Below are 57,671 nucleotides of genomic sequence, written 5' to 3' on the forward strand. Positions count from 1 at the left end.
CGGCTCGGTGGGCCGCCACCTCAGGATCCTGCTCGACGCGGGGCTGGTGGGGCGGCGCCGCTCGGGCCGCTCGGTCCTCTACTACCGGACCCCGGCCGGGGATGTCCTGGTTGCGGCGCCGGGCGGGGGCGCAGGCGTGAGGCCCGGCCCGGGAGGAGGGACGCCGGACCTGTGAGTAATACTCTCCTCATGACCTCACGTGTTACGGGCGGAGGCCGCCACGAGCGCGCCGGGACGAGTGTCCGGCGGGCGACCGCCCGCGACGCCAAGCGGCTGACCCGCCTGGTCCGCACCTCCAGCGCCTACGAGGGCCCGTACGCGCCGATGATCGCCGGGTACCGGGTGGGCCCGGACTACATCGAGACCCATCGGGTCCATGTCGCCGTCGGCCCGGACGGCCGGGTCCTCGGCTTCTACGCGCTGGTCCTGAGCCCGCCCGAACTGGACCTGCTGTTCGTGGCGGACGACGCGCAGGGCCTGGGCATCGGCCGACTCCTCATGGAGCACATGAGGCGCGAGGCGGGGGCCGCCGGACTGCACAGCGTGCGGATCGTCTCCCACCCGCCCGCCGAGGGCTTCTACCTCGGCGTGGGGGCGCGGCGCGTCGGCACCGTCGCGGCCCGCCCGCCCGCCGTGATGTGGGACCGCCCCGAGCTCGAACTCCCCACAGGGGAAGAGGAGTTGGCGACTTCGGGGCCGCTCGGCTAGGTCGCGTACGAGGTGGACGGGGCGTCCTCGGTCTCGTCGTCGGCGAGTGGCCGGGCGGAGGCCCAGGCGGCGAGCTGCGCGGGCTCCGAGAGGTTCAACGCGCCCAGGAGGGCGGCCAGGCGGGACTCGATCTCGTCGCGCGGCAGCCCCAGTTCGGCGGCGACGGCGCGGGGGGAGGCGCCTTCGCCGATCAGGGCGGCGATCCGCGTCTCGCGCCGGCTGAGGGTCCGGGAGGCGGGGGCCGGGGTCGCGCCGGGTACGGACGGCGGGCCGGGCAGGTCGAGCGCGTACGTCACCGCCTCGGCCAGGTCCATGGCGGCGCCGCGCTCGAACGCCGTGCGGAAGCCGTCCTCGTCGAGGAGCTCGTGGCCGGTGTGCGCGGCTTGGCGCCGGATGCCCGCGAGGAACGGCGCCCCGTCGGCCTTGACGCAGTAGGCGCGCCGGACGCGGTCGGCGGCGCCGAGCAGCGTCGCGGCGCGCTCGCCCTGAAGCTGGGCGGCGGTCAGCCCCGCGAGCACCTCCAGGTTGACGGTGACCCCGACGACGTCGTGGAAGGCGTACTGCGTCCACAGGGCGTGCCCGGCGTGGGAGACGGCCGCCGAGAAGCGGCCGCGCACCCGGTCGGCGGTGGCCAGCAGCCAGTCCAGGTGGGCCCGCATCCAGAGCTCCCCGGATCTCTCGCACAGGACGCGCGTCTCGTCCAGAACGGCCATCGCCTCCGCGGTGGCGCCCCGGGCCAGCCAGGCCGCGGCCAGCGTGACCCGGCAGGGCACCGGGCCGGGGTTGAGCGCCGGGGAGGGGCCGTGGGCGTCGCGGGCCCGCCGGAGCAGATCGATCGCCCGCTGCCAGTCGCCTTCGAGGAAGGCCACCTGCCCGAGCCACTGGACGGCGAAGGCGTGGCCGACCGCGTCGTGCTGCTCCGTCGCCTCCCGTTCGGCCCGCAGCAGCAGAGCCCGTGCGGTGGGCACGTCCACCTGGGTGCTCGCGATCATCCCGCACACCCACAGCGCCCGGGTGCGGTCGCGGCAGGGCCCGGAGTCGAGCGCCAGCGCACGCTCCACGTAGTCCCGCCCCTCGCGCAGGTGGCCGCACGCGCACCAGAAGAACCAGAGCCGGGCGGCGAGTTCGAGGGCGGGCCGCTCCTTGCCGGGGGTGGCGATCGCGTACTCCAGGGCCGCCCGCAGGTTGTCGTGGTCCCGGGCGACCCGCGCGCCCCAGGCGAGCTGGCGGGGCCCCGACCAGGCGCGCTCGGCCGCCCGTGCCAGGCGCAGGCCGTACGCGAGGTGCCGCTCGCGCAGCATGTCCTCCTCGCCGAGCTCCCGCAGCCGGCCGAGCCCGTACTCGCGCACGGTGTCCAGGATCCTGTAGCGCCGCTGCCGGTCGCTCCCCTCGGCGCGCACGATCGACTTGGCGGTCAGTGAACGCAGCACACCGGGAACGGCTTCGGGTGCCAACTCCTCGTCGCAGCAGACCTGTTGGGCCTGCGTGGCGTCGAATCCGCCGTTGAACACCGACAACCGGGCCCACAAGAGCCGCTCCGCGGGCGTGCACAGGTCGTGGCTCCAGCCGATGGCGCCGCGCAGGGTCTCGTGGCGCCGCGGGCCCGACCCGGCGGGCCTGGCGAGCAGGCGGAAGCGGTCCTCGACGCGGGTGAGCAACTGTTCCGGGGAGAGCAACCGCAGGCGTGCGGCGGCGAGTTCGAGAGCGAGCGGAATTCCTTCGAGCCGGTCACAGAGCGTGCGCACGGTCTCCGCGTTCTGTCCCGTGAGCCGGAACCCGCTGCCGTTGGCCGCCGCCCGGTCGGTGAACAGCCGTACCGCGTCGGCGACTTGGCCCTGATCGGCGGGCCCGCCGCCGTTGTGCGGTGACCGCACCGGCAGGGGTTCCACGACGACGAGGCGCTCGCCCGGCACCCCCAGGGGCTGGCGGCTGGTGGCCAGGACGCTCAGCCGGGGCGCGGCGGCCAGGAGTTCGCCGACGAGTCCGGCGCACGCCGTGACGAGGTGCTCGCAGGTGTCGAGGATCAGCAGTGCCCGCTGGGCGGCCAGGAATTCGGCCAGGACATCCAGCTCGGGGCGGGCCGTGTGCTCCCGCACGCCGAGCGCGGTGGCGACCGCTCCGGCGAGGAGGCGGTCGGTGCGCAGGACCGACAGGTCGACCAGCCACACCCCGTCGGTGAAGCGGTCGCGGACGTCGGCCGCGGTGGCGAGCGCCAGGCGGGTCTTGCCCACGCCGCCGGAACCGGTCAGCGTCACCAGGCGCCCGGCGGCCAGTGCCCGGCCGACGGCCGCGCGCTCGGCCGCCCGGCCGACGAAGCTCGACGTCTCGGCCGGGAGATTGTCCCTACGGCCGTGCCCGACAGGTCCGCTCACCGGCAGCCGCCCCCATCCGGACCGGATGAAACCCCATCACCTCACTCAGCGTAGGACGTGTCGGCGGCGGCCAGAAGGTAATCCGGTCGCCCGACCCCGGTCGATATGTCAGAAAAGCGCGCTTAGGTTATGAAACGGCACGGCGGCCGATCCACGACTGTCGTCCGCGGAGGAGCGAGACCTCCGTGCGATGGGCCGCGAGGTCCCGAGCAGGCCGAGAGAGGGCGACATGGCGCACAGGGCGGGACGGCCGAGCGACGGCGGCGTCGAGGGCGAGCGGAGCGGACCCGACCCGGCGGCCCCTCCCGGCGCGCCCCCACTCCGTCGGCGGCGCCGGGTGCCGTGGAAGCCCCGGAGCGCACTGACGCCCCATCAGCTCAAGCGGCGCAGACGGGCCACCCGCGGCGCGCTCGTGGCGGGCGTGCTCTGTGCCGGCACCCTCGGCTACTCGGTGGGGGAGGCGCTGACCTACCCCGGTGACGACAGCACGGCGGCGCGACTGGCCGGCTGGGCCCGCGAACACCGGCTCGGTCCGGTCGTCGACAAGCTGGAGAACCTCCAGTACGAACTCGACCCGCCGCAGGTGGGCGGCGACCTGCCGAGCGAGGCGCTGGCCCGGATGAAGGCGACGGCCCCGGCCGTGCCGGTCCACCACCAGGAGATCCCGCTGCGCGCGCCCATGCGGCCGCTGGTCGCCCCGGCGCTGCCGGGCGAGGGCGTGTGGCGGGTGCTGAGCGCCGCGCACGGCGAACCCGTGGTGCAGGGCACCTACGTGCGGCCCGACCGCGACCACACCTCCTACCAGGCGGCCGTCGCCTGGATCAGCGGCGCCAAGGCCCGCTTCGAACTGCACCCGGGGGTGCGCGAGCCCGGCGGCACGTTCTCGGTGCCGCCCACCATCCCGAAGGGCAGGCGCACCGGCCTCCTCGCCACGTGGAACGGCGGTTTCAAGATCACCGACGGCGGTTCGCGCGGCGGGTTCTACCTCAATGGCGAGACGGCGGGGGAGTTGCGCAACGGCGCGGCCTCGGAGGTCTTCTACAAGGACGGCTCGATCAGGATCGGCGTGTGGGGACGGGACATGGCGATGACGCGCGACGTGGTCGGCGTCCGCCAGTGCCTGGAGCTCATGGTCGACAACGGCAGGGTCGTGCCCGACATCGACGTCGACTCCAAGTGGGGCGCCACCGACCAGAGCCGGATGTTCGTGGAGCGCTCGGGGGTCGGCGTGACGGCCCAGGGCGACGTCGTCATGGTCGTCGGGCAGGCGCTCACCGCGCGGACCCTCGCCGAACTCATGCAGCAGGCGGGGGCCGTGCGCGCGATGCCGCTCGACATGAACCGCGCCTGGCCCTCCTTCATGAGCTACGACCCGACGAAGGATCCGGCCGACCCGAAGCCCACCAACCTCCTCGACTTCGAGAACCCGCCCGAGCGCTACTACAACCAGGCGACCCGGGACTTCGTGGCCGTGTACGGGAAGTGAGAGGCGGTCGGGAGCCCATCTATTTGCGCGCATGTGCAAGTAGGGGCTAAGGTCGGCACGTGGTCCCCAGGGGGACCTGGAGCCCGGGAAGGGGGTGAGGACATGGAGCGAAGTCACAGCGGCGCGGACCGGCAGCGGTCCCCCCACTCCCCGTCCCCACGCCCCTCCGGCCTGCGGCAGCGCCTTTCGGCCCGCCGCCGGACCGGCGCGTCCGGCCGGTACCGGCCGGGTGAGAGGAGCTCCCCGTGTCCACCCTCACCACCTTCGACTTCGCCCTGCGGCTCGCCGTCGGCGTCGGCTGCGGCGCCCTGATAGGCGTCGAGCGGCAGTGGCGCGCCCGCACCGCGGGGCTGCGCACCAACGCCCTCGTCGCCGCCGGGGCCACCCTGTTCGTCCTCTACAGCGAGGCGGTCGGCGACGCGGGCAGCCCCACCCGCGTCGCCTCCTATGTCGTCTCCGGCATCGGCTTCCTGGGCGGAGGCGTCATCCTGCGCGACGGCGCCTCCGTCCACGGCCTCAACACCGCGGCCACCCTGTGGTGTTCGGCGGCGCTCGGGGTGCTCGCGGCCTCCGGACGGCTCGACCTCGCACTGCTCGGCACCGCCACCGTGCTCGCCGTGCACCTGCTGCTGCGACCGGCCGGGCGGCTGATCGACCGCGCACCCCAGCGCGACCCGGACGCCTGCGATGCCGAGGACGTGCGGGACGAGGCGCGCGCGACGGTCCCGTGCGCCCGGCCGGTCGTGGAGCGGGCCCGCGTCAGGTCGCCGGCACGCCGACCTGGGACCAGGCCTTGAGCACCGCCTGGATCTCGTCACCGTCGCCGTACAGGCCGCGCGCCGTCGCCGCGGTCAGCCGGGCGAAGTCGGCGAACTGGGCGTTCGCGCCGAGCTCGCCGCCGGTGAGGGTGGCGTACCAGATCTTCCCGGCCCGCTCCCAGGCGTTGCCGCCGAGCGCCGTGGCCACCAGGTAGAAGGCGTGGTTGGGGATGCCCGAGTTGATGTGCACCCCGCCGTTGTCGCGGCTCGTGCTCACGTAGTCGTCCATGGCGGCCGGCTGCGGGTCCTTGCCGAGCCGCGGGTCGTCGTACGCCGTGCCGGGGGCCTTCATCGAGCGCAGCGCGTCGCCGTGGACGCCGGGGCCGAGCAGTCCCGTGCCGATGAGCCAGTCGGCCCGGTCGGCGCTCTGACCCAGCGCGTACTGCTTGATCAGCGAGCCGAACACGTCGGAGACGGACTCGTTGAGCGCGCCCGACTGGCCGAAGTAGTCCAGGTTCGCGGTGAACTGCGTGACGCCGTGGGTCAGTTCGTGGCCGATGACGTCGACCGGCAGCGTGAAGTCGAGGAACAGCTCGCCGTCGCCGTCGCCGAACACCATCTGCTCGCCGTTCCAGAAGGCGTTGTCGTACTTCTCGCCGTAGTGCACGCTCGCGTTCAGGGGCAGCCCGGAGTTGTCGATGGAGTGGCGCCCGTAGGCCTTGAGATACAACTCGAACGTGGCACCCAGGCCCGCGTGCGCCCGGTTGACGGTGGCGTCGGCCGAGGGCCCGTCACTCTCGGCGTGCACCTTCGTGCCGGGCAGCGTCTCCTGGTGGCCGGCGTCGTAGACGGTGCGCTCGGGCCTGTCGGACGGCGTGCCGGTGGGGGCGGCCGCGCCGCGGACGGTCGTGATCCGGCGCTGGGTGCGCAGCAGCGCGTCATGTTCCAGGGTGCGGCGCGCGGGCTCGTACAGGGCGGGGTCCTCGTGCTGGGCGAGCCGGTCGAGGATGTGGGGAGGGACGACGGTGCAGAAAACGGCGGATTGGTTCATGCGGAGCAATGTCGCACAGCGTGATGGAACTGTCACCGGGCGCAGTCGAGTTGGCTGGAATGTGCTGCCCGACGGGCGCCCCTCGTCACAGAGGAGCGCCCTGTGCTATCAGGCCTGCCCGGGGGCGGGGAGGTCGCCCGCCATGGCCGCGGCCACCCGCAGGTACGGCGCCGCCTCGGCCGGGCGGCCCTGGCGCTCCAGGGTGCGGCCCAGCATGAGCAGGGCGTACCGCTCGACCGGGTCCCGTTCGAGGACCGTGCGCAGTTCCGCCTCCGCCTTCCGCAGGCGGGCCGAGTGGTAGTAGGCCCGCGCGAGCAGCAGGCGCGGCGCCACCTGCTCGGGCACCTCGGCGACCAGGCCGGCCAGGATGTCCGCGGCCGTGACGTACTCCTTGGCCTCGAAGAACATCCGGGCCCGCTCCCAGCGCTCGGCGGGGGTCCCGAACTCGTAGTAGCTGTCAGGTGCTTCACTGCGTACGGCGGTCATCGGCGCGTCCTGTCCCGGGCCCCGGATGCCGGGGCCGTGCAACCCGCTCAACACCGCGATGTTGTTGAACATTCCACCAGATCGGGGAGTGCGGGAGCGGGCCTGCGGTCAGGAGGCGGGCTGCTCGGGCGGGGTGTCCTTGTGGCTGACCGCCAGGTAGGCGACCAGGGCCACGATCGGGACGATCAGGGCCAGCGTCACCGGGCCGGTGCCCCAGCCGAGCCCGTCGCGACTGGTGGGGACGCCCATCCAGTCGGCGAAGGACGCGCCGAGCGGCCTGGTCAGGACGTAGGCCCACCAGAAGGCGGCCACCGCGTTGAGCCCGAGGAAGCGGCCGGACAGGGCGGGCACGGAGATCAGGGCGGCGAAGAGGAAGCCCGACGCCAGGTAGCCGAGCTTGAGCGTGCCCGCCGTCAGGTCGCCGACCGCGGTGCCCAGCGCGAAGGTCGCGAGCACGGTCGCCCAGTAGAAGACCTCGCGGCGGCGGGTGCGGATGCTGTGGATCGACAGCGTCCGCTCACTGGCGTACCAGGCGATGAGGACGGCGGCCAGCGCCACGGTGAAGGCCACCGTGGAGACCGTGTAGGGAATGCCGGCCACCACGTGCACGACGTCGGCGGCCATCGTGCCGAACACGCTGACCATCACGATCGCCGACCAGTACGTCCACGGCCGGTACCGGTCGCTGCGGAACTGCGCCACCAGCGCGATGACCAGACCCGCGAGTCCGAGCCCTCCGGCCGGGATCGGGCCGAGGGTGCGGCCGAGGAAGTCGGACGCGGTCTCGCCCATGCCGGTGGTCAGTACCTTGACGATCCAGAACAGGACGGTGACCTCGGGCACCTTGCTCCAGGCGGAGTCGCCCGAGCGGGCGGCCCGGCGGGTCCCTCCCCGTGGTGCGGGCCTGGTCGTCGCCTCGCTGCTCGGCTGCCCCATCGTCGTTCCTGCCCTCCCGGCGCAGCGCGCCCCAGCCCTCAACCACCCCTGATCCGGGCATGGTTGGGCCCATGAGTCCGATCCGGGGGTGATCGCCACCCGGTGAATGTCTACGCGACTGTAGACGATCGAGCTGTGGGGCGCGGGGGAGGGGTGGTGCGGAGCCCGGGTCGTCGCGCGCGGGGCGGGGGCCGCCCGCAGTGGGGCGACGGTCTCCGCGGCCCCGTGCCCGGCCGGTGGGGCCGCGGCCGCCGCCCGGCCACTCATGGAAACCACTTGACTACACCCGTGTAGACGCCTCACAGGCTCTGTGATTAAGGTATGCCTTCGCTAACTGAGGCGAGGCACGCCTTTGCAGGGCTGGGGAGAACGGCATGTGGGACGACGCGTTTCCAAGCTTCTTGATCGGATTGAGGGAGGGCCTTGAGGCAGGGCTGATCGTCTCGATCCTGGTCGCGACACTGGTGCGCGCCGAGGCCAAGTCCCGGCTGCCCCAGGTGTGGACCGGCGTGCTCGCCGCGGTCGCGCTGGCGATGAGCTTCGGCGCGGTGCTCACCTTCACCGCCGCCAGCATGTCCGGGACCGCCCAGGAAGCCTTCGGCGGCACGCTCAGCGTGGTCGCCGTCGCCTTCGTCACGGCGATGGTGTTCTGGATGCGCCGCTCGGCCCGCAGTCTCTCCGGCGAGATCAAGGAGAAGGTCACCGGAGCGCTGGCCATGGGCGCGGGCATGCTCGTGGTCACCTCGTTCCTCGCGGTCGGCCGTGAGGGTCTGGAGACCGCCCTGTTCCTGTGGACCACGGCCCGCGCGGCCGGTGAGTCCGCGGGCCCGATGATCGGCGCCGGGGTCGGCATCGTCATCGCCGCCGGACTCTGCTGGGGGCTGTACCGCCGGGTCCTGAAGATCAACCTCACGAAGTTCTTCACCGCCACCGGAGCCGTGCTCATCGTCATCGCCGCGGGAGTGCTCGGCTACGGACTGCGGGACCTCCAGGAGGGCGGGGTGCTGCCCGGCAAGTCCGCGTACGCCGTCGACCTGAGCCAGAGCATCGACCCGGGCGCCTGGTACAGCACCCTCGTCCAGGGCGTGTTCAACCTGACGCCGACCATGACCTGGCTCCAGGTCGTCGCCTACGTCGGCTACCTCGCCGTCGTGATGACCCTGTTCGTCCGGGGCGTGCGCACGGCGGCCGTGAAGCCCGCGAAGGCCGGGGAACCCGCTGAGAGCGAGCCCGCGCCGACCGGGTCGCCCGCGCGGCGGCGCCCCGCCTGGGTGGTCCCGGTCGCGGTCGTCGCCGTACCCGCCGTCGTCGCGGGCGCCGTCGTGGCCCTCAGCGGGTCCAAGCCCGCCGACGCCCAGACCGTCGCCGTGTCCGAGAAGGAGTGCGGCAAGGGGTTCAGCGCGCCCAAGCCGGGCCGCCAGACCTTCCAGATGCACAACACCGGCGACAAGGCCTCCGAGGTCTACCTCATCGACCCGGCGAGCAACGCGGTGTACGGCGAGATCGAGGGGCTCGCCCCCGGCACCACCCGCGACCTCGTCGCCACCGTGGCGGGCGGCTCCTACGCCTGGCGCTGCGTGCCGACCGGAGGCAAGGCCGTCACCTCCGCCTCCGTACGCGTCAGCGGCGGCGGCGCGGCCAAGGCCGTCGTGCCGGTCTCCGAGGCCGACCTGGCCGCGCCCCTGGCCGCGTACAAGAGTTACGTGAACCAGAACCTCGCCACCCTGGTCGCCCAGACCAAGCAGCTCAGCGACGACATCGCGGGCGGCAACCTGGACGCCGCCCGTACCGACTGGCTCACCACGCACCGCACCTACTCCTCGCTCGGCGCCGCCTACGGCACCTTCCAGGACTTCGACAAGAAGATCAACGGGCGCACCGCGGGCCGCCCCGACGGCGTGAACGACAAGGACTTCACGGGCTTCCACCGCGTCGAGTACGGCCTGTGGCACGGCCAGTCGGCGGGCGACCTCGCCGCCCCCGCGGCGCGCCTCGCCGAGGACGCGGCCGGCCTCCAGAAGGCGTTCCCCACCCAGGACTTCGACCCGGGCGACCTGCCGCTGCGCACCCACGAGATCCTGGAGAACACCCTCCAGTTCGAGCTGACCGGCGATGCCGACCAGGGCAGTGGAACCTCCCTGGCCACCGCCGACGCCAACCTCGCCGGCACCCGCGAACTCCTCGGCGTCCTGCGCCCGCTGCTCGCCTCCCGCGACGCCCGGCTCCTGCCCAGGATCGACGGCGACATCGACCGGGTGCAGAAGCTACTCAACGCCGCCCACCACGACCAGAGCTGGACGCCCGTCGACAAGCTGGACGCCGCCGCCCGCACCCGGCTCAACGGCGCGACCGGCCAGCTCCTCGAGGACCTGGCCCCGGTGCCGGACCTCCTGGAGATCCGGAAGTCCGCCTGATGCCCACCGAACGACCTGCCACACGCCCCGAAGGGAACCCCGACATGCCCGCCGAAACCCCCGCCCCGCACGGCGGTTGCCCCGCCGGACGGCGCTCGTTCGTCAAGACGGCCCTGGGCGCGGGCGCGGCCGGTGCGGTCCTGGCCGGCGGAGGATTCGCGCTCAGCCAGGCCGGTACGGCCCCGGCGCACGCGGACGCCACCACCGACGGCGGCACGGTCCCCTTCCACGGCGCCCACCAGGCGGGCATCCTCACCCCGCAGCCCGCGGCCGCCACCTTCGTCTCCCTCGACGTCATCGCCGAGAGCCGCAAGGACCTCGGCGACCTGCTGCGCACCATCACCGAACGGGCCCGCTTCCTGACCGCGGGCGGCGCCCCCGCCGACCTCGGCGTCGGCGCCCCGCCGTCCGACAACGGCATCCTCGGGCCCGTCGTGCCCGCCGACGAGCTGACCGTCACGGTCGGCGTCGGCGCCTCGCTCTTCGACGACCGCTACGGGCTCGCCAAGGCCAAGCCGGTGCGCCTCACGCCCATGCGGACCTTCCCCAACGACAACCTCAAGGCCGCCGAATGCCACGGCGACCTCTCGCTCCAGATCTGCGGCGCCCGCCAGGACGTGGTCCTGCACGCCCTGCGTGACATCGCCCGGCACACCCGCGGCGCCATGCAGATCAAGTGGCGCATCGACGGCTTCCAGAACGCGCCGCGCCCCACCGGCGCCCAGCGCAACCTGCTCGGCTTCAAGGACGGCATCGTCAACCCGGACGTGAAGTCCGCGCGCGAGACCGACCGGCTGATCTGGGTCGGCGACGCGCTGGGCGAGCCCTCCTGGGCGGTCGGCGGCAGCTACCAGGTCATCCGCGTCATCCGCATGCTCGTCGAGTTCTGGGACCGGGTCTCGCTCACCGAGCAGGAGAAGATGTTCGGCCGCCGCAAGGACACCGGCGCCCCGCTCGACGGCGCCACCGAGACCGACATCCCCAACTACGCCAAGGACCCGCACGGCACCGCGATCCCGATGGACGCGCACATACGCCTCGCCAACCCCAGGACCGCGGAAACCGACAACACCCGCCTCCTGCGCCGGGGTTACAACTACGACCGGGGCATCGACAACGTCGGCAACCTCGACATGGGCCTGGTCTTCTGCAGCTACCAGCAGGACGTCAAGCGGCAGTTCGAGGCGACCCAGGAGCGGCTCATCGACGAGCCGCTCGTCGACTACATCTCCCCGACCGGCGGCGGCTACTTCTACGCCCTGCCGGGCGTGCGGGACTCCTCCGACTGGCTGGGCCGGGGCCTGCTGGCCACCTGAGGCTCAGCCCTCGTGGTGACGGTGGTGGTGGGGCCGCCCGGCCGCGTACGCGTGGCCGGGCGAGGCGGTGTCGAAGAGCTGGTCCATGTCGTCGGCGGACAGCGCCAGGCTGAAGCAGCAGATCACCATGAGCAGCGCGTGCGCCACGACCAGGTCGCGGCGGAAGGGCGGCGGCGGAGCGAGCAGCGCCCGGACGCGCTGCGGTACGGGACCGCCGGTCGCGGCGAGCGAGTGGCGCGGCGCCCGCTTGGCCGCGAGGGCCGCCCGCGCGACCGCCCGGGCCACCAGCGTCCGGTCGCCCACCAGGGCGCCGGCCTCCTCGTCGGCCCAGCGCTCCACCGCGAAGCCCCCGGCCCGCGCGACCGGCCGCAGCATCGGATCGAGCGCCGCCGCCAGGCGCAGCACCAGCAGGAACACATGGTGGCGGTGGCGCAGATGGGCCCGCTCGTGCGCGAGCAGCGCCGTGCGCTCGTCCGTGCTCAGGGCCCGCAGCATCCCGGACGAGACCACGACGCGTCCGGGGGACCCCGGCAGCGCGAACGCCTGCGGTACGGGGTCGTCGACCACCGCCAGTTCGCTGCCCGCCGGCAGCGCGCGGCACTCGCGGCGGGCCGCCAGCCACACCACGCCCTGCCGCCAGGCGCTCACCGCCAACGCGCCCGCACAGCCGGCCACGGCCAGCGCGCAGACCGCCGCGACCAGCCGGTTGACCGGGGTGTGCGCCGCCAGCAGACCGGGCGACCACTCACCCTCCGCGGCCACGGCCGGGATCTGCCCGATGAGCGTGAACGCCATCATGCCGAGGGCGCCCGCCGTGCCGACCGCCGCGACCAGCGAGGTCAGCGTCAGGAGCCAGGCCGCCATGCGCGGCGGCAGCCGGCCACCGGCCCAGGGCGCCACGAGCGCGAGCACCGCGCTGACCACAAGGGGGGTGCAGAGGGCGAGGCGCACCGCTCAGCCCTCCTTGTGCCCGCGCAGCAGCTGCTCGAGGATCTCTTCGTCCTCGGTGCCCAGTTCGGACACGAACCGGGCGAGCACCGCCGCCCGGTCGCCGCCTTTCTCCAGCAGTGCCCGCATGCCCGCGGCGGCGTGCCCCGCCTCGTCCCGCACGGGGGAGTAGAGGTAGCCCCGGCCCGCACGCTGCCGCGTGACCAGGCCCTTCTCGTACAACCGGGACAGGATGGTCAGGACCGTGGTGTAGGCGGGGTCACCGGCGACGCGCTCGCGGACCGTGCCGGCGGCCGCGGGCTCCCCGGCCGCCCAGAGCGCGGCCAGTACCTCGTTCTCCAGCTCACCGGGCGCCCGCCGCCCGGCCGTTCCGGCGCCGTCGTCCGCCACGTTCGTACCCCTTCGTCCCTGCCGCGCCCGGTGGCCACCGGGCGGGACCCAAGCTACTACGCCGCGTAGAGGCGCTCGCAGCCGTGGTCGCGCAGCGGTCCGGTGCGCCAGCCCCGGTCCCGCCAGGCGTCGAGGAGCCCTGGGAGCGCGCCCAGGGTGGTGCGCCACGAGCCGGTCGCGGACGTGCAGTCGGAGTCGTGCAGCAGCACGGTGCCGCCACCGCGCAGCGAGCGCATCACCGTGTCGTGCACCGAGCGCGGTGTCGCCCGTCGGCGCCAGTCCTCGCCCCACGCCGTCCACAGGACGGGCGTGAGTCCGAGGTCGTGGCAGGCCAGGTGGGCCCCTGTGCTCATGACCCCGTACGGCGGCCGGAAGAGCCGGGGGCGTTCGCCGGTGACCTCGCCGACCAGGTCGCGGGCGCGTTCGAGGTCGTCCCGGGTGGCGCGGGGGCCGCGCAGCACCAGGGGGCGGTGCGCCCAGCCGTGCACCCCGATCTCGTGTCCGGCGGCCGCCATCTCCTTGGCGAGCCCCGGCGAGCGGGCGAGCATCGAGCCGAGCAGGAAGAACGTGGCCCGCACGCCCTCCCGTTCGAGGAGCCGGAGGAAGTGCGGCGTCGACAGGTGGTCGGGTCCGTCGTCGAAGGTCAGCGCGATGTGGTCCGGGTGACCGACGCCGGACAGGCCGGGCATGGTCCGGTTGCGCACGGGGCCGAGGGCGGAGACGGCCGGCGCCGCGTGCGCGACGGCGAGCGCGGGCAGCGTTCCCGCCGCGACGAGCAGCGCGGCCCTGGCGGTACGTGAACTCACAGTTCGCACCTTTCGAAGAAGCTGTGGGCGAGGTGGGGCAGCCGCCCGCCGTCGGACTCGTAGGCGTGGGCGAGCGGCGCCCCGACGCCGAGCGAGAGGGCCGCGGTGAGCGTGGCGGCCGCCAACTTGCCCCGGGATACGGCGCGTTGGCGTCTTCGGGCGGCCTGCGGTCGGGGGAGGGCCGCGGCGGCGATGACGGCCGCCGGGCCGGGGTCGGGTGATACGAGGGCGAGCCCGGCCGCCCGCTGGCGCTCCCCGAGCGGTCCCTTGACGAGGCCGGACAGTACGGAGGTGAGGTGCTCGGGTCCGCGTATCCACACGGCGAGCCCCGCCTCGTCCAGGGCGGCCGCATTGGTCTGCCCGTGCCCCGGTATGCACCGGTAACTGGCCACGGGCAGCCCGCTGGCGAACGCTTCGAGCGAGGTGAGGCCCCCGGCGTTCTGGACGAGCACGTCGCAGGCGTGCATCAGCCGCGGCATGTCCCCGATCCACTCGTGGACGTACCGGAACCCGTCCGCGCGCAACTGTTCGGCGAGGGCGGTGTTGCGCCCGCACACGATCACCGGCTCGGCGGCGGCGCTGTCCCGTATCTCGGCGGCCGACTCGCGCACCGGTCCCACGCCCCAGGATCCCGCCACCAGGAGGGCGAGCGCGGCGTCCTGGGGGAGCCCGAACAGGTCGCGGGCGTCGCGGCGTTCGGCCTCGTCGGCCGCGGCGAAGCGGGGTCCGGTCACCGGCCCGGTCACCCGCACCCCGGCCGCGCCGAGCGCGGCGGCCTGCGCGGCCGGGACCGGGTGCGCGGCGAGGTGTGCGTCGATGCCGGGAGCGACCCACAGGGGGTGGACCGAGAAGTCGGTGAGATAGGTGAACACGGGAACGCCCAGGCGCCCGTCGCGCCGCAGCGCGCCCAGCACCTGACTGGCGAGCGGATAGGTGGACACGACCGCCTGCGACCGTGCCCCGACCGCCCGGAGCGTGCGCCTCTCGGCGCCGCGGAGCAGGGCGCGGACGACCGGGCCCGGGGCGCCGGAGCGTTCGGTGGCGGCGTAGATCCGCTGGTAGCCGGAGGGTGCGCTGGTGAGCAGCCGGTGGTACACCCCGGCCAGGACGCGGCCGAGCCGGGCCGGCAGCAGGTTGAGGAAGTCGTGCCGGTCGACCCGGAACCCGTCCGCCTCCAAGCGCAGGGCGAGCGCGTCGGCGGCGCCGTCGTGCCCCGCGCCCACGCTCGCGGACACGATGGTGATCCGGCCGCCGCGGGGCGGGCCGAGGGGCCGGAGGTCGTCCGGGATGTCACAGCGGGGCACAGCCGATCAGCCTCCTGAAGAGCACGCGGAACACCGCCTCCACAGAACGCGGCCTCGGGGCGCGGCGGGGGCTGCCACGAGAACCTACTACATGATGTAGAACATCGGGTGGGGCGGGCACGGGATGCCAGGAGTGCGCGGGCGGTCGGGCCGTGCGGCCCGGTGGGAAAGGACGGGGCGGGGACGGCGCAAGGCGGCGGGGGTGACGGACAGGTGCCGGACGCGTAAACGAACGCCCGCCCGTCCGTGCTCGTCTGACCTGCTGAAAGGTGAAGGGCTGCGGGCTGTCGCCGTGACCTGGCAGGGTGGTGGCAGGAACCGGGGGCTCCGTGCCCCGCGAGGGAATAGGTTGACCGCATGAGCAATCTCGATCGCCAGCCCGCGCTCTCCGTCTGTGGTGGACGCGGCTTCGTCGTGGCCGAGCCGGTGCGCGAGCTTCTCTCGCCGCGCACCGTGCAGCTCGGCGAGTCCACCGAGGTGCGCAGGCTGCTGCCGAACCTGGGCCGCCGGATGGTCGGGGCCTGGGCGTTCGTCGACCACTACGGCCCCGACGACATCGCCGACGAACCCGGCATGCAGGTGGCGCCCCACCCCCACATGGGCCTGCAGACCGTGAGTTGGCTGCATCAGGGCGAGGTGCTGCACCGCGACAGCCTGGGCAGCCTCCAGACCGTACGCCCCCGGGAGCTCGGCCTGATGACCTCCGGCCGCGCCATCAGCCACTCCGAGGAGACCCCCAGGTCGCACAGCCGCTTCCTGCACGGGGCCCAGCTGTGGGTCGCCCTGCCCGACGCCCACCGCCACGTCGAACCGCACTTCCAGCACCACGCGGACCTGCCCCACGCCACCGCGCCCGGCGTCGACGCGACCATCATCCTGGGCGAACTCGACGGCGCCGTGTCACCGGGCAGCACGTACACCCCGATCGTCGGCGCCGACCTGACCCTGGCTCAGGGCGCCGAGGCGCGGCTCCCGCTGAACCCCGACTTTGAGTACGCCGTCCTCGCCATGGCGGGCGAGGCCCACGTGGACGACGTACCGGTGCTCCCCGGCTCCATGCTGTACCTGGGCTGCGGCCGCACCGAGCTCCCGCTGCGAGCCGCCTCCGACGCCTCCGTGATGCTGCTGGGCGGCGAGCCCTTCGAGGAGGAGATCGTCATGTGGTGGAACTTCGTGGGCCGTTCCAACGAGGAGATCCACCAAGCCCGTTCGGACTGGATGAACGGTGACCGCTTCGGCGAGGTGAAGGGCTACGACGGTGCCCCGATCCCGGCTCCGGCCCTGCCCGGGGTGCCGTTGAAGCCGCGGGGGCGGGTCCGCTGAGCCGGGCGGGCGCCTGAGCGCCCGGTCAGTGTGCGGGGCCGGGTTCCCCGCGCCGCGCGGTCACCAGGTAGGCGGTGCCCAGCCAGCGCAGGGCGCCCCGGCTCACCGTCCTTTCCGGATGGTCGCGCCACGTCTGGTTCCGGCGGCGGACCGGTCGGTCCAGCGGCGGGACCAGAAGGGTCACGTCGTAGTGGACCGAGTCCCGCGGCGTCAGCCCGGCGTCCCGCATCATCCGGCGGAGCCGGGCCAGGCGGACCGCCCGTATGCCGGACACGGCCGCCGCGTGCCGCGCTGTGCCGAACAGGCCCTCGATCCGGCCGAGTACGCGCACCAACGGCCAGTGGACGAACCATTCGACCAGGCGGTACGGGCTCAGCGGATTGAGCATCGTCACCACGACCAGGCCGCCCGGCCGCACCACCCGTGCGATCTCGCGCAGCCCGGCGACGGCGTCGGCGTACTCCAGGACGCCCATGGCCACGACGACATCGAAGTGCCGGTCGGGGAACGGCATGTCCTCGACGCGCGCCACGCGCAGCTCGACGTTGCCGAAGCCCCTCGTCCGGGCGGCGGCGACGTCGATCATCGCCGCGGAGCGGTCACAGCCGGTGATCCGGAAATCCTCCGGGCGGAGGTCCAGCAGACGTCGTATCAGCATGCCCGGCCCGCAGCCCACGTCCAGCAGACGGCCGTGCGGGGCGTCGCGAAGTGCCGCGTCGACCACGTACAGCCGGGACCAGTAGTAGCGCGTGGCCGGCCGGTGGCCCTCGTACGACTCGGCGTAGCGCGTCGCATCCTCCGGCGTCAGATACTGCGAGGCCACGGCGGCGTCGCGGGCCGCTCTGCCCGTACCGCGATTCGCCCGTGCCGTCTTGGCAGACGTCATCACTGCTCCCAGGGCTGATGCAAGGTCCAGTGGGGGTGTTGCAGGCCTGGTCGGGACCCGTGACGGACACGGCGAGGCTCCGGTGCGCGGACGGTCACGGGGGTGGGGCAGGCGTCCACGCTAGGGAGACGGGCGTGGGTCCCTCGAGGGGAAAACGAGTCGGTTTCGGGTACGGCCTTGGCCCCGGCCGGGGGGAGAGGTCCCGGCGCGGGAGGCGGGAGCGGAGCAATTGACGGGGGCATCGTCCGTGGGCAAGCGGAGAGGTTCGCGCAGTTCGCCGGGCGGGGGACGGCCGCGCGGGTCGACCGCCGAAGGCTGCGGGGCGCGCTGACCGGTACTGGCGGTCACGGCCGGCCCGGGTTCGCGCGGGGGAGCGTCGAGAGGGTGGGCGACCACGCAAAGGAGGCAAGGCCGCTGGCCGGGACCCCAACCGCCGTGTGTACCAAGGGAGTTGGCCGAACATGGTGCCTGGGGGTGGCCGGGTGGGCGGGTCCCGTCGTGCCGCGTCCGCGACGGGCGCCCGGGCTGGATCGCCTGTGCCGTCGGGCGGTTGGCCCGGATCGGAACCGGCGGTCGTGGCCGCCGATCCGGGATCGGTAGGCTGAGGTTCATGATCGAGGCATGCCTCGTCATCGCCACCGGCAGGCACCGCCGAACCCAGGGCGCGGGGGCGCCGGGAGTCACTGCAACACAAGGAGCCGTGGACGGAGCGTCCATGGCCGGGGTCGGTCGCGCGATCGGTGCGATGCGTCACGAGGGAGAGGAACGTCCATGCGGGCTCGAAGCATAGGTGCGGCGGCCGCCACAGCGTTGGCGCTGGTGGCCGCGAGGGACCTGGTCCAGAAGAAGCACGCGCTGCTCCGGAACTTTCCCGTGATCGGGCACGCCCGGTACATGCTGGAGACCATCGGGCCCGAACTGCGCCAGTACGTCGTGACGTCCAACGAGGAAGAGCGTCCGTTCAGCCGGGACCAGCGCACCTGGATCTACGCGTCGGCGAAGGGCGAGAACAACTACTTCGGGTTCGGCACCGACATGGACGTCGAGCATGTGCAGGGGCACGCGTATGTGAAGCAGCGCACCTTCGCGGGCCCGCTGCCCGATCCGCACGACCTCCAGGCTCCGCTGCCCTCGGCCAAGGTGCTGGGCGGCCCGCGCGGGCGCGCCAAGGCGTTCCGGCCGGCGAGCGTGGTGAACATCTCGGCGATGAGCTTCGGGTCGCTGTCCGGTGCGGCCATCACTGCGCTCAACAAGGGTGCCGCGCTGGCGGGCACCATGCAGAACACGGGCGAGGGCGGTCTCTCGCCGTACCACCGCAACGGGGGTGACCTGATTCTGCAGATCGGCACCTCGTACTTCGGCTGCCGCAACGAGGACGGCACCTTCAGCCTGGACGCGCTCAAGAAAGTGGTCGCCGGGGCGCCGGTCAGGGCGATCGAGATCAAACTCTCCCAGGGCGCCAAGCCGGGGCTCGGCGGGATGCTGCCGGGTGCCAAGGTGACGTCCGAGATCGCCGAGATCCGCGGCATCCCGGCAGGGAAGGACTGTGCCTCGCCCTCTCGGCACACCGCCTTCCACGACGTCGACTCCATGCTCGACTTCGTGGAGTTGCTCGCGGCCGAGACCGGTCTGCCCGTCGGAATCAAGAGTGCCGTCGGGGACATGGCGTTCTGGCAGGAGCTGGCCACCCTCATGGCGCGCGGCGACCGCGGGGTCGACTTCATCACCGTCGACGGCGGCGAGGGCGGTACCGGGGCAGCCCCGCTGATCTTCTCCGACTCTGTGTCGCTGCCCTTCCGGATGGGCTTCTCCCGCGTCTACGGCACGTTCGCCGAGCGGGGGCTGACCGACGACGTGACGTTCATCGGCTCGGGCAAGCTCGGTCTGCCCGAGAACGCGGTCGTCGCCTTCGCCCTCGGCGTCGACATGATCAACGTCGGTCGCGAGGCGATGCTGTCCATCGGCTGCATCCAGGCGCAGAAGTGCCACACCGACAAGTGCCCCACCGGTATCGCGACCCAGGACCCGTGGCTGACGCGGGGCATCGACGCGCCGTCCAAGGCCGCGCGCGCCGCCGTGTACCTGCGCACCCTGCGCAAGGAACTGCTGAAGGTCTCGGGCGCCGTCGGCGTCGCGCACCCGGGACTCATCACCACCAACGACATCGAGATCATGAACGGCGACTACGAGGCCCGCACCCTGGCCAGTGTCTACGGCTACAAGGAGGGCTGGGGCGAGCTCGGCCCGGAGCGGGCCCGGGAGATCACCAGCCTGCTCACCCAGGCCCCGGACCCGGTCCAGAAGTGAGGTGGGCGGCGGGCTGACCGCGCCGGGGCCGCCACCCACGGCTGCATCGACGGTCCGCGCGTTCCCAGCGGCATCGACGTCGACTCGCCGGACGGGTTAGCCTGCGGTGCCCGGGCGGCCTCGATCTCCAGCGGGCCTGGGGCCGGTGAGGGGGTGGGGGATGAGCGGGCGGCCCGGGGCCGTGGTGCTGCCGTCGTCGTTGCGTGCCCCGCTCGGGCTGTTGGGGGTGCTCGCCACGCTCGTGGTCGTCACGCTCGGCGTTCTGTACGCCGGTCGTCACACGCCCGGCAGGGTGGACAGGTGGATCCTGCCCGCGGTGGACGGAGTGCGGCCGCCGTGGCGGTCGGTCGCGCTGGCCCTGGACTTCCTGGGGGAGCCCGCCGGAGCGGTGATGGTGGTCGCCGTCGCCGCGGCGGGCTGCCTGCTCGTGCGGCTTCCCCGCGCGGCCGTGCTCGTCGTGTCCGGCGTCTGCCTCGCCGTCGGGACGGCGACCCTGCTCAAGCACCTGGTGGGGCGCACCATCCACGGCGACGGCAACCTGTCCTACCCCAGCGGGCACACCGCCTTCGCCACCTCGCTCGCCCTCGCGGTGGCGCTGCCCGCGGCCGGAAGGTTCGGCCTCGGCAGGACGGCGGGCACTCTGCTCGTGCTCGCCGCGGCGCTGGCCGCCGGCGCCGCCATGGGCTGGGCACAGGTCGCCCTGGGCGCGCACTACCCGACCGATGTCCTCGGCGGCTGGTGCACCGCGCTGGTGGTGGTCCCGGCGACCGCATGGCTGGTCGACCGGGCGGCCGACCCCCGTCGACGACAGCAGCGTTGACTGCGCTGACCGTTGCTTGCTCCAACTCCCTTCTTATATACGGCTATTGACGGGTGCTCACCTCAGGCGCGGCGGCGGAACACCGGCTTCACCGGGCGTCCGCCCAGCCAGGGAGTCGGGTCGGCCGCTTCGAGGGCTTTGCGGTACACGGCGCACGCCTGAGCCACCACGTCCACGGTGCGGTCGATGTCGCTCTCGTCGAGCGCGCTGCTCACCACGAACGACGGGGCCAGCACGCCGCCCGCGAGGAGCTGGCGCAGGAACAGGGTGCGGTACCGCTGCGACGGCTGCCGGTGCTCGTCGAGGGTGGCGAAGACCAGGTTGCTCGCCCGGCCCCGGACGGCGAGGTGGTCGCCGACGCCCATGCTCGCCGCCGCGGCCCGGACTCCGGCGGCCAGCCGCTCGCCGAGGGCGTGCAGCCGCGCGGTGACGCCCTCCTCGGCATACGTGGTCTGCACGGCCATGGCGGCGGCCAGCGAGTGGGTCTCCGCACCGTGCGTGGTGGACAGCAGGAACACCCGCTCGCCCTCGTGGCGCAGCCCGCCCAGCTCCATCAGCGCGCGGCGTCCCGCCAGCGCGGAGACGGCGAATCCGTTGCCCAGCGCCTTGCCGAACGTGGAGAGGTCGGGGACCACGCCGTACAGCCCCTGGGCGCCCGCCTCGGACCAGCGGAAGCCGGTGATCATCTCGTCGAAGATCAGCACGCAGCCGTGCCGGTCGGCCAACTCCCGCAGCCCGGCGAGGTATTCGGCCGTGGCATCGACCGCGATCGCACCCGATTGGGGGGCGTGGGTGGCGGGTTCGAGGATCAGGCAGGCGACCTCGTCCCGGTACCGGGTCAGCACCTCCTCCGTGGCCGCCAGGTCCCCGTACGGGAACGTCAGGGTGAGCTCGCCGGTCGCGGCGGGGATGCCGGCGGACATCGGGGTGGTGGCGATGAACCAGTCGTCGACGGAGAAGAACGGATGGTCGCCGCAGACGGCCACCCGGGTGCGCCCGGTGGCGGCGCGGGCCAGACGCACCGCGGCGGTGGTGGCGTCGGAGCCGTTCTTGGCGAACTTCACCATCTCGGCGGTCGGCACGGTGGCCAGGAAGCGTTCGGCGGCCTCGACTTCGACGACGGACGGCCGGACGAAGTTGCTGCCGCGCTCCAGTTCCCGCCGCACCGCCTCGGTCACCCGGGGGTGGGCGTGGCCGAGGCTGACCGAGCGCAGGCCGGAGCCGTATTCGATGTAGCGGTTGCCGTCGACGTCCCAGACGTGGGCGCCGCGGCCGTGGCTGATGACGGGGGCCAGGTGCTCGGGGTACTGGTCGTCGCCCTTGGCGTAGGTGTGCGCGCCGCCGGGGATCATCGCGTGCAGGCGCTCGTTGGCCAGGCGCGACCGGGGCAGGGCGAACTCTTCGGTGGGTTCGGTGTCCACGCCGACCTCGACTCTCCTTGTACGTAAGGTCACTTGGTGTCACTTGTCCGCTCGTTCACGGGCTCCGCTTCAGGGCAGCTGCTTGAGGACCTCGGCCAGGCCCGGCGCCCTGCGGTCCCGCTCGGACATCGAGGTGACCGGCAGCGGCCACGCGATGGCGAGTTCCGGGTCGTCGAAGGCGATCGTCACGTCCTCGACCGGATCGTGCGGGCGGTCGATCCGGTACGAGACGTCGGCGGTGCCGCTCAGCGCCTGGAAGCCGTGCGCGCACCCCGCCGGGACGTACACGCTCACCTGCGTCTCGTCGGACAGCTCGAAGACGGCCACGTTGCGGTACGTCGGCGAGTCCGCCCGCAGGTCCACGACGACGTCGAAGACGCTGCCGTACGAGCACCGCACCAGCTTGGCCTCGCCGGCGCCGGAGCGCAGGTGCAGACCGCGCAGCACGCCCCGGGCCGAGCGGGACACGCTGTCCTGGACGAAGGCGTCCGGGTCGAGGCCCACCGAGCGGACCACGTCGGCGTCGAAGGTGCGGCAGAAGAAGCCGCGTTCGTCGGCGTACGGTGTCGGCTCGAACAGGTACGCCCCGTCGATCGCCGGGACCTCGGTCGCCTTCATGGTGCCTCCCGCAGGGCGTGGTGGTGGGTGGGGGCGGCCGGGAACAGGGCCGCGGTCAGGGCGGTGAACTGGTCCTCCAGGCGCCGGGTGACGGCGGCGTTCCGCTCCGCGAGGATCCGCCGCAGCTGTGCCGAGCGCCGCTCCAGCGCCCGGAACTGGTCGAGCAGCCGGTCGGCGTCGACCTCGCGGGCCGGGTGGCAGTAGGCGGCGAGCCCCATCCGCGCCATGAGCGCGTCGCTCTTGGCGGCGTAGCTGACGGCCAGCGTCGGGGTGCCGACCTTCAACGCGCAGACCAGGTTGTGGTACCGGGTCGCCACCACGGCGTCGGCGGCCGCGGTCTCCTTCATCAGGTCGGCGAGCGAGCCCGCGCTGGCCGCGGTGACGAGCGGCGAGTCCACCGCGTCCAGGATCGCGGCGACCACCGGCTCGTCGCACGCGTCGCCGGTGAGCAGCCGGACCGGCCTGCCGTCGTCGACCAGCGCGCGGACGAACCGGATCGTCCCTTCGAGGTAGCGCCGGTGGATGTCCTCGGCCCGGGCTCGGTCGTCGTCGCCGCCGTGGAAGTCCATGACGCCGACACACACCGGGCCCGGCCGGTCGCGGGGGCCGGTGGCCGCGAGCGCCGGCAGGGCGAACGCGAGGTCCGGGTAGACCTCGTCGGCCGCGGTGTCCACGCCCATCTCCCGCATCGCCGCGCGGGACGGGGCGTCCCGGTACGAGCGGTAGGCGGCGAGCCGCGCGGACCAGCGCACCAGGGTGCGCGTCGCCCGGTTCCCGATCGGGGCGGCCCCGACGCCGACCAGGGCGACCCGGGTGCCCAGCAGGCGGCCGGACGCGCACAGCAGGAACAGCGCGTACGGGAAACCCCACGGGCGCAGCGGCAGCGTGGCCTCCAGGACGCCCATGCCGGGCACGATCACCACGTCGTGCCGGCGCACCCAGGCGGCGGTGCGCACGGCGTCGAGGAGCTTGCCCAGGCCCTTGGCCGCGACCGCGCCCGCACGCGACGCGGTCCGGTACTCCCCGCGGTACCAGTGCAGTCGCGTCGCGCGGATGCCGTACCGGGCCGCGACGGTCTCGGGTCCGCCGCACAGCGCGTCCACGACCGCCCGGGGGTGCTGGGCGCGGAGATAGCCGAGCACGGCTTCGAGCGACCCGTCGTTGCCGAGGTTCCCGGAGCCCAGCAGCCCGAACACCCCGACGCGCACCGGGGTTTGGTCCGCTGCCGTCATGCGCGCCTCCCCTCCCGGCCCGCGACCAGGGCGTCGACGGACACGGTGAGCCGTCCCGGGTCGACCGGGGCCCGGTCCTCGACCCGCTCGCCCGCGCCCGGCCGGGCCCGGACGGCCATCCAGGCGGCCAGGTGGCGATAGCACGCGCGCCGGTCGGCCGCGGACAGCGGCGCCCGCCGGATCGCCGCCGCGAAGCCCCACACGTACTCGGCGAGCAGCCGGGGCGTCGGGTGCAGCGGGCCTGCGCGGCGCGGGTCCAGGTTGACGCAGCGGGAGCGTTTGGAGGGGTTCGCCCGCTCGGCGCGGGTGGGATGGTCGCGGCGGAAGTACAGCAGCTCCGGCACCTGGTGGAAGGGCCCGTTGAGGACGATCTCGGCGACGAAGGTGCGGTCCGCGTGGTGGTAGCTGTCGTGCGGCTTCACCCGGCGCAGCATGTCGGCCCGCATCACCCCGTAGAAGTCGTCGCCGCCGGGCTCGAACAGGAAGCTGCGAAAGCGCTCCGGCGCGTGCGGCGAGTCGGTGGCGATCGTGTACTCGTAGGGGACCTTCACCTGTCCCGCGCGGTCGATGACCGCCTGGCCGGAGTGCGCCAGGACCACCTCGGGCCGCTCGTCCAGCGCCTCGACGCAGCGCCGCAGCAGGTCCCGGGCGTACAGGTCGTCGTGTGAGGCCCACTTGAACAGTTCGCCGCGGCACTGGGTGAACACGTGGTTGTGGTTCGGGGCGGCGCCGATGTTGCGGGGCAGCCGGAGGTAGCGGATGCGGCTGTCCCGGGCGGCGTACTCGCGGCAGATGTCCTGGGTGGCATCGGTCGAGGCGTTGTCGCAGACGACCAGCTCGAAGTCCTCGTAGGTCTGGCCGAGCAGGGCCTCGAACGACTCGGCGAGGTACTCCTCGCCGTTGTACACGGGCAGTCCGATGCTCAGCCGGGGGTGGGCGGTCATGACGTCCTCACTTCGGGGATGGGATCGCGGTGGCGCTCGCGCAGGGCGGACCGCAGCTGGAGCCACCACACGGCCGAGCCGCTCAGCGTCGCGGCGGCGACGCCCCAGGCGGAGCCGACGGTGCCGCCCGCAGCCGCCCCGCCCAGGCCGCCGACGACGTAGCAGGCGGAGGCGAAAAGCTGGCAGCGCAGGCTGCGGCGGGCCGCGGCGAGCGCGCGCAGACCGGCCGCCGCACCGGTGCCGAGTCCGGCGCCCGCGACGCCCAGCGTGACCGGCACGATCAGGCGGGAGGCCGCGCTCCACACGTCGCCGAGCGCCAACTCGCCGAGCCGGTCCGGCATCAGGAGTAGTGCCGCGCCCCAGAGCAGCGCCGCGGCGGCCTGCGCGCCGCCCAGCAGGAGGCAGAACCCGCCGAGGCGGTGCGGGGCCCGCCGCACCACGCGCGCCGCCTCCGCGACGGTGACGAGGGAGAGCCCCATGAGCACGGCCATGAACGGGCCGAGCAGCAGCTCGGCGCCCCGGACCACGCCCACCGCGCCGACCCCGACGATGGCGCCGAGCCCGTAGGCGCGCAGCTGGCTCGCGCCGCTGACGCCGACGTTCTCGACCAGGTACCGGTAGCCGAGGTCGCGGTGCGCCCGAAGCCATGCGCGCGCACCGGACATCCGGGGCCGGATGCCGCACTGGAAGCAGCCGTAGACCGCGGCCACCGCGGCGGACGCGCCCCAGGCGAGCACGAAGGCGGCCACGCTGCCCACGAGCGCCGCCCCCACCATGGCCGGGACGAGCGCGATGCCCCACACCAGGTCGTTGACGAACGCCTTGCGCCCGGTGCCGGCGGCGAAGAACGCGTACCGCCAGGCGTCCTGCACCAAGAGCCCCGGCAGCATGACGCCGAGGCAGGCGAACGCGGTCCCCACGCTCGTGTCGAGCGCCAGGCCGACCACCAGGCACACGGCGCCGACGGCGGCGCCGACGCCGAGCGCGGTGCCCGAGGACCGGGCCACCGCCGCGCGCCAGGAAGCGGCCGGCCCACCGCTGAAGCGCACCACCAGCGGGTCGGTGGCCAGGCCGCGGGAGACGCTGAGCACCACCCCGTAGGTCACCCAGGCCAGGCTGAACACGCCGAACGCGGTCAGCCCCAGCGAGCGGGCCACGTACAGGCCCACCACGAAGTTGGACAGGCTGGACGCCGCCTGGTCGGCCAGCCCCCAGGACAGCCGGCCGACGACGGCCCGCCGGGCGGCCCCGGCCGGTCTCGTCGTCTCCCGCTCGGTGGTCACGCGCGTCATGCCTTGATCAGTCCGGCGCCCTGGAGGGCGTCGGCCGCGGCGGCGACGGCGCCGAACGGCAGCCCGGACCGCTCGGCGACGTCCAGCAGGCTGTGCTCGCCGTCGGACAGGCTCAGCGTCCACAGCATGGCCATCTGCGCCTGCTTCGCGTCGCTGCGCCCGCCGAGCGCGTCGTACAACCCGCGTCGGCCCAGCTGGGGTTCGCCGTAGGGGCTGAGGTTGAGGTAGCGCCGGTTGCGGTCCAGGACGGCGAACGCCTCGCGGCACACGGCCAGCGTGTCCGCGAGCGCGGTGGGGGAGACGAAGTCCGGGTTGTCCGCCGAGGTGTGGTACTCGGGATAGCCGGCGTACGGGGTGCGGCTGAGCGAGCCCACCCCGAGGTCGAACCCGGGCGAGCAGTACTGCCGCTCGTCGTAGCCGTACGGGGTGAACTCCGTGATCCGGTGCGGGCGTTCGGAGACGGAGAGGACGTGGCGCATCACCCGGTCGATCTCCGCGTCGCCCCGCCTGCTCTGTTTGTACGTCAGGTCGCCCCGGTCTCCGGCGCAGGCCAGCACCAGGCCGTGTTTGACCTGCCCGACGCGGTCCGCGTTGCGGGCCAGCCAGGTGATGGCCCCGATGGTGCCGGGCGCGAAGATGAACCGGTAGGTGTAGTAGGGGGTTTGCTCCGCCAGGGCCCGGGCCAGGAACACCGCCACCGCGACGCCCGCCAGGTTGTCGTTGGCCAGGGACGGATGGCAGACGTGGCAGGAGACGATCACCTCGTCGGCGGTCCGCCCGGGCACGACGTGCTCGGCGTAGGTGAGGTGGCCGTCGGCGAGGGTGGAGTCGACGCGCACCTCGTAGTCGCCGTCCGGCAGCGCGTCCAGGGTGTCCTGCGCCAGGCAGAACCCCCAGCGCGGCTCGTAGTAGCTGGTGCGGTACGGCACCCACGCCGGGTGGTCGGGCAGGGTGTGCAGATGGCCGCGCAGCTCGGCCAGCGGCAGGGTCGCCGACACCGGCACGCTGTAGCCGAGCACGTGCAGGTTGGACGCGGCGAAGTCGACCACCCGGTTCCCCGCGGCGTCGGCGATGTAGGCGTCCCGGATGTTCCACTCCTGCGGGACCGTCCAGTCGAGCACCTGGGTCCCGGTCGGCACCTCGTGCAGCTCCAACGGGACGTACTCGTCGACGATCGCGAGGGTGGCGCGCACGCCGTCGCCGGTGATGCTGCGGCACAGCGGGTACAGCCGCTCCACCAGCGCGTGCATCCGCTCGCCGACCGCGGTCACCGGCGCCACCGCAGCGTCTCGTCCACGGCCTTGGCGTCGGACGCCGCGCGCAGCACGGCGAGCCGGGTGAAGCGCCGCTCGAAGGCCTCCTGGGTCAGCCCGAACGTCCGGTAGGCGTCGGCGAGTTCGAGGGCTCCCCGCTTGACCGTCCACTCGCACTCGAAGCCCGGTACCGCGGCGCGGAAGCGGGAGAAGTCCACCCGGTAGGACCGCGGGTCGGCGCCGTGCTCCCCGGTGATCACCACCTTGGAGCCGGACACCGCCTCGGCGACCTGCCCGGCGATCTCGGCGACCGTGACGTTGTTGGTCTCGGTGCCGATGTTGAACGCCCGGTCGTGGACCGCCTCCCGGGGCGCGGTCAGCGCGGCCGCGAAGGCCCGGGCGATGTCGGCGGCGTGCACCAGCGGGCGCCAGGGGGTGCCGTCGGAGAGGACGAGCACCTCGCCGGACAGCAGCGCGTGGCCCACCAGATTGTTCAGCACGATGTCGGCGCGCAGCCGGGGGGAGTGGCCGAAGGCGGTGGCATTGCGCATGAAGACGGGGGTGAAATCGGCGTCGGCCAGCGCGTGCAGATCGTCCTCCACCCGCACCTTGGACTCCGCGTACGGGGTGACCGGGCGCAACGGGGCGTCCTCGCCCACCAGTTCGTCGCCGCCCGCCGCGCCGTAGACCGAGCACGTCGAGGCGTACAGGAAGCGCTTCACCCCGGCGTCGCGGGCCAGCCGGGCCAGGCGTACGGAGGCCTGGTGGTTGATGGCGTAGGTGAGTTCCGGGGCCAGGGAGCCCAGCGGGTCGTTGGAGAGCGCGGCCAGGTGGATCACGGCGTCCACCCCGGCCACGTGCTCGGCCGTCACGTCGCGCAGGTCGACCCGGTGCCCCGGCGGGTCCGAGGGAGGGGGGCCGAGGACGCAGTCGGCGAACAGGCCGGAGTCAAGACCGACGACCTCGTGTCCGGCGGCCGCTAGGACCGGAGCCATCACGGTGCCCAGGTAGCCCTGGTGCCCGGTGAGCAGTACGCGCAAGGTTCATTCCCCCAGATCGAGAGTGAGTTTGGTGACGGCGAACGCCTCGGCGTAGCGCGTCTGGCATTCGATGCCGCGGATCCGCGCGAGGCCGAGGAAGGCCTCCCGGTCGAACCAGGACCGGTGCCGCTGCGAGGGATAGTGCTCGTGCAGCAGCCGCACCTTGTGGTCGGCGTCCTCTGGTGACAACGGCTGGTACGCCGCCGGACGGCCGAGATCGCCGTCCCACTTGGCGATCTCGTAGCCCAGGACGAGGTGGTCGCGGAACGCCGTGGTCACCAGCTTCGCCAGGGCGCGGTGGTCCTGGTGCGCGTCATCCGTGCGCGGGGCCAGCAGGAGATGCGGCTCGGTTCGCAGGCGCAGCTCCTCCACCGCGGCCTTGGCCTCGTCCCAGTGCGCGGGCATCCGGCCGTCCGGCAGCTTGAGCACGGTCAGGCGCACGTCGGCGCCCGGGCAGAAGGCGTCGAGCGCGGCCCGCTCCTCCTGCTCGCGCTCGCCGCCACCGCCGGAGAGCACCAGGGCGTCGACGCGCAGACCCGGGCGCGCGCGGCACAGCGTGAGCAGCGTGCCGCCGGCGCCGATCGCGATGTCGTCGCAGTGCGCGCCCACCGCGACGATCCGGTCCAGCGGCCCGGCCCCCAGCCGGATCACGCCCGCGCCCCGGCGCTGTCCCGCTCCCACACGGCCCAGGGCCGCTCGCCCCGGGCGTAGGCGGCGTCGAGCGCGGCGCGCTCCTTCACGGTGTCGGTCGGCTTCCAGAAACCGCGGTGCTGGTGGGCCACCAGCCTTCCCTGCTTGGCGAGTCGGGCGCATCCGTCCGCGACCAGGTCGCCGTTCTCCGGGATGTGGTCGAAGATCTCCTGGCGGAGCACGAAGTAGCCGCCGTTCTCCCACAGCGGCAGTTCGCTCACCGCGGTGATGCCGCCCACCAGGCCGTCCTCGCCCAGGTCCACGCAGTGGAAGGAGGACTGCGGCGGCACCACCATCATCGAGGCGCCGGCGTCGCGCCGGGCGAAGGAGTCGATCATCCGGGGCAGGGGAGCGTCGGTGAGGACGTCGGCGTAGTTGGCGAGGAACATCTCGTCGCCGTCCAGGTGGCGGCGCACCCGGCGCAGGCGCTCCCCGATCGGCGACTCGACGCCGGTCTGCACGAACGTGATCGTCCAGTCGGAGATGTCGGTGGACAGCAGCTCGGTCCGCCCGCCCCGCAGGACGAAGTCGTTCGAGGTGGTCTCCTCGTAGTCGAGGAAGAAGTTCTTGATGTGGTGGGCGCCGTATCCGAGGCACAGGATGAACTCCGTGTGCCCGAAGTACGCGTAGTAGCGCATGACGTGCCAGATCAGCGGCCGGGGGCCGACCATGGCCATCGGCTTGGGCATGTCGTCGGAGGCTCCGTTGCGCATGCGCAGCCCGTAGCCTCCGCAGAACAGGACGACCTTCATGCTGTGACCTTTCGGGACGCGACCTCGACAACGCTCAACTCGGGTACGGGAAAGACGAGACGGCCGCCCCAGGCGTGCACGAAGGACAGCTGCTCGACGAGTTCGTCCCGCAGGTTCCACGGCAGGACGAGCACGTAGTCCGGCCGGTCGGCGGCGATCCGCTCGGGCGGCAGGATCGGGATGCGGGTGCCCGGGGTGAACCTGCCGTGCTTGTAGGGGTTGCGGTCGACCGTGTACGGAAGCAGGTCGGGGCGGATGCCGCAGTGGTTGAGCAGGGTGTTGCCCTTGCCGGGGGCGCCGTAGCCGACCACCGTCTCGCCACGCTCGGCCGCCTCGATGAGGAACCGCAGCAGGTCCCGGCGCACCTTCGCCACCCGGGCGGAGAACTCGGTGTACCCGGACAGCTCCCCCAGCCCGGCGGCCTTCTCCCGGGCCAGCACGTCGGCCACCCGTCCGGCGGCTCCCGGACCGCCCCGGCCGACGGACGCCGCCTCGGCGGGCCGGGCCCACAGCCGGATGGAGCCGCCGTGCGTGGGCAGCAACTCGACGTCCACGAGCGCCAGTCCGCCGCTCGCCAGCGCGCGGGCGGCGGAGGCGACCGTGTAGTACTGGAAGTGCTCGTGGTAGATCGTGTCGTACTGGTTCTCCTCGATGAGGGTCAGCAGGTGCTGCACCTCGATGGAGACCCAGCCGTCGTCGGCGACCAGGGCGCGCAGCCCCCGGGTGAACCCGACCACGTCGGGGATGTGCGCGTACACGTTGTTGGCCACGACCAGGTCCGCCGGGCCGTGCTCGGCGCGGACGGCCGAGCCGACCTCCGGGTCCAGGAACTCCGTCAGCGTGGGCACGCCCGCGTCCCGGGCCGCCGCGCCGACGTTCACCGACGGCTCGATGCCCAGGCACCGGATCCCCCGGTCCACCAGGTGCCTGAGCAGGTACCCGTCGTTGCTCGCGACCTCGACGACGAAGGCGTCGGACCCGAGCCCCAGCCGCCCCACCGCGTCGGCGACGTAGGTCCGGGCGTGCTCCACCCAGGAGGTCGAATAGGAGGAGAAGTACGCGTACTCCTTGAACGTCTCCTCCGGCGTGATCAGCGGCGGGATCTGCGCGAGCCAGCACTCCGTGCAGACCCGCAGGTGCAGCGGGTACGCGGGCTCCGGCAGGTCCAGTTGGTCCGCGGCGAGAAAGCTCTCGCACGGCGGCGTCGCCCCGAGGTCGACGACGCTCGCCATCGCCTCGGAGCCGCAGAGCCGGCATCGTGTCATCTGCTGTCCCCATCCCCCCTGCTCGCGCGGGTGTCCCCGTCGCGAGCCAGTGCCGACCGACCCGCGATCGCGGTCCGGTACTCCTCGACCAGGCGCTCAAGACCCACGGCCGGGCTGAACCCCTGCTCGTAACGGCGCCGGGCCGCCTGCCCCATCTCCCGGTTGGATGCCGGTCCGGCCGTGATCCGGCGCAGACACGACGCCAGCGAGGCGGCGTCGCCCGGCTCGTGCAGCAGCCCCGTCACCCCGTCCTCGACGAGTTCGACGAACGCTCCGTGCCCGGCCGCGACCGCCGGGACCCCCGCGGCCATCGCCTCCACCACGACCAGGCCGAAGGCCTCCAGCCACGTCGAGGGAGCCACCACGGCGACCGATCGCGCGATGGCCCGCCGGCACTGGGCCGGGCCGTACAGGCCTACGAACCGCACGTCGTCCCGGCCCGCCGCCCACGCGGTCACCTCCGGCTCCAGCGGCCCCGCGCCCGCGACCACGAGCGGCACGCCCACCCCGCCGCTCGCCGCGATCTCGTCCCACGCGGCCATGAGCAGCCGTACGCCCTTGGCCTCCGCGAGCCGGCCGAGATAGAGGACGTGCTCGCCGTCGCCCTCGCGCCAGGTGTCCGGCTCCGGCACGAAGTTGTGCTTCACCGCCAGCCGCTCCGGCGGCATCCCGGCCCGCGCCAGCACGTCGCGCTGCGCCGCGGAGATGCAGAGGAACCGCTCCACGCCCGACCACCACCGCCGCCGGTTCACCGACAGGCTGACGGCGAGCGGCACCGTCGCGAGCCGGGAGCCCCGGTAGCAGCCGTGCCGGACGGCGGGCAGCGGCGTCGCCCCGACGCACTCGGTGCAGGGACGGCCGTCCCGCTGAAGTGTGCCGGGCGGGCAGACCTGGGTGTAGTTGTGCAGCGTGGCCACGGCGGGCACCCCGGCGTCGGCGCACGCGGCCAGTACCGCGGGCGACAGGAGCGGGAAGACGTTGTGGACGTGCACCACGTCCGGCCGCTCGGCGCGGAGCCGCGCGGTGAGCTCGGCGCGGACCGCCGGGTTCCACGGCACCAGGAGGGGCACGGCCGCTTTGGCCAGGAGGGAGCGGGCGGCGATGGAGTCGCTGCGCCGCTCGAACACCTCGACCCGGTGGCCGGCCGCGCGCAGCAGCGCCACCTCCTGCTCGACCACCTTGTTCTCGCCGCTCGGCTGCGCCGAGGCGTAGTGGTTGTGCACCACGAGGACGTGCATCTCAGGTCACCTCCGATCTCCGCGCCCAGCGCGGGACATGCCGTCGCGGGGCCGCGGGCGGGCTGAGCGGCGTGGCCGCGGCGGGCGCCGCAAGGAGCGAGGCGGCCACGGCCAGGTGCAGCAGGTAGGGCGAGGCGTCGCCGAGACCCGCCTCGGTGTACGAGGCGATGGCGCAGTAGCTGATCAGGTAGATCGCGCAGGCCCGCGACAGCGAGGGGGGCCGCAGCAGCGCGATGGTGCCGAGGGCCAGGATGATCAGTGCGACCAGGGCGATGCCGATCAGCCCCTGTTCGTTGTAGACGGCCAGCCAGCTGTTGTCGATCGGCAGCCCGCCGAACGACTTGTCGCCCAGGCCCACGCCGAACCACTGCTGCGCGGTCGTGCGGGGCGCTGCGAGCAGGGCGTCCCAGACCTTGGCCCGGCCGGTGAGGTTGGAGAAGTTCTCCTCGGTCTGTCCGCGCAGGAACCAGCTCTGCAGCGCGGAGCTGAACCCGACCGCGGCCACCGTGGCGCACAGCACCGCCCAGGTGAAGAACCGGCGGGCCGCGGCGCTGGTCAGGACGAGCGAGCCGATCGCCAGCGCGAGACCGATGAGCAGACCGAGCGTGGCCGTGCGGGTGTGGGTCAGCGCGAGCAGGACGAGGGACGGCACGATGATCACCACCGCGCTGGTCCGGTCGGCGCGGTGCCCGAGCACGAGCAGCACGGTCAGGCCGACGATCACCGCGGCGTACTGGGCGATCTGCGGCGGTGTGAGCGGCCACAGGGCGCCGACCAGCCGCCCGCCGTAGAGGTCGGGCAGGGCGGCCCCCGGCGAGATGGCCAGGCCCGCGGCGACCGAGCCGAGCACCGCGAAGTACATCCGGATGTGGTGCCGCACGAAGGTGGTGCCGCCGTCCCACCAGCGGCTGAGCAGCCACAGCGTGCCGGTGAAGAGCGTCAGCCGGAAACACCGGAACAGCGCGCCGAGTCCGGACTCCAGATGGGCGCTGGAGATCACGCTCGCCACGAGCAGCAGCGTGAGCAGGAACAGGAAGGAACTGGACCGGATGCGCAGCCGGAGGTTGAGGGCCAGCGCCAGCGTGAACGCGCCGACCAGGGAGCCCATGGTGACCAGCTGGATGAGGGAGCGGGGCAGCGGGACGATGGTCCTGGCCCCGGCGGAGCCCAGGGTGTTGAGGATCAGCAGCCCCCAGACCGTGCCGACGAGCTTCGGGGCGCCGGGCCGGGCGTCCAGCGCGGGCGGTCCGCCGCGGGCCGGGACTTCGGCCATCTCAACCACCGGCCCGCAGGTCGAAGGTGCTGCCCGTGTCCTGCCGGTACGGCGGGCTCTGCCACTGCCCGGAGTCGAGCACCCGGCTCGGGTCGTGGGCGACGAACTTCCAGGGCCCGACATAGACGTTGTCGTGCCAGCGGTTGTGCTGGTCGAGAGTGATCGCGTCGGCCACCTGCTCGCCCTGGTACGGCGACCAGTCCGGATAGGTGCCGTAGTTGGCCAGCATCGCCATGCGGTCGCACCGCGCCGTGCAGCCGACGACGGAGGGATCGAGCAGGAAGCGGTTGTCGTGGATGTCCACCCGCTGGGTCTTCCACCGGCAGTCGGTGTAGAGCGGTGCGGCGGAGATCGCGGGGCGCGCGCAGCGGTCCGAGTGCGGCACCAGCAGTGTGCAGTCGCCGGAGGAGGTGTTGGCCGGGCTGTTGCAGAACCGGTCGGCGTTCTCCCACAGGGTGATGCCGGACCAGTTGTCCTCCAGCACGTTCCGGTAGATCTCGATCTTGTCGGTGCGGGCGTGGATCCGTGGTTCGCCGCCGGACTCGGACAGGTAGATCGCCGGGTACGGGAAGGTGTCGCCGCGGTCGGCGTACTTGCGGCCCTCGACCCAGTTGTTCCGCCGGATCGTGTTGTTCCGGATGACCGCGTTGTAGCTGGTCTCATAGATCAGCGCCGCACCGTCGTTGCTCTCCAGCAGGTTGTCCTCGATGCGGAAGTCGTTGTTGTTGGTGTCCGCCCACAAGCCGGTTCCGCGGTTGTCGTGCACCCAGTTGCCGCGGATGTCGGCGCCGTTGACCGCCCAGAACTTGACGCCTCCGGTGCAGCCGCAGCCCGGCTTCTGCCGCTCCCAGTCGTCGGTGTTGTTCGCCGTGATCTCGTTGCCTTCGAGCACGAGGCCGGCGAGGGGGGCACCGGTCTTGTACGCGTTCATGCCGTACTGCCCGTTGCCGCGCAGGCAGCTGGCGCGGACCTGCTGGCGGGCACCGGCCATCAGCCCGGCGCCGGAGTTGTTCTGGATCGTGGTGTGCTCGATCACCCAGCCGTCGGCCGAATCGTGATTGACCACGCCCTCGTTCTGCGGCGCGACGAAGCCCTGCACGGTCACGTACCGCAGGGTGACATCGCGGGCGGTGCCGCCGAACGCGTACTGGTTGGTCCTGCGGCCGTCGAGCACCGCGCCCGGCGCGCCGACGTAGCTGTCGCCGTCCTTCGGAATGACCTGGGCGTAGCGGTCCTGTTCGAGGGTGTGCCGGCCCGGCCGGAGCCAGAACGTGGTGTTCGGGGGGCTGCTCCTGGTCTTCGCCGCCAGGTCGCCCGCGACCGAGGGGTCGACGCTCACCGCGCCCGCCGGGGCGCTCGCGGGCCCGGCCGCGGGCTTGGCGCACACCCGGGCCGCCTTCGCCGCCGTGGCCGTGGTCGCGGAGGGCGAGGCGGTCGGCTCCGACCCGGGATCGGGCGTGCTCGTACAGCCGGCCGCCACCGGCACGACCAGCGCCAGCGCGGCCGTCGGCAACGCCCAGCGCCGCCATGTGATCCCCACGTGTCCTCCCTCCTCACTCGCCCCGGAACCCGAGCACGCTGGTGAACTCCCCGGCGCCGTCCGTGAACCCGGTGCCGATGAGCGCCGTGGCGGGCTCCTTGCGGCCGAACCCGGCGGAGTACCAGCCCAGCGGCGGACGGCTCTCGCCGCGGTGCGCCCGCCAGGACAGTTGCCCCGGCAGCTCGAACACGGCGGAGCGGTCCTCGCCGTCGCGGGTCCAGCTGAGCACCGCCCGGCTCCCCACCAGCTCCGCGGCGATCGCCGGGCCGAGGTGGAACGCCAGCCGCACCGGGCGCCGCGGACCGCGCACCTCGTCGACCACCCTCAACTCCCGCGACTCTCCGGCCAGTTCCACGCGGCGGCGGTGCACGGAGGGCCGGTAGCCGTCGTGCTCGGCACACCAGCGGGCCACCCCCGGCGCGGACGGGTCCGCGACCAGGACACGACTGGCGGCGTGGCGGACCCACAGGAACGGGCCGCCCGAGACGGACTGGTCGTGATCGTCAAGGCTCAGGGTGTTGTGGGCGAGCGTCGAGCGGAAGTACCGCCGCCACTCGGGCTGCCCGTGGTAGCAGTACGTTCCCGGGTCGGCGAGCACGTCGACCCCGTCGTGCCGGACCTCCACGGACAGCGCGTCCGCGTGGGCGTGCGCGGCGATGGACAGGAAGCCGTGGGGACCGCCGTCGCAGCGGCACCAGATCTCCTGGGGGCCGCGCAGGATGGTGAGCCCCGCGTCGGCGAAGTGGGCCGGGCGGCTCGCCGGGCGGGCCTTCGCGTGCCGCGGGAGGGGCCGGACGAGGGCGGCGAGCAGCGGGGTGCGCACATCGGTGGCGGTCACCGTCGGCCACCAGTCGAGCCGGCCGAACACGGCGTCGCCGGTGGCCAGGAGCGAGGCCCAGCGGTCGGTGCCGCCGCCGTCCACGACCAGGCCCTGCCCGTCGTCGGCGTCGCCCTGGCGCGGCGGCCGCAGCCGGTTGTCCACGATCGCGGCGAGCGCGTCGGTCATCCGCAGCAGCACCAGGCGGACCGGGTCGGGGACCGGTACGCCTGCGGCGTCCGCCTCGGCCACCGCGGCCAGGCCGAGTTCCAGCACGAGCCCGTGGTACTCGGTGGCCAGTTCACGATTGAGGCCGGAGGGGAAGGTGTTGCCGCGCAGATGCCGCTCCAGCGACCGCATCGCGTCGGCGCGCCAGCGCTCGGAGGAGGGGAACCATCCGAACGCGCAGGCCGCGGCCAACTGCCCGGCGGCCTCGGCGACGACGTGGTTGTTCGCCGAGGACCCCCGGCTGGGGAAGGCGGCCAGCCAGCGCTGGTGGTGCCAGATCTGGGTCCGCGCCACCGGGTTGTCCTCGAACAGCGCGGCCGCGTCCGGCCAACCGTCGAGCAGCCGGCGGATCCACACCCAGGAAAGCAGCCGGATCCCCAGCTCGATGCCGCTGGTCCAGTGCACTCCGCGCAGCGGCGCGTTGGCCGCCCACCACGACCGCAGGTGTCGGGCCACCCGCTCGGCGTACCGCTCGTTCCCGGTGATCGCGTAGGCGGCGGCGAGCACCGTGAGGTACTGGTGCCGCGACAGCTCCCAGATCTGCTTGATGTCCCCGACCACGTCCTCGTCCCGGTACGGGACGTCGAAGGCGTAACCCCCCGGGGCGCGACGACCGGTCTTCGGGTCGTACCACCAGTCCGGCCGGTCGAGGTCGTCGCGGACCACCCCGAAATACTCGACGTGGCCGTACATCAGGCGGTCCGCCTCATTGATGAGGCGTTTCGCGGCGTCCGGCGCGATCTGGGCGATCGTTCCGGCGGGCAGGACCGCGGTGAAGCGCGGGCCGCGCACCCGCGGGCAGTTGGGCGGCGCCGAGCGCCACCGCCGCCTGCGCACCGTGTCGCCCACCCGGCCGCCGATCTCCCGCGGCCCCATCCGCGACAGCCGCCGCACGTACCAGCCCGCGCTCCCGGAACGCACCGTCATCGCGTCCTCGCCAGCGTGACCGGAGCGCCACCGGCCAGGCCGGCCCGCACGGCGAGGGTGGCCGAGGTGGTGGCGACCAGCGACTCCAGCGGCACGGGCATCGGCCCGCCGGTCCGCACCGCCCGGATGAACGCGGCCAGTTCGGCGGACTGGCCCTTGTCCCGGGCCTTGGGCAGCCGCGAACTGACCCACCGCCCGCGGCCGTGGACGGAGGCACGGACGAAGTCGTCGAGCCGCAGCACCTTGCCGTCCGCCACCAGGTCCAGCGTCTCCTTGGGGTAGCCGGGCGCGCCGGTGGTGACGTAGCTGATGGTCGCGGTGGATCCGTCCGGGTAGCGCAGCATGACCTGGAGGTCCTCGGTGCCGGACGGGGCGACCGCGTACACCGAGACCGGATCGGCTTCCAGGAGCCAGCTCACCGTGTCGATGAAGTGGCCGCCCTCGCCGGCGAACCGCGAGCCCTCGGTGCCCTGTTGGAGGTACCAGCTGCCGTGGTCGAGGCGGCCCGCGTTGACCAGGTAGCGCACCCCGGCCGGCCCGGAGCGGGTGCCGAACCGCTTCCTGGCCTCGCGCAGCAGCGGTGCGAACCGGCGGTTGAAGCCCACCTGCAGCCGGTCGTTGCCGGACTCCTCGACCGCCGCGAGGACCGTGGACAGCTCGTCCTCGGTGAGCGCCAACGGCTTCTCCACGAACACCGTCTTGCCCGCCAGCAGCGCCTGCCTGGTCAGTTCGGCGTGCGAGCTGTGGCGGGTGACGACGAACACCGCGTCGATGGACTTGTCACCGAGCACGGAGTCGAGATCGGTGGTCGCCCCGACGAAGCCGAACTTGCGGCGCGCGTTGGCGGCGGACAGCGCCGTGGTGGTCACCACGGTCGACAGCTCCACGCCCTCGCGCCGCGCCAGGTGCGGCAGCAGCATCGACGTCGCGTAGTTGCCCGCGCCGACGAACGCGAGGCGCACCGGTGTGCCGGCGGCCCGGGCCGGTGCCGCACCGCCCTGCCGCTTCACCGCGGGTACGGCCACTGTGGGAGCCGCCGCTTCCCTCGCCTGTCCGGCGTACCGGAACAGCACGGCGACGGCCTTCAGACCGCCGTCCTTCAGGCCCTGGTACGTCTCCACGGCGTCGGCGAAGTCGGCGGTGTGGGAGACCAGCGGCTCCACGTCGACGCGGCCGCGGGCGAGCAGATCGAGGAAGCACGCCAGGTTGCGGCGCTCGGTCCAGCGCACGTAGCCGACCGGGTAGTCGCGCCCTTCCAGTTCGTACTCCGGGTCATAGCGCCCGGGGCCGTAGCTGCGCGAGAACCGGACGTCGAGCTCCTTCTCGTAGTACGCGTTCCACGGCAGGTCCAGGCGGCACTTGCCGATGTCGACGACCCGGCCGCGGTCGCGGCAGAGCCGGGCGGCCAGCTCGACGGGCTGGTTGTCGGCGCCACCGGCGGCCAGGTACACCTGGTCCACGCCGTGGCCGTCGGTGAGTTCGGCGACGGCGCTCTCCACGGCCGCGGACTCCGGGTCGCCGCAGGCCGCGGCGCCCAGGCGCTCGGCGAGCGCGCAGCGCGCCGGGTCGGGGTCGACCCCGACGACGCGGACCCCCGAGGCGGAGAGGAGCTGCGCCACCAGCTGCCCGATCAGCCCGAGGCCGATGACGAGGGCCACGTCGCCGAGGCGGGGCTCGCCCCGGCGCACGCCCTGCAACGCGATGGACCCGACGGTGGCGAAGGCCGCGTGCCGGGGCGCGAGGCCGTCCGGCACCCGGGCGTAGAGGTTCTTGGGCACCCAGTTCAGCTCGGCGTGCAGCGCGTGCTCGTTGCCGGCGCAGGCCACGAGGTCGCCGACCGCCACGTCGTCGATCCCGGTGCCGACCTGCTCGACCACCCCGCACAGCGAGTAGCCCAGCGGCGTGTACGAGTCCAGCCGGTTGATCACCTTCTGGTAGGTGGCGGCCACCCCGTTGGTGGCCACGCTCTGCATGACCTTGGCCACCTGGTCCGGCCGGGAGCGGGCCTTGCCCACCATCGACTTGCCGGCCTCGGACACCTTCATGAGCTCGGTCCCGGTCGATATCAGCGAGTAGGCGGTGCGGACCAGCACACCGCCCGGCTTGCACGCCGGGACGGGCACGTCGAGCACCGCCAGCTCGCCGCTCTTGTAGTTCTGAACAACTTGTTTCACCCGAGCTCCTCTGTGTTCCAACTGTCAACGCCGTCAGGCCGCTTGGCTCTGGCCGGAGCCGGAGGTCGCGCCGCGATACCAGTACTCGAGGGTCAGCACGTGCCACAGGTGCTTGGAGAAGTCGCGCTGCCCGGCGGCGTCCTCGGCGACCATGCGGGCCAGCGCGTCACGGCGCAGCAGCCCGGAGTTCACGAGCACGCCGTCCTGGACGACCTCGCGCACCAGCGGTGCCAAATCCCGGCTCATCCAGGCCCGCAGCGGGGCACTGAACAGGCCCTTGGGCCGGTAGACGATCTCCCGTGGCAGGACCGAGGCGGCCGCCTCCTTGAGGACCGCCTTGCCCTGACGTCCGGCGATCTTGCGCTCGCCCGGTACGGCGAACGCCGCCCTGACCACCTCGACGTCCACGTAGGGCACCCGCACCTCGATGGAGGCGGCCATGCTCGACCGGTCGGTGTAGGCGAGGTTGAGGCCCGGCAGGAACATCCGGGAGTCCGCCAGGCACATGCGGTTGACGAAGTCGTCGAGTTCGTTGTCCCGGTAGGTGTCCGCGTGCTCGGTCAGCACGTCCTCGACCGTGCCGGCCAGGTCCGGGTCGATGAGGCCGAGCAGCTCGTCCTGGTCGTACAGCGTGTAGCTGCGCCGGAACGCGGTCTCCTCCGGCAGGTCTGCGAAGGACAGGAACCGCTTGGCGAAGCGCACCGACCGGTAGCCCCGCCGCGCCGTGGCGACCGGCAGCCGGTCCACGCCCCGGGACAGGCCGCGCCGCAGCGGCCGCGGGACGCGCTGGTAGCGCAGCGCGATCAGGTTGGCGAGGTGCTTGCGGTATCCGGCGAACAGCTCGTCGGCGCCCATCCCCGAGAGCATCACCTTGACGCCGGCCTCCCGGGCGGCCGAGCAGATCAGGTACGTGTTGATCGCGGCGGGGTCGCCGATCGGCTCGTCCAGGTGGTACGTCATGCGCGGCAGCAGGTCGAGCACGTCCGGGGCGATCTCGATCTCGTGCAGGTCGACACCGAACCGCCCGGCCACCTGCCGGGCGTAGCGCAGGTCGTCCGGCATCGCCTCGAACCTGGCGTCCTCGGCGCGGAACCCGATCGTGTAGGCGGAGATGCCGGGGTGGTGGCGGGCCGCCAGCGCGGTCAGATAGCTGGAGTCGAGACCGCCGGAGAGGAAGGTCGCCACGGGCACGTCGGAGAGCAGGTGGCGCCGGGTCGAGTCCTCGACGACGGCCGCCAGGTCGGGCCGCTCGCCGGCGCGGGCCCGTTCCTGGCCCTCGGCCGCGACGTCCCGCAGGTTCCAGAACCGGCCCCGCTCCACCCGCCCGTCGGGCCGGCAGCGCAGCCAGCTTCCCGGCGGCAGCTTCTCCGCCTCGCGGAACGCGCACCGCGAGTCGGGCACCCAGTAGTACAGCAGGGAGGCCACCAGCGCCGCGTGGTCCACCTGGAGCGACCCCCCGGTCACGGCGGCGAGCGCCTTGAGCTCGGAGGCGAACACCAGGCCCGTGCCGCGCCGGAGCAGGAACAGCGGCTTGATGCCCAACTGGTCGCGGGCGAGCACCAGTTCACCGGTGCGCTCGTCGAAGACGGCGAACGCGAACATGCCGCGCAGCCGGGGCAGGCAGCTGGTGCCCCAGCGCCGCCAGGCCTCCAGGAGCACCTCGGTGTCGGAGGTGCCGCGAAAGCGCACCCCGGCGGCCGCCAACTCCGCGCGCAGTTCGGGGGCGTTGTACAGCTCCCCGTTGTAGGACAGGGCCAGGCCCCCCGAGACCATCGGCTGGGCCCCGGTCGCGGTCAGGTCGAGGATGGCGAGCCGGCGGTGCCCGAGGTGCACTTCGCCGTCACCGGCGGGGTGGCTGTAGCGGCCCGCCCCGTCCGGGCCGCGGTGGACGAGGGTTTCGGTGAGCCGGTCGGTGACGGCCCTGCCGTCCGGCCACCGGTACGCGCCTGCGATGCCGCACATCTTCTACCGTGCCTCCTGGTCGCTGTCCGGGACCCGCGAGGCCCAGGTCGTCAGCCGCTCCGTGCGCCGCCGGCCCGCCGCGTTCTGCCGGGCCAGGAGCTCGTCGTGCCCGCGCAGAGCGGTGTGCAGCCCGTCCCACAGCGTGCCGTCGGTCCTGTCGCGCGGGTCGGGGTCGATCAGCACCACACCGATGACCGGAATGCTCAGGTCCGCGAGCTGCCGCGCCACGGTGTGCAGCCAGGCGGCGCTGCCGTGCCCGGCCCGCACCACGAGCACGGTCTGGCCGCCGAGGTGGGGGAGGTCGGTCCAGGCGGTGCCGGGTGCGACCGAGCCGACGCCGAACCGGCGCTCCTGGGGCGACAGCCGCGCGGCGCGCTCGCCACGGACCACGGACGGGCCTCCCGGCCTGTCGTGGTCGGCGGGCAGCGGGTCCGGCAGACCGTCGACGATCACCACGGGCCCGTCCGCCACCAGCGCCTCGGCGAGGTCGAGGGCGATCACGCCCGTGGTGTGCGCACAGCCCAGTTCGAGGAGCGAGACCGCCTCCGCCGAACCGCGCACCGTGCGGGCCAGGGTCGCGCAGAGCCGTTCGCGCGCCGCCCGCACCCGTCCGCGCTGCCACGGCACGCCGGACCGGCGCGGCACGCGGGGCAGTTCCGCGATGACCGAGGCACCCAGGTTCGCCGCGATCTCGCGGCGCAGAACGGGACGGTCGGCCACCACCGTGGCGACCGCGGCCAGCGCGATCCCGACGACGAGGCCGAGGACGAGGCCGATCCCGGCGTCGGTGAGAGCGGTCTTCGGCAGGGAGTGCGCCACCGCGCGCGGGGCGTCCACGATCTGCGTGCCGGCGACGATTTTGGGCGAGCCTGTCCGTGCCTCCGCGGCACGCTGGGAGAAGTCGGCGATCTGGGAGTTGAGTTCGGCCCGGCGGGCGAAGAGCGACTCGATGCTCGCCGAGGCCTTCGGGTCACTGTCCGGAGACCGGTTCCCGATCGCCTTGTTGACCTGGGTGAGTTCGTCCCGCATGCGGTCGCGCTGGTCGAGCAGGGCCTTGGCCTCGGCGTTCGCGGTGTCCTGCATCCGCGTGACGTGGTCCGTGATGAACGCGTCCGCCAGCGCCTTGGCCCGCGCCACCGCCTGTGCGTCGCTGGCCCCGGTCACGTCGATCTGCAACAGGTTGTTGGTCAGACCGGTGCCGTGGTACTCCCGCAGGAAGTCCTCGGGTTTCTCCGGGGAGCCGAGGGAGCGCAGGGCCTGGCCGGCGATCCGCGTGGTGCCGAGGACGGCCACGTCGGTGCGGATCAGCGTTCCGGTGTCGTTCGGCTGGTCCTCCTGGTGGGCGACCAGAAGCTTGGTCACCGCGGCCGGGGGCGCGGGCACGAGGACCGCCATCGCCGCGCCGATCAGCAGCCCCAGCAGCGCCATGGCGCACCACAGGCGGCGGCGCCTGCGCACGGACACCACCAGCGCCTGCACATCGAGGAGCGGAGCGGCGTCCGGTGACTGCGACGTCTTGCTCGTCACACAGAACCCCCGCTCGCGTGGCTGCGTACCGCCGGCGTCGACGCCACGTCGTCCGGGGGGCGGCCGGCGGTCCGCGCCGGACGCATCCGGACCAGGCCCGCGACGACGAAGCCGACGACGTCGTGCCCCGCGTCCGCACACGCCTCGGCGATCCTGGCCAGCTCCTCCGCGGTCCAGCTGCCCGCGCTGAGCACGACCAGGGCGCCGGACTCACTGTCGCGGTCCGGCACCATCGGCTCGGCCACCGGCACTTGCACCACCCGCAGCAGCGGTCCGCTCTTGGCCTCGGCCACGAGCTGCGCCGCGGCCCGGCGGGCCGTCTCGTCGCCCTCCGGCACGACGACCAACAGCCTTCGTGGCGCGGGGAGTCGTTCCCGCAGGCGGTGGCACACCCGCCGGTAGCGGATCAGGCGGCCGGCCTCGTCGTCGGACCGCCGCGGGGCGGGCAGGTCCCAGCGGGTGTCGGTGCCGAGGAGCCGGCGGACCCAGGCCCACGGGCCGCGCCCCTTCGTCCGGTGCGCCGCCCGTTCGCCGGGTACGTCGACGGTGCCGAGCAGCGTCGAGCCGAGCGCTGCGGCGATCTCCGCCTCGCCGCGCAGCCGGCGGTTCATCCGCGCGGCGGTGAGATGGCCGACGACCGCGAGCAGGAAGAACAGCAGCGCCCCGGCGGCGACGAGCTGCGTCCTGGTCGGAGGCGCCTGGCCGGTCGGCCGGGCGGCCGGCCCCATCACGACCATGCCCGCCTTGTTCGCCGCCGGACCGGCCTGGTCCAGCTTCTTCATGGCCGCCTGGAGCGAGGTGCGCAGGTTCTCGAGTTCGGTGCGGGCCTGCACGCTCTCCACGGTCTGCCCCGGATTGGCGGCGTTGGCGAGGTCGGTGATGCGGCGGTTGGCCTCCGCCACCTGCTGCCGCAGCGCGTCGGGCCCGGTGGCCGTGTCGGTGTCGGCGCCGGCGCCCGCGATCCGCGCGGCGAAGCCGACGAACTGCTGGGCCACCTGGTCGCTGAGCCGCTGCGCGCGCTCCGGGGTGTCGGCCGTGCCCGAGATCTTGATGATGTTGCCGTCGGCGGCCGAGGCGCTCACCTGGTCCCGCAGCTTGTCGCCGACGGCCGTCCAGCCGAGTGCGGTGGCCGCCCGGTCGACCACCGCGGAACTGGTCGCGATCCCCGCCTGGGTCAGCAGCTCGCGGTCCTCCCACTGCCCCGGCAGCAGGATCGACACCGAGGCCGTGTAGCGCGGCGGGAAGAGCGCCGAGGCGCCGTAACCGGCGAGCGCGCCCACCAGGGTGAGGAGGGCGAGGAGCCGCCAGCGCCGGCGGAGGATCCGGCCGATGGTGACCAGGCGTATCGTGTCCTCGCTCAACGGCGCCTCCTCCGCCCGCCGTTGACCGGGGCGCCCGCCGCCGGGGGGCGGTCGCCGCAGGCCGCGGCGTAGGCGTCGAGCAGTGCCTTCTGGGAGTTGCGCCAAGAGAGCCGTCCGGTGACGCGCTCCTGGCCGGTCTTGCCCATCAGGGCGCGCTGGTCCGGGTCGTCGAGGAGCCGCGCGACGAGTCCGGCGAACGCGGTCTCGTCGTTGGCGGGCGCGTACAGGGCCGCGTCACCGGCGGACACGCGCGCCTCCCGCAGGTCGAAGGAGACGATCGGCCGGCCCATCGCCATGTACTCCAGGACCTTGTTCATGGTCGACACGTCGTTGAGCGGATTGCGCGGGTCGGGCGAGAGGCACACGTCGGCGGTGGACAGGTAGCGCACCAGGTCCGCGTCCGGGACGCGGCCGGTGAACTCCACCTGTTCGGACAGCCCCAGCCGCCGGGACAGTTCCACCATCGCCTCGAAGGCGTCACCGGCTCCGACGAACACCGCGTGCCAGTCGGTCCGCCCCAGCTCGTCGCGCAGCTTCGCCAGGGCCCGCAGGGCGTAGTCGACACCGTCCTGAGGGCCCATGACGCCGAGGTAGCACAGCAGATGGGGCTTGCCGCGCTTCAACTCCGGCTCGGGCGGCACCGGTTGGAACCGTTCGACGGCGGGCGCGCTGCGCACCACGAAGACGTCCTCGGGCCTGCGGCCACCGCGGCGGATCGCGACGTCGCGGTAGCTCTCGTTCGTGGCGAGCACGACGTCGGCGGCCCGGTAGGTCAGCCGCTCCAGCGCGCACACGGCCCGGTAGAGCAGGTCCTCGCCGCGGTCGAACCGGGAGAGGTAGAGCTCGGGCACCAGGTCGTGCTGGTCGAAGACGAACCGCGCGCCGCGCCGCTTGAGCCACAGGGCGGGCAGGAACAGCAGGTCGGGCGGGTTGCAGGCGTGGACCACGTGGACCGGGCCGACCGCGCGGGCCAGCCGGGCGGTGTGCCACAGCGCCGATCCGTACTCGCGCAGATACCCGGCCGGCCCGCCGGTGGCCGCGCGCAGCGGGTAGCGGTGGATCCGCACCCCGTCGACCTCGGCCTCCGGCTCGGTGTCCCGCTTCTCGCCGCGGGGGCAGATGACGTGCACGGTCCAGCCCGCGTCGCGCAGCGTGGTGCACTCCTGCCACACCCGCCGGTCGAACGGCACCGACAGGTTCTCCACCAGGATCAGCGCGCGCCGGCCGGGCCGGTGGCCGCCGGTCGTGGCGTCCCGCGATGTGTCACCAGACAAGGCCCACGTACCCCGGTTCGGCCCGGCGCGCCTCGGCGTCGGGCATGCGGATGAGATCGATGAGCACCGTGCCGTCGCCGTGCGGAAGCGCCGCGAGCACGGCCGGGTCCCTGGTTCCGACCAGGCACACGTCCGCGTGCCCGAGCACCTCGTCGACGGAGTCCACCAACAGTTGGGCGATGTGCGGCAGCCGGGTCTCGATGTACTCGCGGTTCGCGCCGAGCAGCCGCGACAGGCTCACGTTGGCGTCGTGGATCCGCAGGTCGTACCCCTTGCCCAGCAGTCTCTCCGCCAGCTCGACGAGGGGGCTCTCGCGCAGGTCGTCGGTGCCGGGTTTGAAGGAGAGACCGAACAGGCCCACCCGCCGTCTGCCCGCCCGCTCGACCAGTTCCACCGCGCGCTGCAGGTGCGTGGAGTTGGAGGGCAGCACGTGGGCGAGGATCGGCAGCGAGACGTCGGCCCGCTGCGCCGCGTGGAGCAGGCTGCGCAGGTCCTTGGGCAGGCAGGAGCCGCCGAAGGCGAAGCCGGGCCGCAGATAGGCGGGGCTGATGTTCAGCTTGCGGTCGGCCAGGAACACGTCCATCACCTGGTGCGCGTCCACCCCCAGCGCATGGCACACCGCGCCCAGCTCGTTCGCGAAGCCGATCTTGAGGCCGTGGAAGGCGTTGTCCGCGTACTTGATCGCCTCGGCGGTCGGGACCGGCATCCGGAACACCTCGCCGGGCAGGCCCTCGTACAGCGCGGCCACCACGTCGCCGCTCGCCGGGTCGAGTTCGCCGATGACGGTCTTGGGCGGGTCGAAGAAGTCCCGCACGCTGGTGCCCTCGCGCAGGAACTCCGGGTTGACCGCGACCCCGAAGTCCACCCCGGCCGTGCCCACGTGCTTCTCCAGGATCGGCACGAGCAGGTTCAGACAGGTGCCGGGGAGCATGGTGCTGCGGAACACGACGGTGTGCCGCCCGCCCCGCTCGGCCACCGCGGCGCCGATCTGCTCGGTGACCCGCTCCAGATACGTGGTGCACAGGCTGCCGTTGGGCTCCGACGGCGTGCCCACGCAGACGAGGGACACCTCGCTGCCCATGATCGCCTCGCGGACGTCGACGGTGGCGCGCAGCGCTCCCGTGCGCACGCCCTCGGCGACGAGTTCGCCGATCCGTTCCTCGACCACCGGGGCCCTGCCGTCGTTGACGAGGTCGACCTTCGTCGGGTTCACGTCCACCCCGATGACCTCGTGGCCCATGCCGGCCAGGCACGCGGCCGATACACAGCCCACGTAGCCGAGCCCCAAGACGCTGATCCTCATGTCCCGTTCCTCCCCCCAGGCAGGCGCTGGTGGCCCGCGGTCCGTGCGGGGGGCAAGGGCCCCTCGCGCATCAGTAGGCCCCCTGCCCTTGGAGCACCGCACGCAGCGTCTTCCACAAGATCACCGAGTCCAGGGCGAGCGACCAGTCCTCGACGTACCGCAGGTCGAGGCGGACCGCCTCCTCCCAGGGCAGGTCGCTGCGTCCGCTGATCTGCCACAGGCCGGTGAGCCCGGGCTTGACCAGCAGGCGCCGCCGGATGTCGGGGCCGTAGGCGGCGGACTCCTCCGGCAGCGGCGGCCGGGGGCCGACGAGCGACATCGAGCCGGTGAGGACGTTGAAGAGCTGCGGCAGTTCGTCGACCGAGTACCGGCGCAGCACCGCTCCCACCCGCGTCACCCGTGGATCGCGGCGGACCTTGAACAGCAGGCCGGCGCCCTCGTCGAGGTCGGCCAGTTCGGCGCGGGCCCGGTGGGCCCCGGCGACCATGGTGCGGAACTTGAGGATGGTGAACTCGCGGCCGTCCTTGCCGACCCGGCGCTGGCGGTAGAACGCCCCGCCCCGGCTGTCCACGAGCACGAGCAGCGCGACGAGTGCCATCAGCGGCGCGAAGAGCATCAGCAGGACCGCCGCGCCCATCCGGTCGACGACCTCCTTGACCACCCGGCGGCCCCCGGTGAAGGTCGGCATGCTGACCCGCAGCAGCGGGATCCCGAGCACCGCGTCCACGTGCAGCCGAGGTCCGGCCACCTCCATGAGGACGGGGGCGACGACCATGTCGGCGTCGCTGCCCTCGAGGTTCCACGCCAGGCGCTGCAACCGGTCCGGCGACCAGTGCGGGTCCGGCGTGACCGCGACGACCCGGTAGCCGTCGCGGCGGACGTGGTTGGCGACGTCCGCGAGCGGGCCGACGACCGGCACTCCGTCCACCTGGTCCCCGTCGCACCCGAGACCGTCCGGCGTGCACACCGCCTCCACCTGCCAGCCCAGGTGCGGGAACTTGCGGGTCCGGGTGATCAGGTCCCGCACGGTCTCCGGGCTGCCCGCGGCGAGCACCGGACGCAGGCACCGGCCTTCCTTGCGCTGCTTGTGCAGCCAGAGCCGGAGCACATACCGCTCCGTCATGGTGACGAGCGCGATGGCCGGGATCGCGACGAAGATCCAGAGCTTGATGTTGCGCGAGGTGAGGGCGATGCCGCCCAGCGCCAGCACGACGGCGGCCATGAACAGCGAGCGTCCGAGTCGGCGGAACTCCTCCGCTCCCTGGCCGAGTACGGCCGGAGCCCAGGCCCGGCTCACCGCGAGCGCGCCCAGCACCAGAAGCTCGGTGCCGAAGGCGAGGATTCTCCACTTCTCGTGCCAGTTGGCCGCGTCCCGCACCCCGAAGAATCCGCCGATCGCCGCCACCACGAAGGCGGTGGCCAGGGTGTCGCCGGTGATCACGGTACGTCGGTACCGCTGCTCCCAGTCGATCGCGGGCCGGTCGATCGCCCCGTTCCCCAGACGCCCGCGCGTCGGCGGAAACGGGCTGACTCTTCCGTCCGGCTGTAAAGCAACTTCCAGGTCGCCAGTGGTTCGACGTGTCTGCCGCACAGGACCCCCCAGGTCGCCAGTGGTTCGACGTGCTCGCCCAACACCCGCTCTCTCTCCCCCTCCCGGAAGGCCTGCGCCCCCGCGCAGGACATACCGGCCGTCTTGGTGCAGCGTGGACAACTCACCCCGGCCGCACAGGAGTTACGTCCTGCCGGACCTTCGGAGCACGCGGGAACCCGTCGACGCCTCGGGTGCTCCCCGCACCCAAGGCCCCCTCCCGGGCTCCATGGCTGATCACCCCCACGTCTGGCACCGAGGGCGCGACGGCTGGCTGTCCGTAGCGCCGGACCTAATGATCATTAACGGTCGCCTCGTGCCAGAGCAGCTGAAGCACGGACAACTTAGACCATCGAAGCCAGGATGTAGAGGGGATGTGTGTAATTCGTGGTCAGCTTTGAGACGGAATCCGTTAATCGGTGACCGCCTCCAGATCGGAGCCGTGGCCCTGCCCGCCCGGGGCCGGGTGGCCGGTCCGCGGCCCCGGACGGTGTCGCGGGCGTGTCGGCGCCAGGCCGCCCGGCGCAAGGGGCACGGCCCGTCCGGGCCGACGACGGGGGTGGACCTCTCGTGTCCGGCCACCCCCGGGGCTGGGGGAGGACGACGGTCGGGCCCCGGACGGCCGGGGCGGTGATGAACGTCCCGGTGATGGCCAGATTCCTCCGGACGGGCCACCGGTTCGCGGCATGGATCCTCGGCGAATCCGGTCAACAACCGTGCGGGCGGGCCGACTTGGGCCGTAAGGCCATTGACGGGCGGCGGTGCCCCTCTGCCCCGGGAGCAAGGAGAGGTCACCCCGCGCCGACCCCGGGAGGCACGCCCGCCACGGGCCGGGCGGAGCTGATCCGCGCCCTCAGGCCGGTTCGGGCCGTGGTTCCGGGATGAGCACCGGCGCGCTCTTCGCTTCCCAGGCCCCGGTGGTCCGGATGAAGCCGTAGATCACGGAAGCCATCGCCAGCAGGACGAGCGGACCGAACACCCAGGGGTGGGTGGCCATCCGCACCGGCAAGCAGCCGTACGACACCAGGAGCGCGGTGAAGACGACCGTGCCGTACGCGACGAATCGCAGGCCCGACCGGTCCCAGCCGCGGTCGAAGGTGCGCAGCGCCGCCTCGACGGTGAGCGCGAACACCACACCGGCGACGAGGTCCACGCCGTAGTGGTAGCCGAAGCCCAGCGTGGCGCTGAGGGTGGCGACCAGCCAGAACGTCCCCGCGTACCGCAGGATGCGGGGGCCCTTGCGGGAGTGGATGAAGATCGAGGTGGCCCACGCCGTGTGCAGGCTGGGCATGCAGTTGCGCGGGGTGATCCCGTCGTACGGCACCGGGTGCGGGACGTGGAACGGGGGCGGTGTGTGGGGCCACAGGTTGGCCACCGCCCACTGCACGCCGCCGGTGCCGGAGGCGCCCGGGCCGTAGGCGAAGACCGGTCCGACCACCGGGAAGACCATGTAGACGACCGGCCCGAGGAGCCCGATCAGCAGGAAGGTGCGCACCAGGTGGTGGCGGGGGAAGCGGCGCTCGCTCGCCACGTTGCGCAGCTGGTACAGGGCGACGACGACCGCGGCCACCGCGAGCTGGGCGTAGACCAGGCCGAGGGCGTTGCTCGCGATCGGGCCCGCGGCGTGCAGGAGCCGGCCCGCCAGCCACGACGGGTTGCCCAGCGCGTGGTCGGCGGTCGCCACGTACGGGTCGAGCACGGTCGGGCGGGTCTTCGACGTGATCAGCAGCCAGGTGTCACCGGTCTTGCGGCCGGCCACGAGCAGCAGGCCCAGACCGACGCCCTTCAGGAGCAGGGCGCGTTCCTCGCCGGTACGGCGGGTGAGCGCGAAGACGGCGCAGCCCAGCATCGCCCACAGCGCGCCGTTGCCGAAGGAGTGGTCGGCGGGCACGTCCGCGCCGAGCGCCCACCGGGCCAGCACGAACACGGCGTCGACACCGACCGCCACGCCGGCCGCGATGAACCGCTGCCGCCAGGTGAGCACCACCATCATCAGCGCGAGTCCGCCGTACAGCGGCCCCGGCTTGGGCGGGAAGATCACCTCGCGCGCCTGGGTGGTGATCGGCCCGGGCACGCCGCCGTAGCGACGCGCGGCGATCTCCAGGGCGACGAGGAGTCCGACGGCCACCACGCCCGCCGTGGTCCACCACACCACGCGTGGCCGGCGCCACGCGGCGGAGTCGATGCTGCGGCGTACGCGCGGTATTCGCGGATGCGACCGCGAGTCTGTAGGTATCAATTGTCTGGCCGATTTGGTAGAGGCTGTGATGCGTGGATCACCCCTTGACCGACATGACGTCGTTTCCGGTGAGGAAGGGGTGATGCGGGCGCTTGTCGTGGGGTCGATCATGCCACCGGCCCGATGCGGGAGCTCTGGCGGGATCGTTCGTGCGGTGCCGGGGTGGGGGGAGATCCGGGCGGGCGTGATCGCGCCTCCGGCGGGCGCGGCCGGGATCAGCCGTCCCGGCTCCTGCCGCGCGCCGTCCACCCCCGTGGCAATGCGAGGATGAACGCACCGGCATTGGCTTCACCGCAAAAGTCCAGCTCAGGGGCGGCTCATGGATCTCAATCTGCTACGCGTCCTGGACGCCCTGCTTCAGGAGAACAGCGTGAGCCGCGCCGCCGAGTGTCTCGGCACATCGCCCGCGGCGGTCAGTCGCAGCCTCGCCCGACTGCGCCGGGCGGTGGGCGATCCGCTCCTCGTACGGGCGGGGCAGGGCATGGTCCCCACGCCCCGGGCGCTCGAACTGCGCCAGGATGTGGGCGCGTTGCTGCGCGGCTGCGACAACGTCCTGCGGCCGGGCGCCGGTTTCGAGGCCGTGCATCTCCAGCGCACGTTCACCGTGCAGGCCACCGACCTCCTGCTGGCCGGGCTCGCGGGTCCCCTGACCGACCGGGTCCGGGCGCAGGCGCCGCAGGTGGACGTGGTGTTCCTGCCCGAGTCGCTGGAGGGCGGGCCCGCGCTGCGGCAGGGCACGGTGGACGTGGAGCTCGGCGTCCTCGGCCAGCTGGACCCGGAGATCCGTACCCGGCCCCTGGCACGGAAGACGCTGGTCGGGGTAGCGCGCGACGGACACCCCCTCTTCGACGGGCGGATCGACGCCCGCCGGTTCGCCGCCGCCGACCATATCGGCATCTCCCGGCACGGCAAGCGCCTCGGCCCCATCGACCACGCCCTCGCGGAGCGCGGGCTGCGGCGTCGTATCGCGGTCGTCGTCCCCAGCCACACGAGCGCGATGATCCTCGCCCGGGACACCGACCTCGTCGCCCTCACCCTCGCCGACTGGCTGCCCGGCACCACCGCGGCGCTGGGGCTGCGCACCTTCCCGATCCCCGTCGAGGTGGACCCCGTCGACATCGGGATGGCCTGGCACCCCCGCAACTCGGCCGACCCCGGCCACCGCTGGTTCCGTGACCACCTGGCCGCCGTCCTCACCCCGCCGGAGCCGAGTGATCGCAGCACGCGCGGCTGATCGTCCAAGGACGGTTTTCGCGCCGCCGTGACCACGCATCGGACACCCGCCCGCGGGCGCGTGTCCACGCTGGACGTCTTACGTCTCCTGGAAGCGCTGACCGGCGGCCCGCTCGGACACGCCGACGTCACCCTTGAGGCCGTCGACACCTTCTGGAACAGCCATGTCCGCGCCTGCGCGGCCCGCGCGAGCGACTGACCTCCACGCATCGGACTCCGGGGTTCCGAAGCCGTGGACGTGGCCCTGCTTACACCGCGGGAGGGTGACGGACCATACTGGTCGGGCCCTGATCTCCGACAGAACGATTCCATGGCCAAGAACAGTTCTTTTGCGACCACTGTCCCTGATTCCGTGTGGCTGGGGCGCGGGCGTCATGTGGGGCCTGAGCCCGAGCGTGATGTGCGGCGCAACCTGATCGCTTTGAGGGCGGCGGGGGTGATTGATGATTTCGTGGAGCTGGATCCGGTGGAGGCGGCGGCTTCGTCGGTGTTGTATCCGCGGGGGGAGGAGGCGGATGCGGGTCCGTTGGCGCGGCGGGTGTTCGAGGCGCGGTGGCGGGCCGGTGAGGTGGTGGTGCGGGCGCAGCTGACGCTGTTCGGGGCGGAGGGACGGCGTCGTGAGGACGAGGGTGTGGGCTGGGTGCTGGCCGCGGAGGCGGAGGGTGCGTGGCAGGAGGGCTGGGTTTCGCCTGCGACGGTGTTCTGGCCGGACAGTGATCAGGTCGCCTGGGATCATGACGTGGTGGCGGGGGTGCGGCTGCGGTCGGCCAATGCGCTGCCCCGGGATGATGACGCGTTGCGGCGCCGGGTGCGGGAGTGTGTGCGGGACAGCTGGTTTGTGCATGTGGTGGTGCATGAGGCGATGACGCCGGATGTGGTGGGGCAGCGGCCGGTGTCGGTGTTCTTGCCGCCGGGGTTGCGGCATCGGGTGGTGGAGCACCGGGCGTCGCCGGAGCTGGCGCAGATCGCGGACTTCGCGTTGAAGCGGGAGCTGGGGGTGCGGCTGCCGCGGGGTGGGGCGGTGGTGCTGCCGTCGGCGGGGCTGGGTGCGGATTATGATCCGGGGCGTTTTTCGGTGCGCAATGTGTTCCTGGATGGTTCGGAGCCGGTGGAGTTGGTGGGGCGGATCCGGGAGTTCGCGGTGTTGCCGCGGGCGCTGGATGAGGAGGCGCAGGGGGCGCTGGGGCGGTTGCGGCGGGGCTGGCATCTTCTGACGGAGCAGGAGGAGCTGGTGCATGCGCGGGCGATGGTGGAGCGGTATGCGCAGGCGTTGGAGGCGATGACGGACTCGCGGGACCGTTATCGCGAGGCGGCCGAGGCCGCGCATGCCGCGCTCGCCGAGGCGAGCGGCGGGGAGGGGATGCCGCTGCTGGGCGGCCCGAAGCCCCTCAAGGGTGAGGCGTCCCCGCTCGGCGCCCTCACCAAGGCACTGGGCCGCCTGCGAGGACCGAACAAGTAGAACGACGCCGACCCGTTGCCTCGCCGTCAACTCGCGTAAGCAACAACCGACTTGGCGGCGCGGCAGCGCCCCTTCCACCAGCGACACCCCTTCAGCCCGCTGAGCACCTTCGCCGCCGACCGCGTACCGGCCCTGCTGCTGTCGTCCGGACCCGGTGAGCGCCGACGGGGGCGCGCATGTTTCCGGCCAATGAGTTAGCCGGATGGAACCGTTCCGGGTGGTCGTCGTTCGGGCGCGGAAGGCCGTGCCGCGCAGTCGCGGTGACGGTCACCCCAACGGCCTTCCGGGTGCGGCTCGTTCGGGCCGCGGCTCCACGCTCGGTTCGCCCGCGGGAAGGTGCATAGGCCGGGCGTGCTGCGTGAACTGGTCGGCCGGTCCTGGATGTTCGCCCCAGCGAAGCCGTGGCGGGGGAGCGGCATGGCATCCCGCGGCGGGAAGGCGGCTCCGGCCGCCTTCCCTTTTGCCCGACCTCGCACGAACCGGCCGCCGAGGGTGCGGTCCGGATCAAGAAATCGGTTTCTTTGCCCGGCCCTTACGGAGTTTGATTTCGGCCTCCGTGGCGGACCTCTTGTGGCTCCGCCGAACGCCTGGTTAGGCTCCCGCTCGTTTCGATTCCTGCACATATTCTTCGCAACTTGACCCACTGTGGGGTGGCTGTGCACGAACCGGCGTTCCCGAACGCTCCCGAGGCGCCTTCTCCGTCGGCAGGGCGCCGATGAGCCCCGGCACCACTGCCGCCGAGAGACGGGCGGCCCGCCGCCCGTTGTCCCGAGACGTCCGGCTGTTCTGGTGCGCCAGCGCGTCGGACGCGCTCGGCACCCAGGCATCCGGAGTCGTCCTTCCGCTGCTGCTCCTCGGGCTCGGCCACTCGGCCACCGTGGTCGGTCTGGTCGCGGGGGTGTCCACGGCGGCCGGACTGCTGCTGGCACCGCTGGCGGCCGTCCCGGCCGATCGCGGCGCGCGCAAGCCGGTGATGTTCTGGTCCGCCACGGTCTCGGCGCTGGCCATGGGAGGCGTGACGGTGGCCGTGACCCTGGGCAGCCCGCCGCTCGCGCTGCTGCTCGGCGCGGTCCTGCTGGAGCGGTTCTCCACCGCGGTGTACGAAGCGGCGGCCGCCGGAACCGTGAGCATGATCGCCCCACCCGCCGACCGCCCCCGTGTGGTGGCCGGGCTCTCGGCGGGCGACCAGGGCGCGCTGATCCTGGGCCCGGCGTTGGGCGGCGCCCTCTTCCAGGCCTCCCGCGCCCTGCCCTTCCTCGCGGACGCCGTGTCCTACGCCGTGGCCGCCGGATGCGTACGCGCCTTGCGCTCGGACCTGCGGCCCGCGCGGGAGGCTGATGCGGCGGTTGGAGCGGGGAGCGTCCCGCCCAACTCCCGTTCCGCAGAAGGTGTGTCGGCAGCATCCGGGAGCGTCTCACCAGACGCCCTGTCGGCGGGCGGTACGAGGGAAGGAGCTGAGGGCATCGCCGTCAGCGCGCCCAACTCTCCGTTCGTGGGCGGGGGTTCGAATGGTTCGTCGAGCGTGCGGTCCAATTCCCTTGTTGTGGAAGGTGGTTCACCGGACACGACGACCGGCACCGCCGCCGTCTCGGACCCCGTACCGGTGCAGGATGCCCCGGCGGGCTCGGTCCGCAGCGAGCCTGGCCCGGCGGCCGACCCCGCTCCTCACCCGCGTCCTGTCCGGCGCGTCCTGGACGAGCTCGGTGCAGGGCTCGCTCTGGTGCGTACCTCGCCCGTCCTCCGGCTCATCCTGACCTGGACCGCCACGGTCAACGGCGTGATCGTCGCCCTCTACTACGGCGCCGTCTTCGCCCTCCAGGAGGGGGGCCACGGAGGCGGGCCGATGGGTCTGGTCCTCGCGGTGTCCGGGGCGGCGGGGCTCGCCGGATCGCTCGCGGCGCCGCGGATCGCGGGGCGGATCGCGCCCGCCCGGCTGCTCGTCGCGGTGTCCTGGCTGCTCGTGCCGCTCGCGGCCGGACTCGCCGCCGCCGACGGACCCTGGGCGTACGGCGCGCTGTTCGGCGCGGTCTGTCTGCTGATGCCACTCGTCGGCGTCGTGCTCCAGGCCCGCGCCCTCCAGGAGACGCCGCCCGGGCTCCAGGCCCGCACCGGGGCCGTCCTGGCCGGCGCGGTGGGCGGTTCGGCCGCGCTCGCGCCGGTCCTGGCCGGGGTGTTCGTGACCCGGGCCGGGACGGCCGCGCCCGCCATGGCCTGCGCGGGGTTGCTGGCGGCGCTGGCGTGGCGGACGACCGTCGTGCGGTCGAGGCTGACGGGGGTCGCCTCATGACCGGCCGCTACCAGGTCTACCGGGCCGCGCTGCCCGAGGTGTGTGCCGCCGATCCGAACCGGATGGTGTTCACCGCCGACGCCGACGGCCGCTGCGAGGTGTTCACCTGGGACGCCACCACCCGACGGGCCCGCCAGGTCACCGATCGCCCGCACGGCACGCTGCACTGCGCGATCGACCACGACGCCCACGTCTGGTGGTTCGACGAGAACGGCGACGGCGCCGGACGCTGGCGGTTCCAGCGGTTCGAGGGCGGCCCGGACCTGCCGGGGCTCACGGGTGTGCCCGAGGGCGAGCCGCGCGGACTCGCGGTCGGCGACGGCGCGTGCGTGGCCATGGGGCTGGGCGACGCCCGGTCGACCGCCGTGCACCTGGGCCCGCGCGCAGGCGCGGCCCGCGAAGTGACGCGCGTCGACGGACACGCGACGCTCAGCGGGATCACCCCGGACGGCGGCCTCCTCGCGCTGAGCGGCGCGGCGGGCTCCCCGCGGGCCGTGACCCTGCTCGGCGCCGACGGCGCCACTCGGGCGGTCCTCGGCGGGGACGGAGCGGGCGGACGGCTCTGGGCGCTGGGCTTCGCTCCCGTCGCCGACCGCGCCGAACTGTTGCTCGTGCGCGAGGCCGACGACCGCTATGTGCTGGGGAGTTGGACGCCCGGTGCGGGGCTGGTCCGTCATGCGTGGTGTGCCTTCGACACCGAGCTGACCGCCCGCTGGCACCCCGACGGCCGCTCGATCCTGGTCCGCCAGGACCGGCACGGCCGCAGCACCCTGCACCGCGTCCATCTGGAGCGGCGCACCGTCGAACCCGTACCGACCCCGCGAGGGACCTTGCTGGACGCGGCGCCGCGCACCGGGTCCGACGTCCACGTCCTCTGGACGGACACCGCGACACCGCCGCGCATGATCTCCACGGCGGGCACCCCGCTGCCTCCCACGCAGGGCCTCCCCGAGCGAGTACCCGGCGAGCACACGGAGGTGTGGACACCTGGTCCGGACGGTCCGGTGCACTCGCTGCTCAGCCTGCCCGAAGAGCGCAAGGGAGCGGTGCCCGCGGTGTTCCTGGTGCACGGCGGGCCCGCCGACCACGACCGGGACGCCTACGACGGGGTGGTGCACTCCCTGGTCGCCTCCGGCTTCGCCGTCGTCCGCGTCAACTACCGGGGCTCCACCGGGTACGGGCCGCGCTGGCGCGCCGCGTACGGGCAGGGCGTGGGGCTCACCCAGATCGCGGACCTCGCCTCGGTCCGTGCCGACCTCGCCGCGCGCGGGATCGTCCGCGCCGACGCGACCGGGCTGTGGGGCACGTCGTGGGGCGGCTATCTGGTGCTGCTCGCCCTTGGCGCGCAGCCGGGGTTGTGGCAGGCGGGCGTCGCGGTCAAACCCGTCGCCGACTGCGCGGCCGCCCACCGCACCGCCACCCCGGCCCTGCGCGCCCTGGACGAGCGGCTGTTCGGCGGCACGCCCGACGAGGTGCCCGAACGGTACGAGCGCAGCTCACCGCTCCACTACGCCGCCGCCGTCCGGGCGCCGCTCCTGGTCGTCGCCGCCACCCGGGACGTCAAGTGCCCGCCCGGCCAGGTGCGCGACTACCTCGCCGCGCTGCGGCACGCGGGCGTACGCCACGAGGCGATGTGGCTGGACACCGGCCATGACGGCTACGAGGCCGACGACCACGTCGCCGTCCTGCGCCGCGCGGTGGTCTTCCTCGACCGCGCCCTGCGCACATCCCGCACCACCCCCAAGTCGCCCCGCTCCGACCGGAGCGGGGACAACGGACGGGTGTGCTCTTCAGCACCCGCCGGTACAGGCACCAGCCACACAGAGAGGAGTTTCTGTCATGCAGAAGGACATCATCCAGAACGACCCGCTCGCGGGTGACGAGGAGAACCGCAAGCCGGGCATCGGTATCACGGTCACGGTTCCGTTCCGCAACGCCGAGGACGGCGACGAGGACTGATCCTCGGCCGGCCCGGCGGTTCGCCGCCGGGCCGGCACAGCCCCGGCCCTTCACCCCCGGCCCCTTGGCCCCCGTCCCGTCACGTCTCCGCACCCACCGAGGAGCCGACATGCGTGTCCTGCTGGTCAATATGCCCTGGTCCCCGATCGACCTTCCCTCGCTCGCCCTCGGAATCCTCAAACGCAGCGTGGACGAACGCGTGCCGGGCGCCCGCGCCGAAGTCCTGCACGCCAATCTCGAATTCACCGACTGGATCACCGCGCGCACCGAATTCACCGCCGAGGACTACGAGTACTACTCGCTCTCCTCCTATTTCATGGGCTGCGGCGACTGGGTGTTCTCCTCCGCGCTGTACGACGACCCCACCTGGCGCGACCAGGAGTTCGCGGACGCGATGAAGGGCAAACTCCGGCGGTCGCGGCTGCGCATGTCACAGGAACTGCACCGCCAGGTACCGGAGTTCG

General features: G+C 73.2%; 46 protein-coding genes (2 of these 46 running past the window's edge). 15 read left to right on the forward strand and 31 right to left on the reverse strand.

The features are described 5' to 3' along the window. Positions 1-175: the final stretch of an ArsR/SmtB family transcription factor gene (locus AC07F3_RS03965; protein WP_479110170.1), read on the forward strand. The gene continues 836 nt to the left of window position 1, outside the view; only the last 175 of its 1,011 coding nucleotides appear in the window; its start codon lies off the left edge, out of view; the stop codon is at positions 173-175. 14 nt (positions 176-189) lie between these two features. Beyond that, the gene (locus AC07F3_RS03970) at positions 190-708 is read left to right on the forward strand and encodes a GNAT family N-acetyltransferase (RefSeq protein ID WP_479110172.1); all 519 of its coding nucleotides are present in this window, start codon (positions 190-192) and stop codon (positions 706-708) included. On the opposite strand, the gene AC07F3_RS03975 is transcribed toward AC07F3_RS03970, so the two are convergent. Continuing rightward, complete coding sequence (locus AC07F3_RS03975) at positions 705-3,080, reverse strand: ATP-binding protein (protein WP_479110174.1); 2,376 nt, start codon at positions 3,078-3,080, stop codon at positions 705-707. The genes AC07F3_RS03970 and AC07F3_RS03975 overlap by 4 nt on opposite strands. Positions 3,081-3,309: 229 nt before the next feature. On the opposite strand from AC07F3_RS03975, the gene AC07F3_RS03980 reads away from it, so the two are divergent. Next, complete coding sequence (locus AC07F3_RS03980; RefSeq protein WP_479110176.1) at positions 3,310-4,566, forward strand: phosphodiester glycosidase family protein; 1,257 nt, start codon at positions 3,310-3,312, stop codon at positions 4,564-4,566. 245 nt (positions 4,567-4,811) lie between these two features. Next, entirely contained in the window at positions 4,812-5,363 is a 552-nt protein-coding gene (locus AC07F3_RS03985; protein ID WP_479110178.1) for an MgtC/SapB family protein, read from the forward strand. On the opposite strand, the gene AC07F3_RS03990 is transcribed toward AC07F3_RS03985, so the two are convergent. The 3 genes from AC07F3_RS03990 to AC07F3_RS04000 form a co-directional block, all read right to left on the reverse strand. Next, positions 5,326-6,375 carry a M4 family metallopeptidase gene (locus tag AC07F3_RS03990; RefSeq protein ID WP_479110180.1) on the reverse strand — a complete coding sequence of 350 codons (1,050 nt, stop codon included), beginning with the start codon at positions 6,373-6,375 and terminating at the stop codon, positions 5,326-5,328. The two genes, AC07F3_RS03985 and AC07F3_RS03990, sit on opposite strands and share 38 nt — an antisense overlap. A 108-nt stretch (positions 6,376-6,483) precedes the next feature. After that, complete coding sequence (locus AC07F3_RS03995; RefSeq protein ID WP_479110612.1) at positions 6,484-6,861, reverse strand: tetratricopeptide repeat protein; 378 nt, start codon at positions 6,859-6,861, stop codon at positions 6,484-6,486. A gap of 108 nt (positions 6,862-6,969) precedes the next feature. Then, entirely contained in the window at positions 6,970-7,797 is an 828-nt protein-coding gene (locus tag AC07F3_RS04000) for a COG4705 family protein (RefSeq protein ID WP_479110182.1), read from the reverse strand. 374 nt (positions 7,798-8,171) lie between these two features. On the opposite strand from AC07F3_RS04000, the gene efeU reads away from it, so the two are divergent. After that, a complete protein-coding gene (gene efeU / locus AC07F3_RS04005) occupies positions 8,172-10,211 on the forward strand; it encodes an iron uptake transporter permease EfeU (protein ID WP_479110184.1) in 2,040 nt (679 codons plus the stop codon). Between the two features lie 44 nt (positions 10,212-10,255). Next, positions 10,256-11,527, forward strand: coding sequence for an iron uptake transporter deferrochelatase/peroxidase subunit (gene efeB / locus AC07F3_RS04010; protein ID WP_479110186.1), 1,272 nt, complete (start codon positions 10,256-10,258; stop codon positions 11,525-11,527). 3 nt (positions 11,528-11,530) lie between these two features. Here efeB and AC07F3_RS04015 read toward each other — a convergent pair whose 3' ends face one another. Genes AC07F3_RS04015 through AC07F3_RS04030 form a run of 4 tightly spaced genes read right to left on the reverse strand, consistent with a single transcriptional unit; the run spans position 11,531 to position 14,975 of the window. Further along, complete coding sequence (locus AC07F3_RS04015; RefSeq protein WP_479110188.1) at positions 11,531-12,478, reverse strand: M56 family metallopeptidase; 948 nt, start codon at positions 12,476-12,478, stop codon at positions 11,531-11,533. A 3-nt stretch (positions 12,479-12,481) separates the two neighbouring features. Then, the gene (locus AC07F3_RS04020; RefSeq protein WP_479110190.1) at positions 12,482-12,865 is read right to left on the reverse strand and encodes a BlaI/MecI/CopY family transcriptional regulator; all 384 of its coding nucleotides are present in this window, start codon (positions 12,863-12,865) and stop codon (positions 12,482-12,484) included. A gap of 56 nt (positions 12,866-12,921) precedes the next feature. Next, on the reverse strand, positions 12,922-13,671 hold the full coding sequence (locus AC07F3_RS04025; RefSeq protein WP_479110192.1) for a polysaccharide deacetylase family protein: 750 nt from the start codon (positions 13,669-13,671) through the stop codon (positions 12,922-12,924). Then, the gene (locus tag AC07F3_RS04030; protein WP_479110194.1) at positions 13,668-14,975 is read right to left on the reverse strand and encodes an MGDG synthase family glycosyltransferase; all 1,308 of its coding nucleotides are present in this window, start codon (positions 14,973-14,975) and stop codon (positions 13,668-13,670) included. The genes AC07F3_RS04025 and AC07F3_RS04030 overlap by 4 nt, the downstream gene beginning before the upstream one ends. A 357-nt stretch (positions 14,976-15,332) precedes the next feature. Between AC07F3_RS04030 and AC07F3_RS04035 the strand changes: the two genes are divergently transcribed. Then, complete coding sequence (locus AC07F3_RS04035) at positions 15,333-16,298, forward strand: pirin family protein (RefSeq protein WP_479110196.1); 966 nt, start codon at positions 15,333-15,335, stop codon at positions 16,296-16,298. 25 nt (positions 16,299-16,323) lie between these two features. Here AC07F3_RS04035 and AC07F3_RS04040 read toward each other — a convergent pair whose 3' ends face one another. Continuing rightward, on the reverse strand, positions 16,324-17,184 hold the full coding sequence (locus tag AC07F3_RS04040; RefSeq protein ID WP_479110198.1) for a class I SAM-dependent methyltransferase: 861 nt from the start codon (positions 17,182-17,184) through the stop codon (positions 16,324-16,326). Between the two features lie 771 nt (positions 17,185-17,955). On the opposite strand from AC07F3_RS04040, the gene AC07F3_RS04045 reads away from it, so the two are divergent. Next, the gene (locus AC07F3_RS04045) at positions 17,956-19,491 is read left to right on the forward strand and encodes an FMN-binding glutamate synthase family protein (protein WP_479110200.1); all 1,536 of its coding nucleotides are present in this window, start codon (positions 17,956-17,958) and stop codon (positions 19,489-19,491) included. Positions 19,492-19,651: 160 nt separating this feature from the next. Next, positions 19,652-20,311 (forward strand): phosphatase PAP2 family protein, encoded by a 660-nt coding sequence (locus AC07F3_RS04050; protein ID WP_479110202.1) that lies wholly within the window; start codon positions 19,652-19,654, stop codon positions 20,309-20,311. 62 nt (positions 20,312-20,373) lie between these two features. Here the strand turns inward: AC07F3_RS04050 and AC07F3_RS04055 are convergent, their stop codons facing one another. From AC07F3_RS04055 to AC07F3_RS04160, 22 genes are all read right to left on the reverse strand, one after another. Then, positions 20,374-21,732, reverse strand: a complete 1,359-nt coding sequence (locus AC07F3_RS04055) for a glutamate-1-semialdehyde 2,1-aminomutase (RefSeq protein WP_479110204.1) — start codon at positions 21,730-21,732, stop codon at positions 20,374-20,376. A gap of 69 nt (positions 21,733-21,801) precedes the next feature. Next, positions 21,802-22,350 (reverse strand): dTDP-4-dehydrorhamnose 3,5-epimerase, encoded by a 549-nt coding sequence (rfbC, locus tag AC07F3_RS04060; RefSeq protein WP_479110206.1) that lies wholly within the window; start codon positions 22,348-22,350, stop codon positions 21,802-21,804. Further along, the gene (locus AC07F3_RS04065; protein ID WP_479110208.1) at positions 22,347-23,582 is read right to left on the reverse strand and encodes a polysaccharide pyruvyl transferase family protein; all 1,236 of its coding nucleotides are present in this window, start codon (positions 23,580-23,582) and stop codon (positions 22,347-22,349) included. The genes rfbC and AC07F3_RS04065 overlap by 4 nt, the downstream gene beginning before the upstream one ends. Beyond that, the gene (locus AC07F3_RS04070) at positions 23,579-24,526 is read right to left on the reverse strand and encodes a glycosyltransferase family 2 protein (protein ID WP_479110210.1); all 948 of its coding nucleotides are present in this window, start codon (positions 24,524-24,526) and stop codon (positions 23,579-23,581) included. Before AC07F3_RS04070 ends, AC07F3_RS04065 begins: the two co-directional genes overlap by 4 nt. Further along, a complete protein-coding gene (locus tag AC07F3_RS04075; RefSeq protein WP_479110212.1) occupies positions 24,523-25,818 on the reverse strand; it encodes a hypothetical protein in 1,296 nt (431 codons plus the stop codon). Before AC07F3_RS04075 ends, AC07F3_RS04070 begins: the two co-directional genes overlap by 4 nt. After that, positions 25,815-27,098 carry a DUF4910 domain-containing protein gene (locus AC07F3_RS04080; RefSeq protein WP_479110214.1) on the reverse strand — a complete coding sequence of 428 codons (1,284 nt, stop codon included), beginning with the start codon at positions 27,096-27,098 and terminating at the stop codon, positions 25,815-25,817. The genes AC07F3_RS04075 and AC07F3_RS04080 overlap by 4 nt, the downstream gene beginning before the upstream one ends. Next, entirely contained in the window at positions 27,086-28,111 is a 1,026-nt protein-coding gene (locus AC07F3_RS04085; protein ID WP_479110216.1) for an NAD-dependent epimerase/dehydratase family protein, read from the reverse strand. The genes AC07F3_RS04080 and AC07F3_RS04085 overlap by 13 nt, the downstream gene beginning before the upstream one ends. 3 nt (positions 28,112-28,114) lie before the next feature. After that, a complete protein-coding gene (locus tag AC07F3_RS04090) occupies positions 28,115-28,762 on the reverse strand; it encodes a PIG-L deacetylase family protein (protein ID WP_479110218.1) in 648 nt (215 codons plus the stop codon). Then, on the reverse strand, positions 28,759-29,553 hold the full coding sequence (locus tag AC07F3_RS04095) for a glycosyltransferase family protein (RefSeq protein WP_479110220.1): 795 nt from the start codon (positions 29,551-29,553) through the stop codon (positions 28,759-28,761). The genes AC07F3_RS04090 and AC07F3_RS04095 overlap by 4 nt, the downstream gene beginning before the upstream one ends. After that, entirely contained in the window at positions 29,550-30,818 is a 1,269-nt protein-coding gene (locus tag AC07F3_RS04100) for a class I SAM-dependent methyltransferase (RefSeq protein WP_479110222.1), read from the reverse strand. Before AC07F3_RS04100 ends, AC07F3_RS04095 begins: the two co-directional genes overlap by 4 nt. Continuing rightward, positions 30,815-32,056 carry a glycosyltransferase gene (locus AC07F3_RS04105; protein WP_479110224.1) on the reverse strand — a complete coding sequence of 414 codons (1,242 nt, stop codon included), beginning with the start codon at positions 32,054-32,056 and terminating at the stop codon, positions 30,815-30,817. Before AC07F3_RS04105 ends, AC07F3_RS04100 begins: the two co-directional genes overlap by 4 nt. A 1-nt stretch (position 32,057) precedes the next feature. Continuing rightward, complete coding sequence (locus tag AC07F3_RS04110) at positions 32,058-33,329, reverse strand: O-antigen ligase domain-containing protein (RefSeq protein ID WP_479110226.1); 1,272 nt, start codon at positions 33,327-33,329, stop codon at positions 32,058-32,060. Position 33,330: 1 nt separating this feature from the next. Then, positions 33,331-34,869: a right-handed parallel beta-helix repeat-containing protein gene (locus AC07F3_RS04115; protein WP_479110228.1), complete on the reverse strand. Its 1,539-nt coding sequence runs from the start codon at positions 34,867-34,869 to the stop codon at positions 33,331-33,333. A 13-nt stretch (positions 34,870-34,882) separates the two neighbouring features. Then, positions 34,883-36,841, reverse strand: a complete 1,959-nt coding sequence (locus tag AC07F3_RS04120) for a heparinase II/III family protein (RefSeq protein WP_479110230.1) — start codon at positions 36,839-36,841, stop codon at positions 34,883-34,885. Beyond that, positions 36,838-39,015 (reverse strand): bi-domain-containing oxidoreductase, encoded by a 2,178-nt coding sequence (locus AC07F3_RS04125; RefSeq protein ID WP_479110232.1) that lies wholly within the window; start codon positions 39,013-39,015, stop codon positions 36,838-36,840. The genes AC07F3_RS04120 and AC07F3_RS04125 overlap by 4 nt, the downstream gene beginning before the upstream one ends. A 33-nt stretch (positions 39,016-39,048) precedes the next feature. Next, on the reverse strand, positions 39,049-40,977 hold the full coding sequence (gene asnB / locus AC07F3_RS04130; RefSeq protein WP_479110234.1) for an asparagine synthase (glutamine-hydrolyzing): 1,929 nt from the start codon (positions 40,975-40,977) through the stop codon (positions 39,049-39,051). A gap of 3 nt (positions 40,978-40,980) precedes the next feature. Continuing rightward, positions 40,981-42,504 (reverse strand): Wzz/FepE/Etk N-terminal domain-containing protein, encoded by a 1,524-nt coding sequence (locus AC07F3_RS04135; protein ID WP_479110236.1) that lies wholly within the window; start codon positions 42,502-42,504, stop codon positions 40,981-40,983. After that, positions 42,501-43,865 (reverse strand): Wzz/FepE/Etk N-terminal domain-containing protein, encoded by a 1,365-nt coding sequence (locus AC07F3_RS04140; protein WP_479110238.1) that lies wholly within the window; start codon positions 43,863-43,865, stop codon positions 42,501-42,503. The genes AC07F3_RS04135 and AC07F3_RS04140 overlap by 4 nt, the downstream gene beginning before the upstream one ends. Beyond that, positions 43,862-45,139 (reverse strand): glycosyltransferase family 4 protein, encoded by a 1,278-nt coding sequence (locus AC07F3_RS04145; protein ID WP_479110240.1) that lies wholly within the window; start codon positions 45,137-45,139, stop codon positions 43,862-43,864. The genes AC07F3_RS04140 and AC07F3_RS04145 overlap by 4 nt, the downstream gene beginning before the upstream one ends. Continuing rightward, positions 45,129-46,442 (reverse strand): nucleotide sugar dehydrogenase, encoded by a 1,314-nt coding sequence (locus AC07F3_RS04150; protein ID WP_479110242.1) that lies wholly within the window; start codon positions 46,440-46,442, stop codon positions 45,129-45,131. Before AC07F3_RS04150 ends, AC07F3_RS04145 begins: the two co-directional genes overlap by 11 nt. Before the next feature lie 70 nt (positions 46,443-46,512). Beyond that, positions 46,513-47,943 (reverse strand): sugar transferase, encoded by a 1,431-nt coding sequence (locus AC07F3_RS04155; protein ID WP_479110614.1) that lies wholly within the window; start codon positions 47,941-47,943, stop codon positions 46,513-46,515. Between the two features lie 940 nt (positions 47,944-48,883). Then, positions 48,884-50,182, reverse strand: a complete 1,299-nt coding sequence (locus AC07F3_RS04160; RefSeq protein ID WP_479110616.1) for a phosphatase PAP2 family protein — start codon at positions 50,180-50,182, stop codon at positions 48,884-48,886. A 406-nt stretch (positions 50,183-50,588) separates the two neighbouring features. On the opposite strand from AC07F3_RS04160, the gene AC07F3_RS04165 reads away from it, so the two are divergent. The 6 genes from AC07F3_RS04165 to AC07F3_RS04190 all read left to right on the forward strand — a co-directional run. Then, positions 50,589-51,503, forward strand: coding sequence for a LysR family transcriptional regulator (locus AC07F3_RS04165; RefSeq protein ID WP_479110244.1), 915 nt, complete (start codon positions 50,589-50,591; stop codon positions 51,501-51,503). Positions 51,504-51,530: 27 nt separating this feature from the next. Continuing rightward, positions 51,531-51,701, forward strand: coding sequence for a hypothetical protein (locus AC07F3_RS04170; protein ID WP_479110246.1), 171 nt, complete (start codon positions 51,531-51,533; stop codon positions 51,699-51,701). A gap of 111 nt (positions 51,702-51,812) precedes the next feature. Then, positions 51,813-52,961 (forward strand): hypothetical protein, encoded by a 1,149-nt coding sequence (locus AC07F3_RS04175; protein WP_479110248.1) that lies wholly within the window; start codon positions 51,813-51,815, stop codon positions 52,959-52,961. A gap of 715 nt (positions 52,962-53,676) precedes the next feature. Next, positions 53,677-55,248 (forward strand): MFS transporter, encoded by a 1,572-nt coding sequence (locus tag AC07F3_RS04180; protein ID WP_479110250.1) that lies wholly within the window; start codon positions 53,677-53,679, stop codon positions 55,246-55,248. Continuing rightward, on the forward strand, positions 55,245-57,128 hold the full coding sequence (locus tag AC07F3_RS04185; RefSeq protein WP_479110251.1) for an alpha/beta hydrolase family protein: 1,884 nt from the start codon (positions 55,245-55,247) through the stop codon (positions 57,126-57,128). The genes AC07F3_RS04180 and AC07F3_RS04185 overlap by 4 nt, the downstream gene beginning before the upstream one ends. Positions 57,129-57,316: 188 nt before the next feature. After that, positions 57,317-57,671, forward strand: the beginning of a protein-coding gene (locus AC07F3_RS04190) for a RiPP maturation radical SAM C-methyltransferase (RefSeq protein ID WP_479110253.1). It continues 1,574 nt past the right edge of the window; only the first 355 of its 1,929 coding nucleotides appear in the window; its start codon is at positions 57,317-57,319; its stop codon lies off the right edge, out of view.

The organism is Streptomyces sp. NPDC045846 (assembly GCF_056431605.1).

What these genes read in the sequence shown, in the direction of transcription:
- AC07F3_RS04165 (WP_479110244.1), top strand. Translation starts at nt 50,589, where the DNA reads ATGGATCTCAATCTGCTACGCGTCCTGGACGCCCTGCTTCAGGAGAAC.
- AC07F3_RS04150 (WP_479110242.1), bottom strand. Translation starts at nt 46,442, where the DNA reads ATGAGGATCAGCGTCTTGGGGCTCGGCTACGTGGGCTGTGTATCGGCC.
- AC07F3_RS03970 (WP_479110172.1), top strand. Translation starts at nt 190, where the DNA reads ATGACCTCACGTGTTACGGGCGGAGGCCGCCACGAGCGCGCCGGGACG.
- AC07F3_RS04095 (WP_479110220.1), bottom strand. Translation starts at nt 29,553, where the DNA reads ATGAAGGTCGTCCTGTTCTGCGGAGGCTACGGGCTGCGCATGCGCAAC.
- AC07F3_RS04075 (WP_479110212.1), bottom strand. Translation starts at nt 25,818, where the DNA reads ATGACGCGCGTGACCACCGAGCGGGAGACGACGAGACCGGCCGGGGCC.
- efeB (WP_479110186.1), top strand. Translation starts at nt 10,256, where the DNA reads ATGCCCGCCGAAACCCCCGCCCCGCACGGCGGTTGCCCCGCCGGACGG.
- AC07F3_RS04100 (WP_479110222.1), bottom strand. Translation starts at nt 30,818, where the DNA reads ATGACACGATGCCGGCTCTGCGGCTCCGAGGCGATGGCGAGCGTCGTC.
- AC07F3_RS04180 (WP_479110250.1), top strand. Translation starts at nt 53,677, where the DNA reads ATGAGCCCCGGCACCACTGCCGCCGAGAGACGGGCGGCCCGCCGCCCG.
- AC07F3_RS04040 (WP_479110198.1), bottom strand. Translation starts at nt 17,184, where the DNA reads ATGACGTCTGCCAAGACGGCACGGGCGAATCGCGGTACGGGCAGAGCG.
- asnB (WP_479110234.1), bottom strand. Translation starts at nt 40,977, where the DNA reads ATGTGCGGCATCGCAGGCGCGTACCGGTGGCCGGACGGCAGGGCCGTC.
- AC07F3_RS04065 (WP_479110208.1), bottom strand. Translation starts at nt 23,582, where the DNA reads ATGACGGCAGCGGACCAAACCCCGGTGCGCGTCGGGGTGTTCGGGCTG.
- AC07F3_RS04175 (WP_479110248.1), top strand. Translation starts at nt 51,813, where the DNA reads ATGGCCAAGAACAGTTCTTTTGCGACCACTGTCCCTGATTCCGTGTGG.
- AC07F3_RS04110 (WP_479110226.1), bottom strand. Translation starts at nt 33,329, where the DNA reads ATGGCCGAAGTCCCGGCCCGCGGCGGACCGCCCGCGCTGGACGCCCGG.
- AC07F3_RS04185 (WP_479110251.1), top strand. Translation starts at nt 55,245, where the DNA reads ATGACCGGCCGCTACCAGGTCTACCGGGCCGCGCTGCCCGAGGTGTGT.
- efeU (WP_479110184.1), top strand. Translation starts at nt 8,172, where the DNA reads ATGTGGGACGACGCGTTTCCAAGCTTCTTGATCGGATTGAGGGAGGGC.
- rfbC (WP_479110206.1), bottom strand. Translation starts at nt 22,350, where the DNA reads ATGAAGGCGACCGAGGTCCCGGCGATCGACGGGGCGTACCTGTTCGAG.
- AC07F3_RS04050 (WP_479110202.1), top strand. Translation starts at nt 19,652, where the DNA reads ATGAGCGGGCGGCCCGGGGCCGTGGTGCTGCCGTCGTCGTTGCGTGCC.
- AC07F3_RS03980 (WP_479110176.1), top strand. Translation starts at nt 3,310, where the DNA reads ATGGCGCACAGGGCGGGACGGCCGAGCGACGGCGGCGTCGAGGGCGAG.
- AC07F3_RS04000 (WP_479110182.1), bottom strand. Translation starts at nt 7,797, where the DNA reads ATGGGGCAGCCGAGCAGCGAGGCGACGACCAGGCCCGCACCACGGGGA.
- AC07F3_RS04120 (WP_479110230.1), bottom strand. Translation starts at nt 36,841, where the DNA reads ATGACGGTGCGTTCCGGGAGCGCGGGCTGGTACGTGCGGCGGCTGTCG.
- AC07F3_RS03995 (WP_479110612.1), bottom strand. Translation starts at nt 6,861, where the DNA reads ATGACCGCCGTACGCAGTGAAGCACCTGACAGCTACTACGAGTTCGGG.
- AC07F3_RS04105 (WP_479110224.1), bottom strand. Translation starts at nt 32,056, where the DNA reads ATGCACGTCCTCGTGGTGCACAACCACTACGCCTCGGCGCAGCCGAGC.
- AC07F3_RS04070 (WP_479110210.1), bottom strand. Translation starts at nt 24,526, where the DNA reads ATGACCGCCCACCCCCGGCTGAGCATCGGACTGCCCGTGTACAACGGC.
- AC07F3_RS04035 (WP_479110196.1), top strand. Translation starts at nt 15,333, where the DNA reads ATGAGCAATCTCGATCGCCAGCCCGCGCTCTCCGTCTGTGGTGGACGC.
- AC07F3_RS04045 (WP_479110200.1), top strand. Translation starts at nt 17,956, where the DNA reads ATGCGGGCTCGAAGCATAGGTGCGGCGGCCGCCACAGCGTTGGCGCTG.
- AC07F3_RS03990 (WP_479110180.1), bottom strand. Translation starts at nt 6,375, where the DNA reads ATGAACCAATCCGCCGTTTTCTGCACCGTCGTCCCTCCCCACATCCTC.